Genomic DNA, 57671 nt, shown 5'->3' with positions numbered 1-57671 from the left:
GGTCGGTGTTCGCGTGCCGTCGAACGGGCTCAGCCGCGTCTGGCAGCCTCGATCGCAGCGACGTCGATCTTGCGCATGGTCATCATCGCATCGAAGGCGCGTTTTGCCTCATCGCCGCCAACTGCGAGTGCTTCCATCAGGATGCGCGGTGTGATCTGCCAGGAAACACCCCATCTATCCTTGCACCAGCCACACTCGCTTTCCTGGCCGCCATTGTTAACAATGGCGTTCCAGTAGCGATCCGTCTCTTCCTGATCTTCGGTGGCGATCTGAAAGGAGAAGGCTTCATTATGTTTGAATACGGGACCACCGTTCAGCCCAACGCAGGGAATGCCCGCTACCGTAAACTCAACGACCAGCACATCGCCTTGCTTGCCTTCCGGATAGTCGCCGGGAGCTCGGATGACGGCGCCCATCGCACTATCTGGAAAGGTTTCGACATAGAAGCGGGCAGCGGCTTCGGCGTCCTTGTCGTACCACAGGCAGATCGTGTTCTTTGCCATTGCAAGTTTCCTTCCCGGTTGTTGTGATTTTCGATGGGAAATAGGCGACAGGTTGTCTTTCTCCAGTCCTGGGAGAGCTATTTTGCGCTTGATGCCAGTCAAACAGCCTTTAAATTGTTCGGCATGATCACTTCGGACCGATTGCGGAAAGGCGAGGCGGTGCTGTCCGCGACAATAGCCTCGGCATACTCACCCTTAATCTATCTATTGGATCTGCGGTACCGCCAGCTTGCGCGACCGCGAGGTCGGCGCTTCAGCATATCATGAATATTTCGAAGAAATGACTAACGGAAGTATTTGCGCTTTTAAGTTCAATATAGTGAAAGAGCCATGCTTATCCATACGGTTAACAAGGTCTGAAAAGCAGGCGGAGGTGTAACTGGCGCAAAATTGCCTGGCAATTCGGAACCGCCGGAGGCTCAAGCGGCTCTCAATTGCGATGGACCGACAAAGCTGTTTATCTAACGAGAAATTGCAAATGGCTGAACCGCAAAAGGCTGCGTTTGAGATGGCCCCTTATCTGCTATTATTTTTCATTTTCGTCACATGCGGCCTGGTCAATATGACGCGCCCTCGAAACTCTGTTAGACCGGTAAGTGACCGAGACATCGAAACGCTTACAAAGCGGCTTTCAAAATTGAATCCAAGGAGACGGTAGAGCGACGAAAGCTCATAGGCCTCCTTCTGGTGATTGCACTGCTAACCGACACACTCCTCATTGCGTGGATAGTTCGTTTCGCCTGATAGGTGGCCGCTGACTGCCGTATCTCTCCCCGCAGGAACAAAGACACCATCGATTCCGTTTCAGCACCAGAGGTCGATTATGGTGATGTATGGAATATGGCAGAGACCTGTAAATATCCTGCTGCAGTGCGTCGGCGAGTTGCGGGCGATCAACAGCAGTTCGGAAGCACTCGACTGTCTGTTGGCGGATTGGCCCGTCGAGGAGGATCAGGCCTATCAGGACGCGTTGATCATCTGTCGCGCCTCTGTCGAGGGTAATTCCAATCCGGAGATCGCGCGGGATGCCTTTATCGTGGCGGCATACGAAGCTCACATCTATATGAAGCTCGGATATATCGACCGCGATTTTATCGCTATCAAACCATCGAAACCGGTATTTTGAGAATTGTGCGCATCCGCTGTGCTCCGATATTCTCAAATCGCGAAGCCACAACGCCGCCGTTCCGGGTCGGCAGATCGCCCTACTATTGCCCCATAGAAAACGTTTGGCGGCCACATTGTCGCCGGATCGGTCCTCAACCCTAACCAGCGGCTAAATCACTGCGATATGCCGCCTTTCGCTCTACGCCACTTAAAGAGGTGTTCCCCCGCACTATCGAAGAGGAATCAAGATGATCACTCGTTATATCTCTGCCGCATCGGCAACTGCCACGGTCTTGGGCTTGCTATTTGTCACCAATCCCGCATTTGCGCAGCAGGCGACACAAGAGAACCAGCCCACCCAAGCACAACCCAATAGCAGCGGGACAGCTGCCACCGTCAGCGATCAAAAGATCGAGGCTTTTGCAGTCGCGTATCTGCAGGTGGACAAGATCAGGCAGGAATACTCGGCCAAGATCGGAGCAACGTCGGACGCGACCGCGAAGCAGCAGCTGCAGACCGAGGCAAGCAAACAGATGGTACAGGCCGTCCAGACCTCTCCGGGCATGTCGGTAGACGAGTACAACGCGATTCTCACGGCAGCACAGAAGGATCCGGCGCTCGTTAAGAGAGTTCAGGACAAGATTCAGAAATCCGAGCCTGGGCAGCAGCCCGCACCCGCACAGCAGTAGGCGACGTCACAATCGACAGCCAAATTGATCCCCGCCACGACCGTGCCAAGTACCGCAATCTTGGCACGGCGTGGATCAGCGTTTTTTCCTCATGAAGGCGCACGCGTGCCCCGGCGGAACGACGGAATGGCGTCGATCCTCGATTCTGTCTCAAGAGGCGTCAACCGGTATAGTCGGTTGAGGGGATCACGCATACCAGCATCTTTTGACGCCCCGGGGCGTCAGGTGCGCCGTTCGAATGTATCGACATTCGTCTGCACCGAATGAGCCCACCCAAGCTTCTCAGCCTGACCCGACTTTCCGACCTTCGCGCTGGTTACGACGTGCCACACTGTTTGGAGCTTGTCCTCTCGCAACATTCCAGTGAATGAGCAGATTGACGTCGGACCGTCTCCCGCCACACCAAAGGCGAAATTAATGCAATCATCGAACCAAACACCCGTTGCCTGCAGTTCATGGCCAAAGAAAGCACTATCCTGCAGAGCAGTCTTGAACGTGCCTTTGATCAGCCCATCCCGATCCTCGATGATCGTCAGCGTAGAGTCATATTGATTGCGCCAAGTGCCAGTCCAGGTCATTTCGAAAATCTCCTCATCTTGTAGATAAGGAAACTGGTCTCACGCGCGGGTGTTCCGCTCCGAACTCGTAGCCAGGGAAATCTTTCGCATAATCTTCATAAAGGCGCCGTCGATGTTTGGCGCAAGACCGAATGTCCGTCTTCGTGGCCGGAGTTTGCTCGCCCTACACCGGTCTTGCGAGGGTTGCCCGGGTAGGCCGAGCCGATCCTCCTCACAGGAGGACGAGCTGTGGTAGATCATAAAGACGCTTTTGTCGGAATCGCGTCGCCAAGCTGAAGAATGCGATTGCGACTTCAGCGGACGCTTACGGTCCGCTGGTTTAGTTACTTCTTCTTCTCTTGATCGCGATGCCATTTGACGGCGAAGAACATGCCCGTGCCTAACACGAGAAGCTTGAGCGGAAAGAAGACTATAGGGAACCAATCCCACATTTCGGATATTTCCAGGCTATTACTTGACACTCTATCGTGAGGGAGCACTACCCCAAAACTGCTGCATACGACATCAGTCATCTTGACGCAGATGGGATACCCACGGCGTCCGAAACGGGCCAATGTTCCTCGGGGTCAATGTGCTGGAAAAAACAGCGCTCACTGTTTGGCTGCGACGCTGCGCTGGTGACATCAGCAGACGTAGGGCTGCGCGCCGCAGCCGCGCCGAGACGCTGCGCGGCTGCCTTTGGATCGGTAAGGGTGGAGATCAAATCGCATTCGCGCGTGAGGCGAGGGGGGCGGAACCCCGATCCCGCCGTTCAGCGCTTGCGGACGAATTCGGTGCGCAGCACCAGCCCCTTGATCGTGTCATGCCGGCAGTCGATCTCCTCGGGATTGTCGGTGAGCCGGATCGACCTGATGACGGTTCCCTGCTTGAGCGTTTGCCCGGCGCCCTTCACCTTGAGGTCCTTTACCAGGACAACGGAGTCTCCGTCCGCCAGAACATTGCCTGATGCGTCGCGGACCTCCGCGGCTTTTGCGGCCTCCGCCGCAATCTCCGAAGCAGGCCGCCATTCGCCGCTCACCTCGTCATATATGTAATCGTCGTTCTGGTCGCCCATGTCTGTCCTGCCGTGTCGTCTTGTTCAGCTATGCCGTTTGGCGCCGCGCTCTCAGCGTGGATGGCCAATCCGCTGGAGCCCTTTATCCCGCAAATGCCGCGAAATCAAATCGCGGCCACCAGCAGCCGACGGTGACATGAATCCATGCGATCGAGAACCACGAGGCTGAGCATTCACCGATGGCCGCGTTTCAAGCGGCCGGTACGAGCGTCTGATCGGCCTGGTGGCGCGCCCAGGCGATCCCGTCCTCGAGCGATGTCGCCCGGTATGCCAGATCGGTGCCGCCGGAAAATGCGGCCATGAACCTGCGTATCTTGCCGTAGCTGTTGTCCAGCACCGCATGCGGCCGGCCGAGCAGGATCGAGCAGATATGGACGTGAAGCCGGTCAGTGACGAGCGCCCGACCGCGGGAGATCTGCCTGATGCCGCGACCCAGCCTGTTGTGGGCCGCCGCATCGAGCTTGCGCAGCCGTATTTCGGCCGGCTTGAGAGCGAGCAAGGCCGTCGCCGCACCAAGCGCCTTGGAGATGCGCACCCGTCTGGCGGATTCGGTGGTCCAGTCCTCTTTCGGAATATCGGGATAGGCCGAGAGATTGGCATCTCCGACTTTTTCGAGGTCGGATCTCAGCATGGCAAGGACGGGAAATTCCGGCTCCTGCGGCTGGATTGCTCCGATGGAAAAGGCCATATCCGGGCAAAGACGCACTTCGCAATCGAAATGCTTGAGGGCGAACTCCTTCGACTCCTCGTCGCGCACCAGCAAGACGAAGTTTTTGTGCCGTCCGATGACGCGGGCGCTTTCGGCGAGGCGGGCCTCGGACTTGTAGTGGATGGATTGCGGGAACTGAATCACCTGGCGATCGGGAAACCGCTCCAGGACCCGTTCGCGGAAATCCTGATGCGCATCCCATATATCGCCGAAATTGCCGCCGCCATGAATGAAGATCGGACCGGTCGGCATGGTCCGCTCGAGTTGCTCGGGTGAAAAATCGTCGATCCGCGAGACATAGGTCGGCCGCTTGCCGTATCTCCGCTTGAGATAGGCCATTTCGCCGAGCCAGATGGCGGAGTCGCCACAATTGCGGATATCGGGAAAGTCGAGGATCGCCAAAGGCTCATCATGGCTGATGTAGTCTTTCAGGCAATCGTGGATCATGTCGTCCAATTTTGCGATCAGGACTCGATTTGATTGCAATGTCATTTCCCCATTCCCCTTTAGATGACAAGGCAGCTCGGCCGGCCTGGCCGAACGTTCTCAGGCAAGGCGCAATTTCGGCAGCACTTTGCCGAGTATGGTTTGGACCTCTGTTTCGGGACCGGTCGGACGCTTCATCAACCTCCAGAGGAGGAAAGTCGAACCGCAATAGAGCAAGCCGCCGAGCACGATCAGCATGGCGAGATGCGTCACGAGCAAGAGCTTGTCGTCCGTCGGCGCCAGATGGCTCGATGCCAGCGATACGCCGGCCGCCATCACGGCGACGCTTGCGAGCGCCCGAAGGTTCACCGACAATTGTTTCGCAACGGTGATGCCGGTGAAGCGCCGCACGAGCATCATGTTGACGGCGGTGCTGAAGAGGCCGGTGAAGACCCGGCCGGCAATGACGCCCGACAGGCCATAGAGCATCAGGCCGCCAATCATGATCGGCACCCGCAGGCAGAACATCTGGGTATCGCGGACGAAGAGCACCCGGGTCTCGCCCTTGGCCATGCCGAGCGGCTGCACCAGCGAGCCGAGCGTCTGCAGCGCAAAGACCGAGGCAAGCGACTGGATGATGAAGATGACAGGTGCCCATTTGTCGCCCAGCGCGAGCCTGACCAGCGGATCGGCGGTCACCGCCACCCCGATGCCGGCGGGAAGTGCTACGGCGGCAACCAGCGCCTGCACGCGCTGATACGCGGCGGCGAGCCTGCCGGGGTCGTTATGAATGCCGGCAAAAGCCGGATAGATCGTCTGCGTGAGGGGTGCGGTCGCTTCCCGCGTCGGCATCATGGCGAGGTTGCTGCCGACGGAATAGTAACCGAGCTGAATCCCGCCGAGCATCTTACCGACAAGCAGATAATCGAAGCGCCAATTGAGCGTGCTGACGATCTGTCCGGCTGTAAGCCAGGCGGAAAAGGAAAAGAACTCCCGCATATGCTTGAAGGTGATCCTGGGCCGGAACGGCAGCACGAGATAGGAGACGATGACATTCGTCGCCTGGCTTATGAGGGTTCCGATGACCAGCGCCCAATAGCTTTGATAGATCACCGCAATCGCAACGGAGGCGACGAAACCGGCGAATTTCTGCGAAACCGCAAGCACGAACTCCTGCCAGAAGATCAGATCGCGCTGGAGCATGATACGGCGTGGATTTGTGAGGCCGCCCATCAGCATGCTGATGCCAAGTGCCAGCATGACGCCCGTCAGTCTGGGCTCGTTGAAGAGGGCGGCGGCCGGATAGGCAAAGATCGCAAACAGGATGCAGATTGCCAGTCCGCGCGCGGCGTTGAGGGTCCAGGCAGCGCTGAAATGGGATTCGTCCGGCGCCGCATGCCGGATCAGCGCTTCGGAAAGGGAAAGTTCGGTAACGGTCGTGACGATCATCAGTATCGTCATGCCCAGGGCGACCACGCCGAAGTCGGCGGGCGCCAGATAGCGCGCCAAGACGAAAGTGCTGAGTGTCGCAAGCCCGTTCACGATCGTCCGAGACAGGCTCAACCACATGCTTCCCTTGACGAGGCGTCCAGTGATACTGGTCATACGATATCCAAGTTTCCGCTACGCAATCAGGTGACTGGAGGCGCGATCCGCACGAATAAACCATGCCGTACCGATCCTTGCGGATCGGAACAGCGCGGGAGAGCCATATGGTCGCTGTAAGCAAAGGACGCCCCGGCGTCTCAGCGGGAACTAGTTCGAAGATTTCACATGTCAACGCTTCCAATTCATTTTCGCATCATTTCTGGATCATTTTCGCATCAGTTTCAGATCATCGGCCCGCGACACTCGATTCATCGGAAATTGGATTTGTCTGACTCGCTGACGGTCTTGGCCAACGATGCCGCAACACGTTGTCAACTGTGACGTGGCAGCGGTCGCCCGATCGATCGCAGCCGTCGGGCCCGACACCCATCGGGACCTTCGATCATGTCATGCAGCGACTGAGAGCGGTCCTTTAGCAAGCTGCATTGGATCGCCTATTGCCAGGCTTGGAACCTGGTTTGATAAAGCCGGGGACCGCCGTTGCGGAAGCCAAGTCAGGGCGCTTCTCGCACTCGTCACTCACGAATTCTGTCAATGCGGTTCCAACTTGTGATGGCGGCAATCAGCCCTGAAAGCGGAACATTCCGGTGTCCAATCGTATTCCCCTTTCAGCTCTTCGGAGCCGATAAGCAAAGGAGAATGCTATGCGTACGAAACTTATCGTGACAGCGGCCGCCGCCTTTGGTCTTCTCGCTGGTTCAGCCTTCGCGCAGTCGTCGACGGTTACCGGGGCTGCGGGCGGCGCGGTTACCGGCGCTGTTGTCGGCGGCCCCGTGGGCGCCGCCGTCGGCGGTGTGACGGGTGCCATTGTCGGCACGGCAATCGATCCGCCGCCGCAGAAGGTCATCACCTACGTACAGGAACAGCCGATGCCTCCTTCCGAGGCCGTCGTGCAGGATCGAATTGTCGTAGGCCAGCCGCTTCCGGAGACCGTTGTCGTCACGCCGGTTCCTGAAAATCCGGCTTATGCCTATGCGGTCGTCAATCATGAGCGCGTTATCGTTCAGCCGAAGACGCGCAAGGTTGTCAAAATCCTCGATTGATCGCAGCGAGGGCCTCCCCCGCGGGGAGGCCCTTTGGGCGTGACATCGGCTTCGGTGAAGGCACCGAGGGCGTGTTAGGCGAGCTCTTGCGCTTGCTCACAAAGCCAAGCGCAAAGCTGTCTGGGCGCGAGGCGGGAGTCGTCAGTTCGCATCAGCGCAAAATGCCAGGCCGGGCCGCTGAGCACATATGGGAATGGTGCGATCAGAAGTCCCTGTTCCAGAAGCGGCCGATATAAGGAGGGCGATAGCAGAGCGACACCGACACCTGCGATCGCCGCGTTGGCGTCCAGATCGTGCGTGGGGTAATCGACCGTGACAAACTGCAGAGTTTGCGGCAGCTCAGATCGAGCGTTCCAAAACCACGCTTCCCAATCCGGATGCGGTAAAAGCTTGAAATCGGCCAATGCATTCGGCTCGTTCAGGCGCCTCGTTCGAAGGAGGGAAGGCGCCAGCATCGGCGTCGCTTCAACCGGCATAAGCCGGTATTCATCGAGCCCTTCCCAGCCACCGCGGCCTGTGCGAATGGCAACGTCAAACGCGCTGGGATCACGGATATCGGCGGAAACGTCGACTTCGATGGGCGGCGTACCCGCCGAGGGATAGCGTGACAGCCGCGGCGCGAGCCAGCGCGATGCGAATGTCGGAGGTGCCGTCAACCGCAACGGTGGCGTGGTCGCCTGAAATTCATCAAGGGCTCCCGCAATTCCATCCAATGCCTCGCGGATTCGGCTTGCCAGAACGGCAGCCGCGGCTGTTGGGACGACACGCCGGCCGAACCGCTCGAAGAGGGGCTGACCAAGTTCGGTCTCCAATGTGCGGATGCGAAGGCTAACGGCCGCAGGGGTGAGGCATAACCGATCCGCAGCGCGGGCGAAGCTGCCGGCCGCAACGCAGGCTTCCAATATCCGCAAGGATTCCAACGGCGGCCGCATGTTCTTTTCTCTTTGACTAGCTTTTCTTGTGACGATCTCAAGCAAAGCGCGTTTTGGGCGTGAAATGCCTTCGGCTAGGGTTCGGTTCAACAATAGGAGATCCGACATGACCCTGCAATCTCGGCACTTATTCACTCTTTTCATGACGCTTCATCCCGCGTTAGAACTTGGCAAAACGCCGGCGGGTAGCCGTCGGGTGTTTCCCGTCTCGGGCGGGCATTTCCGGGGGGAGCGCCTGAAGGGGGAGGTCTCACCGCTTATCGGCTCCGATCTCCTGCTGGCACGCGCGGATGGGACGTTTCAACAGGATATAAGGCTTCTGCTCGTCGCAGACGATGGCGGCCTAATCCTGATGACCTATCGCGGCGTCAGGCGCTCCAGCCCTGTCGTTGACGAGCGTCTCGCTCGTGGCGAGAAGGTCGACGCCTCCGAATATTATCTCCGCACAACGCCATATTTCGAGACTGCCGCGTCGCGGCACGCGTGGCTCAACCAAATCGTCGCGGTTGCCCAGGGAGGGCGCTGTCCCGGCGGCGTCGAGTATGACGTTTTCGAAATTCTCTGAACGCGCTTTCGGCCGAGTTGATTCACGCGCATCGCTTCGGACAGCAGGAAGTATCACGATTGGAAGGCACGGTCAGATAGCTTGATCGGAGACCCCGCGCCCGGCGATTATCCCTTTATTCCGGCGGAAAGCATGATGGCGCGCGTGATCTGCCGTTGGAAGAGGAGGTAGAGAATGGCGACCGGGAGGCCCGCCAATACCGCGGCGGCCATGTCTTTGGCGAAACGGACGCCGAAGACATCTTTCACCTGCGTGATACCAACGGGGATGGTGATTGTCGCATCCGACGTCGCGACCAGGAAGGGCCACAGGAAATTGTTCCATGCCGCTATGAATGTGGTGATGCCAAGCGCGGTAATGACACCCCAGTTCATCGGCACATAAATCTTCCAAAGCGTTCTCAAGTGACCGGCATTGTCGAGCATTGCCGCTTCGCGGAATTCCTTCGGGATCTGGTCGAAGAACTGCTTCAGGATGATGATGACCGACGGCACGACCAGTTGCGGCAGAACGATGCCGCCCCAGGTGTTGATCAATCCGAACGAGTTCATCAGCACGAAATGGTTGATGATGAGCGCTTCAGTCGGGACCATCACCGAGGCGATCAGCGCGCCGTAAATCAGGCGGCGGCCGGGAAACTGGATTTGGCTGAGCGCATAGGCGCAGCAAAGGCTCATCGCAAGCACCAGAACCGCGACAATCGCCGATGTCGCGACGGAGTTGACATACCATTGGATGATGCTGGAGCGTTCGATCACATAGAGATAGGGCTCCAACGTCGGCGCTTTCGGGAAAAGCCCGGGCGTTTTGCTCACCACCTCGGTGTCCGATTTCAGCGATGTCGCGATGGCCCAGTAAAGCGGAAAGAACCAGATCAGCGCTCCGAGCGCGGTCAACACGGTTAGCGCGCGGCCGCTCCAGCGTCCGGCAGCGACATGGTGGCTTGCCGGCGCAAGGCCTGCTCCCGGATCACTTATCCGGCCGCTCATCTTTCGCCTCGTGCACGCAGGAACTGGTATTGCAGGACTGAGGCAATCAGGATGATGACGAACAGAATAGTGGCGACGGCCGCACCTTCACCGCCCTTGTTCTGCTTGAAGGCGAGATCGTAGATGACGCTCATGACGACGGATTGAGCGTCAGCTGGCGTGCGGGCGAAATAGCCCAGCAGGTAGGGCTGCGCAAAAATCTTGAACTGCGCGATCAGCTGCAGCGTCAGCACCAGTGCCGTGACCGGCCAGATCAGCGGCCAGGTTATCCTCGAAAACACGCGCCAGCGATTGGCATTGTCGAGTGCGGCTGCCTCGTAGACGTCGGGCGAAATGCTGCGCAGGGCAGCCAGGAACAGAAGAATATTGAAGCCGATCGTCCACCAGATCGTGACGACGGCGACGGAAGGCATGAAATAGGTCGGCGAACGCAGCACCGGCAGCGGCCTGCCGCCGGTAAACAGGCCGATGACGTTCTGGATGACGCCGTATTGCATGTTTGCAATCCAGCTCCAGATCTGGGTCACGACGGAAACCGGCAGAATGGAGGGCAGGAAAAAGCACGCGAGGACCAGCATCTGTGTGCGCCCGCTCAAGCGGTTGATGCCCATGGCGATGAACAGTGCGAGAAACGTGCCGGGAACGACGGTCAGAACGATGAAGTACAGCGTATTCACAAGCGCCTTTTGCAACTGGGGTGAGGCAAGCTGGCGCATGTAATTGTCGAGGCCCACCCATTCGCCGGGGCCGATCAGCGGCGCATTGGTCAGGCTCATGGCCACCATGCGAAAGGTCGGATAGGCAAAGATGAGCAGAAAGGTGATGACGGCCGGCGCCACCAGCAGTGCCGCAATCACATTGTCCTGCTTCCTGTTGCTGACTGCCGCCATCTGTCACCTGTCTTGGTTGCCCAGCCCCAGGGGAGGGTATGGCCCCTGGGGATCGTTGACGGAGAACCTCATTGAGAATTCATGTGGTCACGAAACTTCTCAAGCGTCTCCTTCACGTCGCCTTCGCCGTTCAGCGGGCCGGACACCATGTTCTGCCAGTCGTCATCGAACTTGGACGCGGCACCGGTGAGCGGCGTCTTCGGCATGTAGAACGCATTCAACGCCATGGCGGCATAATCCGACTGCGGTTTGAGCGCCTTGTAGGCCGCGGAGGTGCTGACGGGCAGATAGGCCGGGATATGGCCGGCGGCGGCCCATTCCAGCGAGTTCACGTTCATCCACCGGATGACTTCGAGAACCGCGGCGCGCTTTTCCGGCGTCATGGTGACACCGACATTGTTGGGAATGACGAAGGAGTGCGAGTCAGCCCAATTGGCCGGCTTGCCCATCCAGGCCGGAATGTTGATCATGCCGTAATCGAAACCGTTGCCCTTGGCGACTTCGGTTTCCATGGTCGGCAGCTCCCAGTTGCCGTTCAGGAAAAAGGCGGATTGCCCGGCGAGGAAGGTCGGCGTGATGGTTTCCGAGTCGATATAGGGCTGAGCCCAACCTTGCTTCACCCAATCGGCAACCTCGCTATAGGCCTTTTCCATCTTGTCGAGATTGTCGCCTTGCAGGAACTTGCCATTGTCTGTCAGCGTACCTCCCAGTTGGCCGAACAGCGTATAAATGTCGCGCAAATCGCCGGTTGACGAGGCAATGACGACACCATCTTTTCCTGCCTCCTTGGCCTTGGCCAAGAGCGCGCGCCAACCCTCCAGCGTGTCGATGCCGGCGGGCTTGCCGTCGTTGCCGAGCGCTCCGAGGTCCTTCAGCACATTCTTGTTGTAATAGAGCACCTCGCCATGGACATCAAAAGGAACGGCATAACGGACATTGTCGACCGTCGAGGCGGCAATCGCGTTCGGCGGATAGTCGCTGTCCTTCAGCCCGACGGCCTCGAGCTCCTTCGGATCGATCGGTGAGACCGTCTTGGCCGAAACCGCGGCAGCCAGCCGCGACAGGTGATAGGTCGCGATATCAGGTCCTTGGCCGACGGCAGCGGATGTCTGCAGTTTGGTATAGTAAGGAATACCCCATTCGAGGGTCGTGCCCGTGATCTGAATCTTGTACTTGTGCTCATCGTTGAAGCGCTGGATCAATGCCTTCATTCGCACGCCGTCGCCTCCGGACAAGAAGTCCCACCAGACGACATTCTCGACTGCGAATGCCGGAAAGGCGGTAACCAGGGCTAGCGCAGCGATCGATGTTCTCAACAGATTACGCATTTCTCTCCTCCAGACTGTTCTATTTTCCTCCCAAGCCTCCCTTCAAGGGTGGCCTTATGCCCTGTAACGCCGCCAATGAGCTGCGTGATGATCGTTCAAATGGCACCCTTTCGTTTCGCCGGCGGCAAATGCAGCCAGCCGCCACCTGTCCATCTGATACGTCGATGCCGATGACCTCCTGCATCTCCTCTCGTTGACGTGCGGTGATCCGCTTCTGCCGCAGAGCTATCCGGCAGCCGCTGTTTCGATGATGCAATCAAGCAAGGTTGCTGCGACGGGATCGGCGCCGGCGGACTCGCGCATCAGACCGAAGGTGGTGGCGACAACGCGGCCAGCACCGACATGTCGTTCGGCAATGGTCGCACAGGGTTTGTGAATCCAGCCCACCATCGTGCCGGCATGGACCAATCCGTCGAAATGGATCGGACGGAAGCCAGTGATGACGCGGTTGGGATTGACGCCGACGAAGGAAAGGTCTGTCAGCGGGCCGCCTGGCAGCCGCTCGAAAGGCCCCGAGCGTTTCACCCAGCTGAAACCTGTAACCCAATTGCCTTTCCAGATGGTGCCGTTGCGTTCGGTGACACGCATCTGCGGCATGGACTGCCCGCGATCGCCGCCGGTCGGATAATTCCAGTTTGGCTGGTCATTGCGCAGATTGCCGAAAGGAAGGGGTGCCGCATCGGCCAGCGACACATAATGGGCGCCGTGCTCCATGGCATCGATATCGGTTTGGCTGAGGGAGGATGCGACCCGCACCTCCGCCCTGTCGGCATCGGCAAGCTCGTAGCCAAGCGCGCGCAGATATTGTGCGATCTCGGGTTCCGCGGAGAAGACGGAGATTGCAGGCTTTGACCGGCGACCATAGACGCTGACCTCGAGGCTGTTGCGCGCGATCTCCCGGTCGCCGGCCGTAAGCGCGAACTGGATAGTGATCTGTTTGCCGGCCATATCCGTCGTGAAGGGCAGGGAAAGGGCTGGCAAATGATGCACCGACGTCGCGTTCAGCGCCGGAATTGCGATTCTTCCGGTATTCGCGCCATTGACGCTCCAGCGCAGTTCGGTTGGTGGGAGCGCCTTGCCGCCGGTCGAGATTTCGAGTTCGATGCTCACCGCATCGCCCGCCCAAACCGCGTAATGCTGCATGCGCGCCACGATGACGATATCGGTATTAATCTCGTGGAAGCGGTTGTGATAGGCACGCCTGTTGCGCTGCATGTCCATCAGGCCATTGGCTTCCCAATGCAAGTCGGTCAGCTCGGTAATGACGTAACCCTGGATCGAGGCATGGCGGCGCATTTCCTCGATCTCGAATTTGAGCGCATTGAACTGATGCCACTGCGTGTCCTCGATGAAGGACCCGAAGGTCGGAAAGACCTTGTCGAACTGATAGGTACGGAAGCGTTGCTCGACGCCGTGCGGATAGGTCGCGCCGTCGCTATCCCATTCCAGACCGTTGATGAACCAGAACGGCTCCTTGCCGTCCTGCTTGAGCTTGTCGGGATGGGGCAGGCCCCAGACGCCGAACTCGGAAACGACGAGCGGCTCGTCGCCACGCCGTTTGGCATCGCCGTTCGGCGAATAGGACCAGCTCGGCCTTCCGGCGAAGGCTGAAACCCAATCGGCCCATTCACGTGCCATTTCCGGGACGGAGGCATAGTAATGGTAGTCGTCGATGTCGGAAACGACATGAAAGTTGGGAATGCAGGCGGAATTGTCGACGACGAGCCGCGTCGGGTCCTTCTCTTTCAGCCAGTGATAGGCCTTTTCCAACCAGGATCGCTGATCGGCGCTTTCGACGAGACGTGTTCCCCAGTCCTCGTTGATGATGGTCCAGATCACGATGGAGGGATGATTGCCATCACGGCGCAGAATTCCTTCCATCGTATCGAGCAGGCGCTTCGCCGACTTCTCGGTGAAGGTCTGAATGTTCGGGATTTCCGTCCAGACCAGCAGGCCGAACCGATCCGCCACATCGTAGTATCGTGGATCGGGCACCTTGATGTGGCAGCGCAGCAGGTTAAGCCCGAGTTCCTTCGCCTTGCGCGCCTGATCTTCCAGGAACTCGATCGATGGCGGCGTGTAGATGCCCTCGGGATAATAGTCCTGATCCAATGCGCCACGCATGTAGAAGGGCTGTCCGTTCAGGAAGAACTTGCCATCCTTCGCTTCGAAGGTGCGAAAGCCGAAATTCTCCTCGGCTGCGTCGATTACGACGCTCCCCTCTGACAGCTCCGCAACGGTGCGATAGAGCGCGGGATCGTCGAGCGACCATGCCTCCACGTTGGCGACTTTGAGGGTAGCGGAGGCTTTTGCCTCACCGTTAAGTGCGCGCTCGGTGGCTGATGCGACCGCACCATTGCGGTCGAGAAGCGTGATCGTCAAGGCGCCGGTAAAGCCTGCCGCCAGCTCGACATCAATGGTGACGTCGCCCGTGGCGAGATCGGCGCGAATGGCCTGGTGGGTGATGTGAGCCTTACAGCGGCATTCGAGCCAGACGGACTGCCAAATTCCACCCAGCATGCCGTACCAGCTCTGCTTGCCGTGCGGGATCTCGTCAAACGGAAAGTCGGGAAAAGCCTGGGCGTCGGCACTCGGCAACGTAACCTTCACCTCCAGGCGCATTTCGTCGTCAAGGAGATCGCCGGGAATGACGAATTCGAACGGCAGATAGCCGCCTTCGTGAGAACCGAGCGTGTGGCCGTTGACCGAGACTTCGGCGAAATAGTTCACGGCGCCGAAATGCACGATGACCTGACGATCGCGCCATTCCTTCGGCACGGTGAACGCACGTGAATAGAGTGCCACGCCAGCCGCGGCTCGCAGATCCGGAAAATGTGCCTGCCAGGGCGCGGGCACGGCAATCGTCGTCGGCGTTGTCCCTTCCAGATGAAAGTCCCAGCTTCCGTCGAGAGACAGGCGCGCACGCGGCCCGGAACGTGTGTCGGCGAAACGGCGGGAGGCGATGGTCATAGCCGCGAGCTTTCCGGTTGGATTAAGTCACAAAATAAGTTACATAAAAGTTTCGTAACTTATATGCTTAACTTCCGCAAGAGCCGCAGCTTCACATCGCCCGTCAGATTTTCTAACGTGCATGGAGCCGCCCTGAATCCGAGAAAGAAACTGAGTGAACGACCAAACGACGAAACGACCGACCATGTCCGATATCGCCTCGCGGGTCGGCGTTTCCCATGCGACGGTTTCGCTGGTGCTGAACGAGGTGCCCGGCAGGCGGGTGTCGGAGAAGGTACGCGAGCGTGTGCTGGCGGTTGCCGGGGAACTTGGCTACCAGAAGACCGTGCCGGCCAATGACCCGATCGGCGGAATCATCGTTCTACTGATCGACGATCTCATGGCCTCGCAGCATGCCGCGCCGCTGATAGAAGGCGTGCGGGTCGCAGCGGAGGAGCAGGGTCTGGCGGCACTCACCGTCGTCACCGGCGGACAGGTCGAATTCGCGGAATCCATTCTTGACTATCTCGGGCGGCGCCAGATCGTCGGCGTGATCTATGCCACGTTGATTACTCAGCTCGCCCCCGTGCTGCCGTCCAAGCTCGGCAACTATCCGACCGTGCTTTTAAACTGTCACCAGCAGCGAGCTGAATTCTCGTCCATCATTCCGGGCGATCATGCCGGCGGTTTCGCGGCCACGGAGGCGTTGATCAAGGTCGGGCATCGCCGCATAGCCATGATCGATGCAGGCAGGCAGCGGTTGGAAGCGGCGCGGGATCGCCTCAGCGGCTATCGCCAGGCACTGACGACTTACGACATCGCCGTCGATCCGGAGTTGATCCTCTCGGAGGCCTGGTCACTCGATCTCGGTCGGGAGAAGATGCTGCAATTGCTCGACCTGCCGTCGCCGCCGACCGCGGTGTTCTGCTTTTCAGACAGGGTGGCAATGGGTGCCTATGACGCGATCAGGATGCGCGGCTTGAAAATCCCCGACGATATTTCCGTCGTCGGATTCGACGATGAAAGCCTTGCCCGAAAAATCCTGCCCCCGCTCACGACGTTGAAGCTACCGCACATGGACATGGGGCGATGGGCGGTGACTGAGCTCCTGGAAAAGGTGGCGCAGCCGAAGAAGTCGCCGGTGCGCCTGAAGATGGAATGCCAATTGGTTATACGCGATTCCATCGGTCCACCGCCTTGAGACCGAATTGCAGCCTTAGTTGACAGCCGATCAGGCCTGAAGAATGTGCCTGCGCGTCAGTTCCATCAGATGACCGACATCACCTTTCTCTATCGCATCAACCATCTGCTGATGTTCGTGGCCGGACTGTTCGATGCGCGCGCGCGTTCGCCATTGCGACACAGGGGCCGACGACGTTCGCTGCCGAATTTCCGTGATCAGCTCCACGAGCTCCTGATTGCCGGCGATTGCAAGCAAATCGCGATGAAAGGCGAGATTGGCTTCGTAAAGTTCAAGCATGGTACCGTTCAGCACCAGATCGTCGAAGCGTGAAGCAAGAACCCGCAAATTCGCGATATCTGCCGCGCTCGCCTTCGCAACGATACGGTCGCTGACGGCGACTTCGAGAATGACACGAATGTCGCTGACCTCCTGAGCGCGGCGTCCATCCTGCTCATGAACGTGATAGCCACGATTGGGAATATGCTCCACCAGTCGCTTCTGCACCAGCCGGTCTAGCGCCCGGCGGACCTCGGGTCGCGTACAGCTGTATCGCCGTTCGAGGTCGATCTGCTTCAGCCAGGTTCCGGGCGGGAGGCGGCCGGCAAGAATATCCTGGAGAATGAGTTCAGTCACATCGGGCGTTTGCGGCTCTTGTGCTTGCGCTGCCGCTCCGGCTTCCAGCGAATTCATGCAGTTCTCCCCAGCCTTCCGTTTTCGGCGACGAGTATCATAGCTCTCCCTTGGCTCACAACGAGCCCGATTATCGGTGCTGAAAAAATATTCATGCTTATCTCTTGCGCAGTCATTTCAATTGGCGCATAAATTGGCGCCAATTTTGATACCATTATATGAGGCGGCTTGTAAATCGATGCAAAACTCCGATGCGATCTGGGACATTGTCGAAAAAAAACGAGCGGCCTTCCTCGAGCTGAGCGACCGGATCTGGGACATTCCGGAGACGAACTACCTGGAGTACCAATCCGCCGAAGAGCAGGCACGCCTGCTGGAAACTGAAGGTTTTCGCGTCGAGCGCGGCATTGCCGGCTTGCCGACGGCGGTCATGGGAGAAGCGGGCGAAGGCGGTCCGGTGATCGCGATCCTTGGCGAGTTCGATGCCCTGCCGGGGCTTAGCCAGGAGGCGGGGATTGCCGAGGAGCGGCCGCTGGTCGACGGCGGCAATGGTCATGGCTGCGGTCACAATATGCTCGGTGCCGGATCGATGCTCGCTGCCGCTGCCGTCAAGGATTTTCTTGCGGAGAACGGCCTGAAGGGACGGGTGCGCTATTATGGATGTCCCGCCGAGGAGGGCGGTTCTTCGAAAGGCTTCATGGTTCGGGCCGGCGTTTTCGACGATGTCGATATCGCGATCTCCTGGCATCCGGCAGCTTTTGCCGGCGTCAACAATCCCATCTCGCTCGCCTGCAACGAAATCAACTTCCATTTTTCAGGCCGCGCCTCGCATGCCTCCGCCACGCCTCATCTCGGCCGCAGCGCCCTCGATGCGGTGGAGTTGATGAATGTCGGCGTCAACTACATGCGCGAGCACATGCCTTCGACCGCGCGCATCCATTATGCCATCACCGATGCGGGTGGTGCGGCGCCCAACGTCGTGCAGGCGCGCGCCACGGTGCGCTATCTCGTCCGCGCGAGAACCTTGCCGGAACTCCTGTCCCTGGTCGCCCGCGTCAAGAAGGTCGCCGAAGGTGCAGCCCTGATGACCGAGACGACCGTGCGCAGCGAGATCATCAGCGGCGATGCCAATCTCGTCGGCAACACGCCGCTCGAAGAATGCATGTTCTCCCATCTGCAGCGGCTTGGGCCCCCACGGTTCGATGATGCGGACCGGGAAATGGCCCGCAAGTTCCAGCAGACCTTCAATGCAGAGGATATCGCAGCCTCCTATGGCCGTTTCGCGCTGAGACCGAGGAGGGATCAGCCGCTTTGCGAGGAGATTTTCCCGCTGAACGCCGGCGATGGCACGCTGGTTGGCTCCACCGATGTCGGAACCGTCAGCTGGGTGGTGCCAACAGTGCAGATGCGCGGCGCGACCTATGCCATCGGCACGCCCGGCCATTCCTGGCAACTGGTCGCCCAAGGCAAGCTGCCGGCTGCTCATAAGGGAACCGAGCATGCCGCCAAGGTAATGGCCAGCACGGCCGCAGATCTCATCCGTAATCCTCAGTTGATCGAAGCCGCCAAGGCGGATCACAAGGCACGCCTTGCAGGAACGCCTTTCGTCAACCCGATCCCCGATGATGTCGAGCCGCCGCTGCCGGAGAAGGCCCATGCCTGACGTGGCCCTGCAGCCGGATCGTGAACAGCTGATGGCGCATATCCGCGAATTTGCCCGCCGGGTGAAGTTGTCGGGAACGCCGGAGGAACTGGAGAGCTTCCATTACCTTCAGGCGCAGATGGACAGCTACGGGTATCGCACACGGCTGCTGTCGCACGATGCTTTCATCAGTCTGCCCGGCACGGCAAAGGTCGAGATCGACGGCGAAAGTCTTCGTTGCATCACTCATTCGATGTCGGTTTCGAGCGGGGCAGGAGGTATAAGCGGTGAGCTCGCCTATGTCGGCGAAGGGACGGAAGCCGATTTCATCGGCAAGGACGTCGCCGGCAAGATCGTTCTGGTCGATGGAATTGCCACCGAAGAAGTCGCCGCGCTCGCAAGTGCGGCCGGCGCGCTCGGCCAGCTTCATCTAAGTCCAAACGAACACCTTTACGAAATGTGCGTGTCGCCGGTCTGGGGCAGCCCGTCGCAACATACGCAGGCCCAACTCCCGAAGACTGTCATCTGCACTGTTGCCAGGGACGATGGCATGCGCCTGCGCGAACGGCTTGCGCGCGGCGAGCAGGTGCAGGCAACGCTCATGGCAGAGGTCGACACCGGATGGCGCACGACGCCGCTCCTTGTTGCCGAGCTTCAGCCGGCGGGTGAGGACGAGCCATTCGTGCTGTTTTCAGGCCATCACGACACCTGGCATTTCGGTGTCATGGACAATGGCGGCGCCAACGCGACCATGCTGGAGGCGGCCCGCCTGCTTGCCCTTCAGGCAAGTGATTGCCAACGCGGCCTGCGCATCTGCTTTTGGTCCGGTCATTCGCACGGACGCTACTCCGGTTCTGCCTGGTATGCCGACGAATATTTCGATGAGCTCGATCGCCGGTGCGCGGCGCACGTCAATGTCGATTCCACCGGCGGCGAGGGGGCGACCGTTCTCACCAATTCCGGTGTCATCGATGAGTTGAAGCCACTGGCCGCGGAGGTGATCGAGCGGCTGACCGGGCAAAAGCATGCCGGCAGACGTCACGGCAGAGCCGCGGATCAATCCTTTTGGGGTATCGGCATCCCCTCGATGTTCGGAAGCCTCAGCCATCAGCCGCCCGGTCCCGTCAAAATGCTGACGGCGCTCGGCTGGTGGTGGCACACCCCGCATGACACGGCGGAACATATCGATCCCGACAATCTCCGGCGGGATACACAGATCGTGCTTCAGATACTTTGGCGCCTGCTGACCTCGCCGATCCTGCCGTTGGACTATACCGTTTATGCGGATGCCCTTGGCAAGCAGGTCGCCCAGTTGCAGACGGAGCTCGCCGGCCGCATCGATATTTCGGTTCTTGCAAACGCAATCGACGAGTTACGCACCAACGCGAAAGCCATATTGGAGGCGAAGGACCTGTCCGCCGCCAACGCAGCTCGCATCAATGCCGCGCTCATGCGCGCAAGCCGCCATCTCGTGCCGCTCAACTATACGAGCGGCGAGCGCTTCCATCATGATTCCGCCCTACCGCACCCCGCCTGGCCGTCGCTGGAGGGGCTGCGAGCGCTGGCAGCCCTACCCGCGGCATCGCCGGAGACAGCTTTCTACGCCGTCCATGCCCGTCAGGTGAGGAATCGCGTCGCCCATGCGTTGAGGCAAGCCAATGCAGCATTGCGTGCGGGCCTGGAGGGCTGACGCAGTCATATCTCAAACTAAACAAACGGCACCTCGAGGCCGAAAAGAGGGAACTGAAAATGAAGAATAGAAACCTGTTTGCTGCCGTGTTCGGCGCCATTGCCTTCCTGGCTCCGCCTGCCGCCGGCGCCAAGGACTGGACACATGTCAAGGTCGGCATCGAAGGCGCTTTTCCGCCCTGGAACCTCATGGATTCCAGCGGCAAGCTGGCCGGCTTCGACGTCGATCTCATCAATGACCTCTGCAAGCGCGCCAAGGTCGATTGCGAACTGATTGCCGGCGAATGGAATGCGATGATCCCGAGCCTCAATGCCGGCAAGTTCGATCTGGTGATGACGCTCGGCATCAACGAGAAGCGCAAGCAGGTGGTCGATTTCACCGTGCCCTATGCAAGCGGCGTTGCGAGCTTCCTGCTTGTGAAGGATGGGCCGGTCGCTTCCCTGCCGATGACCGGCGAACGGCTGAATCTGAACGATAAGGCCAAGGCCGACCCGGTGATGGGTGAAATCGGCAAGGCTCTCAAGGGAAAGACCGTCGGTGTGGTCCAGTCGACCAGCCAGGAGCAATTGATCAACGCTTATTTCGGATCCGATGTCAGCGTGCGCGCCTACAAGAATTCCGGAGAACGTGACCTCGATCTGAAGGCCGGGCGAATCGATGCCGGTTTCGACAGCGGTGTTTACGAAACCTCCGTACTCGGCAAGCCTGGCAATGACGACCTGATGATGTCCGGCCCATTGGTGAAGGGCGCGATGCTGGCAACCGAAGTCGCGCTCGGCATGCGCAAGGGCGAGATCGATCTGAAGGCTAAATTCGATGATGCCATCAAGCAGGCGGCCAAGGATGGCACGATCAAACAGCTCTCCGAGAAATGGAGCAAGATCGACCTGACGCCGACCTTCGACACCAATTGAGCGCTCTTTGTCCGCGTCACCCTTAGTCGAGGCTAGACAATGTTACTTGCCGCAAAAGTCCGCTCTCCCGGGGCTGTATCATGAACCAGCCAAGTTTATTTGAGCTTGCTGGCTTCGGTCAGGAAGGCTGGGGGCATGCTCTTCTGGCCGGAGCGTGGATGACCATTCTGGTTGCCATAGCCGGTTATGCCGTTGGGGCCTGCATCGGCACGATCGGGGCATGGGCCAAGATCGCCGGCAACGGTTTCGCTCGCGCCACGGCCGATGCCTATACGACGGTGCTGCGTGGCATTCCCGATCTGCTGGTCATCTATCTCTTCTATTTCGGTGGCAGTGCCGCGGTCACGGCGATCGGCAAGCTTTTCGGCGCGGAAGGCTTCCTCGGCTTTCCGGGCTTTCTTGCCGGTTCGCTGGCCGTGGGCGTCACATCCGGTGCCCAGTTTACGGAAGTGCTGCGAGGCGGGTTCAAGGCGGTACACCCAGGCGAGATCGAGGCTGCCATTGCTTGCGGCATGCCGCGCTGGCTTCGCCTGCGGCGGATCATTGCGCCGTTGACCCTGCGTCATGCGCTTCCCGGTCTCGGCAATGTCTGGCAGGTCGTCTTGAAGGAGTCGGCGCTGGTGTCGATCACCGGCGTCGCCGAACTCCTGCGTCAGGCCCAGGTCGGAGCTGGATCCACCGGGCTTCCATTCGATTTCTACCTGATCGCCGGCGCGATCTATCTGATGATCTCGACCCTTTCGAGCCTCATCATCCGGCAGGCCGAGCGGCGCCTGTCGCGCGGCGTGAGGAGGCGTTGATGGATTGGCAGTTTCTCGCAGAAACATTCCTGAGCCTGATCGCTGCAATCCCGCTGACGATCGAACTTGCCGTGACGTCGATCTGCCTCGGCGCCATTCTGGCGCTGCTGCTGGCGCTTGCCCGTCTCTCTGGCGTCGCCGTGCTGGATTGGTTCGCGCGGCTTTATGTCTTTATCTTCCGCGGCACGCCGTTGTTGGTGCAGATATTTCTCATCTATTACGGCCTCGGCCAGTTTCCGGCCATACGGCACAGCATTTTCTGGCCGTTCCTGCGTGATCCCTACTGGTGCGCGGTTCTGGCGCTGACCTTGAATACCGCGGCCTATGCCAGCGAAATCATTCGCGGCGGCCTGCTCTCCGTACCGTATGGTCAGATCGAGGCTGCCCGCGCTTGCGGCATGCATCGCTTCCTGATGTTTCGCCGCATCGTGCTGCCCTTGGCGATCCGCCAGGCCTTGCCCGGCTATGGCAACGAAATGATATCGATGGTCAAGGCGACGTCGCTTGCCTCGATCATCACGCTGATGGAGGTGACGGGCGTTGCCGCCAAGATCATCTCGGAGACCTATAGGGCAATCGAGGTCTTCGTGGTGTCCGGGGCGATCTATCTTGCCATCAATTTCGTGCTGACGCGTCTCATTCAATTTGCCGAATACAGGCTGAGCCCGCATTCGCGCGCTCCTCTTGCCGTCACCCAAGAGAGTGCCGCAACGGCGACCCCTGCAGGAGAACCACAATGACGGCCACGCCCATCGCACTCAGCGTGCGCGACATGCACAAGAGCTTCGGGCCTGTCGAGGTTCTCAAGGGCATTTCCCTGGATGCAATGGAAGGCGATGTCGTTTCCATTCTCGGCTCGTCCGGTTCAGGAAAGTCGACCTTCCTGCGCTGCATCAATCTGCTGGAGACGCCGGATTCCGGTGAGGTGACAGTTGCCGGCGAAACGATCCGTATGCAGCGCAATGCCCGCGGCGCGCACCGTGCGGCGGATGGAAAGCAGGTCGACCGAATCCGCTCGCAGCTCGGAATGGTGTTCCAGAGCTTCAATCTCTGGTCTCACAAGACGATCCTCGAAAACCTGATCGAGGCGCCGATCCATGTTCAGCGCCGCTCGCGCGCCGAATGCATCGAGGAGGCCGAGGCGCTGCTCGCCAAGGTCGGCATTGCCGACAAGCGCAATTTCTATCCCGCCCACCTTTCCGGAGGCCAGCAGCAGCGTGCCGCCATTGCGCGCGCTCTCGCCATGCATCCGAAGGTGATGTTGTTCGACGAGCCGACGTCCGCGCTCGACCCCGAGCTTGTCGGCGAAGTGCTGCGCGTCATGCGCTCGCTTGCCGAGGAGGGGCGCACGATGCTGGTCGTCACACATGAGATGGGTTTTGCGCGCGATGTCTCCAGCCGCGTCATCTTCCTGCACAAGGGCGTCGTCGAAGAAGACGGCAAGCCCCAGGACGTCTTTTCGAACTCGCGATCGGAGCGCTTCCGCCAGTTCATCAGCCAATAACGCACCACGCTCAATCAAGAAGGGGAACTCGAGCATGAAATACCTGACTGCAATTCTGACGGCGTTCATGATGATCGCCACCTTGGCCGTTTCGACCGCCGTACGCGCCGACGAGAAGAAATGGACACATGTGACGATCGCGACCGAAGGCGCGTTTCGTCCATGGAACTTTACCAAGGCCGATGGCAGCCTCGACGGCTACGAAATCGAGCTGATCAAATATTTCTGCGCCCATATGAAGGTCGAATGCACGACCGTGATCCAGCCATTTGACGGCATGATCCCGGCGCTGAATGCCGGCAAGTTCGATGCGATCATTTCCGGCATGTCGGCGACTGCCAAGCGCGAGGAAGTCATTGCCTTCAGCGATTCCTACGGCACGACGGGGCAGACTTTTGCGGCATTGAAAGACTCTCCGCTTGCCAACCTGCCTTTGAAGGGCGAAGTCTTTTCGCTGGCAACGGATGAGGCCGGCGCCGCCAAGGCGGTGAAAGAGCTTGAACCCTTGCTCAAGGGCAAGACGATCGGCGTGCAGACCGCATCGATCGCTGCGACCTTCCTCGATAAATACCTGAAGGGCGTCGCCGATATCCGTGAATACAAGACGACCGAACAGCACGATCTCGATCTGAAGGCCGGCCGCGTCGACCTCGTCATGGCATCCATGGCTTATCTTTCGACCGCGGCGGCAAAGCCGGGCAACGAGGACATGATCGTCGCCGGCCCGCGTTTCCAGGGGGGCATGCTCGGAAGAGGCAGTTCCGTCGGTCTGCGCAAGGACGATACGGAGTTGAAAACCATGTTCAACGATGCGATCGCCGCAGCCAAGGCGGACGGCACGATCGCCAAACTGTCCCAGAAGTGGTTCGGCTTTGATGTGACGCCGAAGTGAAACGCGATTGTAATCGCTGACCCCGCGCGGATTTGCGGGTTTATTGAAGTTGAACGCAGCCAGGTTGGGTGCAGCAGCTTCCGCCGCAATCGAACGATTCCAAGCCCGGCCTAGCCGCCGGGCTTTATCGTCGGTAAGGGGCACGCCGAAAAATCATTGCGGCAGGGATCTCTCGACGGCTGCCAGCCGTTTCTGCCGTGAAGGGCATAGGCCTGTTCCTCCTTCCCTTTATGGTTGGTATCAAGTTGGTTGTGACAATGAAATTGTCTTGACGGATTTCCGCAACGATCTTTAATTAACTGATCTGCTGGACCAACCAGTAGACCGGGGGGCGCGATGGACGGAAGTCCGATCTTGACCGAGGTACCGAATATCGCGCGGAGCCTCGCCCGCCGGACGGCGCGTGACGTCATCGCCGAGAAGCTGATGGTCCTGATCGCCACCAACATGCTGCGGCCGGGCGACGAGCTACCGGGCGAGCGCGAATTGGCCAATGTTCTTCATGTCAGTCGCGAAACGGTGCGTGGTGCTATTCAGGCGCTTGCCGCACAGGGCATTATCGAGGTTTCCCATGGCAGCCGAAGTCGGGTCTGTGAAGTCGATCTCAGCCACATTACCGTGACGATCGCCTCTTCCAATGCAATTGACGGCTACGATCTGGAATCCGTCCACGCTGCCCGTCTTCATATCGAGCTCAAGGTTGTCGGCGACGCCGCCGAGCGCATCGATGACGTCACGCTGGCAAAGCTGCAGGTCCTGCTGGAGGCGCAGCGTCTCGGGGGCAATGACGCGATGCGTTTCCTGATCTGCGACCGCGAATTCCACGTCGCCATCTATCGGGCCTGCGGAAACCCGCTGCTCGCGGCCTTCGTCACCGATTTGTACACCTACATGATGAATTACCGCCGCTACGCCATGGCCAAGCCGGGCGCCATCGAGGCGAGCTACAGCGATCATCTGGCGATCTTTGAAGCGCTCGCTCGCCATGATCGCGATGCCGTCATTGCGGCCTTCGAGCATCATCTGACACGTATTTACGATACGACCAAGGTTCAACTGGCGAGTGGCAATCCGGTCTGATCTGACCAGTATGAGGAGATCTGTCTGAGATGCACGTGAGGGAGACAGGGATACCGGTCGTCGGCCGGGGATAGAATGTCGAAGTCGAATCGATCCATTCTGGCGGTTAGTGCCTCGGAGGAGGGACGACCGTAAGTCAAGCAAGTGAAAGGTTCTGGGAGGGACTTTTATGGCAGGTGTCGAGTTTGTCGATGTCAGGAAATCATTCGGGGCGTTCCCTGTTATCAAAGGTGTGAACATCGAGATCGCCGACGGGGAATTCGTGATCCTGGTCGGGCCGTCCGGATGCGGAAAATCCACGCTTCTGCGAATGCTTGCCGGGCTGGAGAACATTTCCGCCGGCGAGATCCGTATCGGCAATCAGGTCGTCAATGGAGTGGCCCCCGGCGACCGCGACATAGCCATGGTCTTTCAGAATTATGCGCTTTATCCGCATATGTCGGTGGCCCAGAACATGGCTTTCTCGCTGATGCTCAAACGCGCGCCGAAAGCGGACATGGATCAGCGTGTCAAGAAAGCGGCGGAAATCCTGGGTCTGACCAAACTTCTCGATCGCTATCCCCGCCAGCTTTCCGGCGGTCAGCGCCAGCGTGTCGCCATGGGCCGGGCGATCGTGCGCGATCCCCAGGTCTTCCTCTTCGACGAACCGCTTTCCAATCTTGATGCCAAGCTCCGGGTCGCCATGCGCGCGGAAATCAAGGAGCTTCACCAACGTCTTGGCACCACGACCGTTTACGTCACGCATGACCAGATCGAGGCCATGACGATGGCCGACAAGATCGTCGTCATGCATGACGGCGTCGTGGAGCAGGTGGGAAAGCCGCTGGATCTCTACGACACGCCTGCCAATCTTTTCGTCGCGGGTTTCATCGGTTCGCCGGCGATGAACATGATCAAAGGCCACCTCGATACGCAGAGCGATAGCCGGTTCATCGCGTCGGACGGAACTGTCTTGCCCGTTGCAAATCCGCCCGCCGGCGCAAAGGGTCGGAATCTCGTCTATGGGTTGCGTCCGGAATACATCATGCTCGATGCCAATGGGCTGCCCGCGGAAATCATCGTGATCGAGCCGACAGGCTATGAGACGCAGATGACGGTTCGGTTCGGCGGCAGCGATGTCAACTGCATCTTCCGGGAGAGGATCAATGCCAAACCCGGCGATACGCTGCGCATTTCCATCGATGTGCCGCATGTCCATCTCTTCGACGCCGAAAGCGGTCAGAGATTGACGATCTGATGTCGCTTCGGTGGGGAGCCGGAAGAAGAGGAGTCTCCCTGCTCACCCATCGATGCGGAAGCATCCGACCGGTTCGGATGCGATAGTCGTCGTTCACCAAACGGGAAGGTGGGCGCAGGGGGAATTTGCTCCCGTTTTTCAAAGGAGGAGTATCATGGCATTCAAGAGACGTGACTTTCTCGCCGCATCGGCGGCAGCGGCCGGCATTGCCGGCCTCGCGCCACTCGGTATACGCCCATCATTCGCCCAGGCCGAACCCGGCTACACGCCTGAAAAGGGCGCAAGTCTCAGGCTTCTTCGCTGGACACCCTTCGTCAAGGGAGATGAGGATGCCTGGCTTGCCAATACCAAGAAATTCACCGAGGCCACGGGCGTCGAAGTTCGTATCGACAAGGAAAGCTGGGAAGACATCCGACCGAAGGCCGCCGTCGCTGCCAATGTCGGTTCCGGCCCCGACATGGTGATGTGCTGGTTCGACGATGCACATCAGTATCCGGACAAACTCGTCGACCTGACCGAACTTGGCAACTACCTCGGCAACAAATACGGCGGCTGGTATGACGGCGTGCGCGGTTATGCAACCCGCGGCGACAAGTTCATCGCCATGCCGCTGACCGCGATCGGGAACGCCGTCGTTTATCGCGACAGTCACGTAAAGGCTGCCGGTTTCAGTGAATTCCCCAAGGACACCGCGGGATTCCTTGAGCTTTGCAAGGCCATGAAGGCCAAAGGCACGCCCGCCGGTTTTCCACATGGCAAGGCTGTTGGCGATGGCAATAATTACGCTCATTGGCTGCTTTGGAGTCATGGCGGCAAGATGGTGGACGAAAGCGGCAAGGTGACCATCAACAGCCCTGAAACGCTGGCGGCAATCCACTATGCGCAAGCCCTTTATGCGACCTTCATCCCCGGCACGGAAAGCTGGCAGGACATCAACAACAACCGGGCCTTCCTTGCCGGACAGGTATCGCTGATCGCAAACGGCGTTTCCGTCTATTACGCAGCTAAAAAAGATCCGAAGCTTGCCGAAATCGCGGCCGATATCAGAACCACCAACTTCCCGATCGGTCCGGTCGGCAAGAGTGTCGAACTGCACCAGACGAGCTCGCTGGTTCTCTTCAGCCATACCAAATATCCGGAAGCAGCCAAGGCCTATATCAAGTTCATGATGGAAGGCGACCAGATGAACGCCTGGATCCAAGGATCGAGCGCCTATTGCTGCCAACCCTTGAAGGCCTTTGCCAACAATCCTGTCTGGACCGCCGATCCCGTCCATGCACCCTATGCACGCGCATCGGAAACGCTGCGCCCGAACGGCTATGCCGGTCCGCTGGGCTATGCTTCGGCAGGTGTGATGGCCGATTACGTGCTCGTCGACATGTTCGCCGCCGCCGTGACCGGCCAGATGACGCCGGAGGATGCGATGAAAGAGGCTGAGCGCCGCGCAAACCGCTACTACAAGGTTTGATCCCCCGCGAAGATCTGCAGCATGCCGGCACCGGCATGCTGCGACTGTCCATCAGGAGATAATGCCATGTCGACCGTGACATCCGGCGATACGACGCGCAGTCCGATCCGATCGCTCATGCAGAACAATAATATGCTCGGCTTCCTCTTCATGTTGCCGGCGGCCATCTTTCTGGTTTGCTTTCTCACCTATCCGCTGGGACTTGGGGTCTGGCTCGGTTTCACGGACACGCGGATCGGGCGTGCCGGCAGCTTTATCGGTTTGGAGAATTATCAATTCCTGGCCAATGATTCCGTGTTCTGGCTATCGGTCTTCAATACGCTGCTCTACACCTTCATCGCCTCCGTCCTGAAATTCGTGCTCGGCCTTTGGTTGGCACTGCTTCTCAATCAGCATTTGCCGTTCAAGTCGTTCTTTCGGGCGATCGTGCTTCTGCCCTGGGTCGTTCCGACGGTGCTTTCGGGATTGGCATTCTGGTGGATTTATGATTCCCAATTTTCCATCATCTCGTGGTCCCTGATGAAGATCGGCCTGATCCATGGTCCGATCAATTTCCTCGGCGATCCGACCAATGCGCGGATTTCGGTCATCATCGCCAATGTCTGGCGCGGCATTCCCTTCGTGGCGATTTCGCTGCTCGCCGGCCTGCAGACCATTCCTGCTTCGCTGCAGGAGGCGGCATCGCTTGATGGCGCCACAAGCTGGCAGCGTTTCCGTTATGTAACGCTGCCGATGTTGACCCCGATCATCGCCGTCGTGATGACGTTCTCCGTGCTGTTCACATTCACGGATTTCCAGTTGATCTATGTGCTGACCAAGGGCGGACCGGTCAATGCGACGCATCTGATGGCGACGCTTTCCTTTCAGCGCGGTATCCCCGGAGGGCAGCTTGGCGAAGGTGCGGCAATCGCGGTGGCGATGATCCCGTTCCTGCTCGGTGCCATCATGTTCAGCTTCTTCGGTCTGCAGCGCCGCAAATGGCAGCAGGGCGGACAGGACTGAGATCGGGAGAACGCCATGACCATTAAAACCGAGACAGCCAATCCCGTTCTGACCGACGACATCCAAGGCATGGGTTATCTGAACCGCCTGCCTCGCCGTATCGTCATGCTCTATCTGCCGATGGCGGTCTTTGTCTTCGTGCTTCTGTTTCCCTTCTACTGGATGGCCATAACGGCCATCAAGCCGAACGCACAGTTGACCGACTACAATAATTACAGCCCCTTCTGGGTCGTGGGACCGACGCTCGATCACATCAAGTACCTGTTCTTTGAGACCTCCTATCCAGGCTGGCTCTGGAACACGATATTGGTGGCGGTGGGGTCGACCGCGCTGTCGCTGCTGGCGTCGATTTTTGGTGCCTATGCAATCGAGCGCGTGCGCTTTACCGGCTCTCGTTCGATCGGGCTGCTGATTTTTCTGGCCTATCTCGTTCCGCCTTCGATCCTGTTCATTCCCTTGGCTTTCATCGTCTTCAAGCTTGGAATTTACGATTCCAGACTTGCGCTCATCTTCACCTATCCCACCTTCCTCATCCCATTCTGCACATGGCTGCTGATGGGTTATTTCAGATCGATACCCTTCGAGCTGGAAGAAAGCGCGCTGGTCGATGGCGCCAGCCGCTGGCAGATCCTTGTCAAAATTATCCTGCCGCTGGCGGTGCCCGGGTTGATATCGGCCGGTATCTTCGCCTTTACGCTGTCCTGGAACGAGTTCATCTATGCGCTCACCTTCATTCAATCGTCGGAAAACAAAACGATCCCTGTCGGTGTTCTGACGGAATTGGTTCGTGGCGACGTCTTCGAGTGGGGTTCGCTCATGGCTGGCGCATTATTCGGTTCATTGCCGGTCGTCATCCTCTACTCTTTCTTCGTCGATTATTATGTTTCGTCGATGACTGGTGCAGTGAAGGAATGATGATTGCTGCGGCAGCAGATCGTTCGTGCAGCAGTGACCGCCGGGAGATGCTGGCGCAAGCAGCCGGCGGCCGCCATTGGGCCTGCCGCCGGCTGATTGGAACGATCAGTTCTTGATGGCGATGCGCTTGACCTGCGATTGCGCCTTCTCGCTCTTCGGCAAGGTCACGCTCAGCACGCCATTTCGGAAGCGGGCATCCACCTGGTCTTCCTTGACCTCGACACCGAGCGGTATGCGGCGCTCGAACCGGCCGTAATAGCGCTCGGAGAACTGGCGATCCTTGTCTTCGGTCTCGGAACGCTTTTCACCCTTCAGCGTCAGGACGCCGTCATTGAGCAGGACCTCGATATCCTTCTCCTCAAGGCCGGGCACCTCTGCCGTCACCTTGATCTCCTTGTCGGTATCGGAAATCTCCACGCTTGGCCAACCGGTGCTAAACGCGGAGCCCTTGCCGAAAGACGGCAGGCCCGAGCCGAAGCCGCGGAAGACATCGTCGAAGAGGCGGTTCACCTCGCGATGCAGCGACAGGAAAGGATCACGGTCGTCATCGCGCAGGAGACTTGACACCTGGTTGCCGTTGTTGCGGCTCCAGGGAATGAGATCACGAACACTCATCGTATTTCTCCTTTCTGCTGGTCTGTTGGCAAAACTTGCTCGCTGGCGCCGAGCCTCGCCCGGCGCCTTTGCGCGTGTCGAACTGGTGGAAGGCCTAAGCCGCGTGCTTCTCAGTCTCGATCTGCTTCGTCTCGGCTTTCGGTAGAGCCATATCCGTCGAAATCTCGATCCGGCGCGGCTTCATCTCTTCGGGGATTTCGCGCTTGAGATCGACGGTCAGCAGACCGTTCACGAGACCGGCGCCCACGACCTTGACATGATCGGCGAGCTCGAACCGGCGCTGGAACGCGCGGTTTGCGATGCCGCGATGCAGATAGTGGACGTCTTCGCCGTTTGCCTTCTGGCCCGAAACGACGAGAAGGTTTTGTTCCTGTGTGATCGTCAGTTCGTCCTCGGAGAAACCCGCCACTGCCATGGCAATGCGGTAATCGTCCTCACCGGTTTTGACGATGTCGTAGGGCGGCCAGTTGTCGATCGTATCGACGCGGCTCGCAGCTTCGAGCGCATTCAACATTCGGTCGAAACCGATGCTCGACCGGAACAGGGGAGAAAAATCGAGGTTTGTCCTCATAGCCATATCCTCCTTATAAGCAACATGGATACAAGGAGGCGCCAAGAGCACATGGCGCCTCCTGGACTTCGTCGATTCCCGTTGGGCAATCGAACAATATTCATATAATTCCGTGGCTTGCCGGTTTCAAGAACAGGTGAATCATCCGCTTGAAAATTTGATCTCTCATTGTTCTCACCAAGTTCCTATTGAGGAAAATGAAAGAGCAATTGGCCATGACCATGACTTTTGACGGCGTGGTCGTCGTCCTTGGACCTGTCGGTGAAGGCACTGGGCAGAGATTATCGCGGCCGGCGCGACGTGATCTGCGCTCGCCCAGGCAATTTGCGCGAGCCGACAATGATGAAGCGTTGATAGGCGAAGGTGGACATCTGCCGGCAGACAGGGGGTGGTGATTTGCTGACGGTGAGGACGATCAGCCCGACGAAGCCGGCGGGCCGAGGGATCGCCATTCATCAAGTCGTCGTGATCACCCGAACATCGCCTTGACGATCGACGACGTCGACCACGAATTGGCGGCGGGATCGGCGGATGGCGATGTCAGCCGAACCGTCGCCGATCCGCAGGCGTCGCAGGAGCACCTCATCGAGGAAAGAAGGCAGCTGTGGCTCGTTGAAGCTGACGTGCCGCGCGTTCGGATCAAAGTCAAGGCCCAGGCACGACTGCAGCAGGAAGAGCGGCGCGGCGGCCGCCCATGCCTGTGGGGAGCAGGCGACCGGATAGAAGGTCGGCCCTTGCGCCTGCTGGCGCGGTAGCCCGCAGAAGAGCTCTGGAAGCCGGCGCAGGTCGATATAGGTCGATGCCGCAAACAGGCCTTCGAAAATCCGCGCAGCTTCGGCGCGATGGCCGTAGCGGGCAAGGCCGGCGGCAATCAGGGCATTGTCGTGCGGCCAGATCGAGCCGTTGTGATAGCTCATGGGATTGTAACGCGCCTCGGTCGAGGCAATGGTGCGGATACCCCAGCCGCAGAAGGACGAAGCACCCATCAGCGTTCGGGCAATGACGCGTGCCCTTTCGGGATAGGCGATGCCGGTGAAGAGGGCATGTCCGGCATTGGAGGATCGAACCCGGCAGGGACGTTTATCTCCGTCCAACGCAAGTACATAGGTGCCGAGTTCCTCATCGAAAAAGCTCGTGTCGAAAGCGCGGCGCAAGCCCTCCGACCTCGCGAGGAATTTCGCGGCCCGTTCCGCTTTGCCGAGCCGGCGAAAGATCTCGGCGGCCGCCTGCCAGGCGCCGTAGAGATAGGCCTGAACCTCGGCGATGGCGATCGGTCCCCTCGCAAGCGTGCCGTCAATGTGGAAGATGGAATCGTGGCTGTCTTTCCAGGCCTGATTGATCAGGCCTTCTTCTGTCCGTCGTCCATATTCGACGAAACCGTCGCCGTCTCGATCGCCATGTTCGTCGATCCAGGCAAGGGCCGCCTCGATAGCAGGGAGCAGCGACTGGATCGTGGCAAAATCAGCCGTACGTTTGAGATATTCGCCAGCCAGCAGCACGAAGAGGAGCGTGGAGTCGATACTGCCATAATAGCGGCGGAAAGGCACCTCGCCGAGTTCGGCCATCTCTCCATAGCGGACCTCGTGCAAAATCTTGCCCGGCTCCGCATCCGCGATGGGATCGATCTCCGTCGCCTGGTTGGCTGCCAGATGGCCGAGCACCCCACGGGCGATTTGCGGATCGAGCCAGAGCGTTTCCAGCGCGGTGATCAGGGCGTCGCGGCCGAAGACGGTGCTGAACCAGGGAATGCCGGCATAGGGATAAGGTCCTTCCGGCTTGTCGGTCATCAGCATGTAGAGATCGGAGACGCTGCGGCGGACCACCTCATTGAAGATCTCGTTGGACGTAACGATCGATGCCGCGCGCGAGGAAGACGAACGCAGTGCTCGGCGTGCATCCCTGAGCGCAAGGAAAAAGGAACGGTGGCTCGGCCTGTGGTCAGCGACTTGATCGCAGCCTATCTCGACGAAGAGCGATCGTGTCTCATGCGACTCAAGTTGGAGGTCATAAACAACATGATCGCTGCGAATGTGCTTCGGCCTTGGATCAAACCAAACGCGGGTCGACCGCTTTCGCTCATCAAGCCCGATATAGGAAAGCAGGATCGAAGCCTGCTCCACAACGGGGGTAAGATGGCGACCTTTGCGTGCTCTCACAGTCCCGCGGACCTCGAACAGGTCGGCGAAATCGGCCGCCAATACGATTTCGATACGAACATGCTGCGGCCGATCGTCATAATTCCGGATGGCCAGCCGCTCATAGCAACCGCCATTCCACAAGAATCGGGATCTGCGAAGATGAATGAGATCGTGACCGAGGGTGAGCTTACCTTTTTCGTCGAAAAGATCGGGATTGGTGAGATCGCAGGTGAGCATCGCGTTGTCGTCACGCAGCGTCGACGACAACAGCATCGGCCGCTTGCCGTTGATCGTCAGATGGAAATGCGAGAGATAGCGCGTATCACGATGGAATAGGCCTTCGGGGCTACCCGGCCCGGAAAGCGCATCGCCATTGTGGTCGAAGACGGCGAAGGTATCGCCGTGCTTCAGGGTGCGCGGCCGCCGCTCCTGCAGGGATGCGGTTGCCGGAATGAAGAACTGGGCCACTGGGGCGGCCGGCTCTGCCGGCGCGACGGATGGCTTGCTGTCCACAGAAGCTGTCGACATGCTGCTATGTCTCCTACGCCACGACCTGGAGATCCAGATCCTGACCGTTGGCGCGGCGCAGCGACGCCGCCTTTGTGCGAACGCCGGGCAGGTTACGATAGATAGCGAGATAGTCTCGCGCCATCCGTTCTGCGCTGAAACGCCGTTCGAAGGTCGCGCGTACCTTGTTGCGATCCATTCGCAGTGCCCATTCGACATTTTCGGCCGCTTCGGTAACGCTATCGACGACGATACCCGAAACACCGTTGTCAATCACTTCCGGAACCGAACCGCATCCGAACGCGACCACCGGGGTGCCGCATGCCATTGCCTCGATCATCACCAGCCCGAATGGTTCGGGCCAGTCGATCGGGAAAAGCAACGCGCCCGCGTTACCAAGGAAATCGGCCTTCTGGTGCTCGTTGATTTCGCCGATGAACTCGACGTTCGGATGGCTCTTGACCATTGGCGCGATCACCGTGTCCCAATAGGCCTTGTCCGCATTGTCGATCTTGGCGGCGATCTTCAGCGGCATACCAACCTTGGCTGCGATGCGGATCGCGCGATCCGGACGTTTCTCGGGGGAGATTCGTCCCAGGAAGGCAAGATAGTTGCCTTTGGGCTTTGCCGTGAAGGAAAGAAGATTGGTCGGAAGACCGTGATACACCGTCCCGGACCAGTTGACCGGCGGCATGGGGCGACGCTGGTCATTGGAGATCGATACCAGCGGGATATCTGGAAAAGCCTTGTAGAAAGGCTTGAGATCCGGCAGGTCGAGGCGTCCGTGAAGCGTCGTGACTGTACGATCCGCAAAATCCCGGATCAGCGGGAAATGCAGGAGATCGATATGGAAATGCAGGACATCGAACTCATGCGCCCGCCGGCGGATTTCCTCCAGCAGGACGACCTGATGCGGAAGATGGTCCTTGACGGACGGATTAAGCCTGAGCGCGACATCCGAGCACGCCACCAAGGTAGCGTCGGTCATGGAATCCCCGCTGGCAAACAGCGTGACATCGTGGCCCTGACGGACAAGTTCTTCAGTGAGATAGGAAACGATGCGCTCGGTTCCTCCATAAAGCTTCGGTGGAACGCTTTCGGCAAGCGGCGCAATCTGGGCGATCTTCATCGGCAAAACCTCCTCATAAGAGCAAAGAATGGACGGCAAAAATCGGGGTAGCGTCCTAAACAGGCACGCGTTTGCGGGGTGGAAGTCTAGACTTCTGATAGCTGGCGGCGGCGCCCTCCCTTTCGCAGGCCATTGGAAACAAAACGGTTGGCAAAATGGCGCAGCCGTGAGCCATGACGATGGAGTTTACCGGCTGCCGTAGAGTGCAGCGAGATCATGTCTTGGCTATCATCCAAGGATTTCAAGGCCGCGATGATGTCGTCATAGGAGACGATATGGTCTGCGCCTGGAACGCGCCGAAAGCCCGGCATCGATTCAATTGCAAATATGTCCGAGGCCCAGGACGCAAGAATGGCGCGCTTGTGATCCCTGGCGATGTGCTCTGCCGCCAGAATGTCGCGCGGATGAGCAAAATGCCGGGCAGGATGCAACAAATGCGCTGAGGTGATTGCAGCGGTGGATTGGTCGGCTACTGCGATATTGTCGGTTTCCTTTCTCATATCTGGCTCCATCGATGTCTGGTCGCTGAGCTCTTGCCACGTCAGGGAGCTTCAGCTCGGTGTCCTGCCTCCATGAGCGTCCCTCCAGCAAGAGAATTGCTTTCGATTTCGGAGAGGGCTGCCGCACGCAAGGCTGACGGCTCGTGCATGCCTCTGCGATAATATCGTGCGACCGTCGCCATGATCCGAGCAACGGCTGTGGGGTCTCGTGAGACTCCCCTATCGCGAGCGATCGCTTTGACGACGTCGACGCACATCCGCAAATCTTCCCGTGAAAGAGGACGATGGCTGTTCATCCTTCCGCCACCTCCGGAAAAGTGCCGCGTGCACCCTGAACCAATATTTTCAGCTGCTCCGGGTTCCTGACACCCTGACGATACAACTCCATCAGGATTGCGGCGATGCGCTCGCCTTCTTCCGATTTGCGCGGGATATCCGCTGCTGCCCGGATCTCATCGAACACGCGCTGGCAAAGTTCCAGATCACGTGCATCCAGCGGCGCATTTGATCTTTTGATGATCGTCTGAACCATGGTGATCTCCGTCGTGAAGCCCGCTCCACCGTCCGGCGGAGCGGGCACTTCAAGCTGTTAGAAGTCCATTCCTGCTCCGGCCGGCAGCGCCGGTGCCGCTTCCTTCTTCGGCTTTTCCGCGATCATGGCTTCCGTCGTCACCAGGAGGCCGGCAACGGAAGCTGCGTCCTGAAGAGCCGTGCGCACGACCTTGGCCGGGTCGATCACGCCTTGCGCATAGAGATCGCCATATTCGCCGGTCTGCGCATTCCAGCCGAAGGAGAAGTCGCTCTTCTCTCTGAGCTTGCCAACGATGATCGAGCCTTCGGCACCGGCATTTTCCGCGATCTGACGCACCGGTGCTTCGATGGCACGGCGCACGATATCGACGCCGACACGCTGGTCATCGTTTTGTGTGGAGAGCCCGTCGAGTGCTTTGATCGCCCGAAGCAAGGCAACCCCGCCGCCTGGCAGTATGCCTTCCTCGACAGCCGCACGGGTCGCGTGGAGCGCGTCGTCGACACGGTCCTTCTTTTCCTTCACTTCGACTTCGGTCGAGCCGCCGACGCGGATGACGGCAACGCCGCCAGCGAGCTTGGCAAGACGTTCCTGCAGCTTCTCGCGGTCGTAGTCGGAGGTGGTTTCCTCGATCTGAGCCCTGATCTGGGCAACGCGGCCTTCGATGTCGGACTTGGCACCGGCGCCGTCGACGATCGTCGTGTTTTCCTTTTCGATCGAAACCTTCTTGGAACGGCCGAGCATGTCGAGGGTGACATTCTCCAACTTGATGCCAAGATCTTCGGAGATGACGGTGCCGCCCGTCAGGATGGCGATGTCTTCCAGCATGGCCTTGCGGCGGTCGCCGAAGCCCGGAGCCTTGACGGCAGCGATCTTGAGGCCACCGCGCAGCTTGTTGACAACGAGGGTCGCAAGCGCTTCGCCTTCGACGTCTTCAGCGATGATGACGAGCGGCTTGCCGGTCTGAACGACGGCTTCGAGAACCGGGAGCATGGCCTGCAGGTTGGAGAGCTTCTTCTCGTGAATGAGGATATAGGGATCCTCGAACTCGACCCGCATCTTGTCCGCGTTGGTCACGAAATAGGGGCTGAGATAGCCGCGGTCGAACTGCATCCCCTCGACGACTTCGAGTTCGGTCTCGGCGGTCTTGGCTTCTTCAACCGTGATGACGCCTTCATTGCCGACCTTCTCCATCGCCTCGGCGAGATATTGGCCGATCTCCTTGTCGCCATTGGCCGAAATGGTACCGACCTGCGCGATTTCGGAATTGCTGGTGATCTTGCGCGCATTGGTCTTCAGCTCTTTGACCACCGCATCGACGGCAATGTCGATACCGCGCTTCAGGTCCATCGGGTTCATGCCGGACGCAACGGCTTTCGCACCTTCCTTGACGATCGCCTGGGCAAGCACGGTCGCGGTCGTGGTGCCGTCGCCGGCGAGATCGTTGGTCTTCGATGCCACTTCGCGTAGCATCTGGGCGCCCATGTTCTCGAACTTGTCTTCCAGTTCGATTTCCTTGGCGACGGAAACGCCGTCCTTGGTGATGCGCGGTGCGCCGAAGGACTTGTCGATGACCACATTACGTCCCTTCGGACCAAGGGTCACCTTGACGGCATTGGCGAGCACGTCGACCCCACGCAGCATGCGTTCACGGGCGTCGCTGTGGAATTTGACTTCTTTCGCAGCCATTTCTTTAACTCCTCAATAGGCAGCTATTATTGACTGATTGTTTCCTGATCAGGTGCTCAGGCGGCCTGTTTCTGCTCAGCCTGGGCTTCAATGATGCCCATGACATCGCTTTCCTTCATGATCAGCAGATCTTCGCCGTTGATCTTGATTTCCGTGCCAGACCATTTGCCGAACAGGACGCGATCTCCCGCCTTCACGTCGAGTGCCTGGATTTGGCCTGACTCGTTGCGCGCGCCCGGGCCGACGGCGATGACCTCGCCTTCCTGCGGCTTTTCCTTGGCAGTGTCGGGAATGATGATACCGCCCTTGGTCTTTTCTTCCGAATCGACGCGGCGGACGAGAATGCGATCATGAAGCGGTCGGAACGACATATTTTCCTCCGTAAGACAAAAAAGATGACGTTGATCCCCTCACCGGACCGGATGACCAGTCCGGGCGGGTGCAAAACCTCGTTGGAGCTTTTTGCGCGAAATGATCTGGTTTTGGGATTTTTCGATTTCAAGAGGGATAGAAGAAAAAATTAGCACTCATTTTGAGTGGCTGCTAACACACTGGAAAGGAACAGGAAACTGGCATTATGCGTTGGAAATCCCGTTGAGGGCCGTAAAAATTTGCGCCACCATCCGACTGTCATGAAACGGAGATGAAGCATGCGATTTTCATCGGATCTGGAGCATCAGCTCAATGGCTATGGACTTACCACCGCGCATATCCTCTACCGCATTCCCGAATTCGAATCCGTCCTGCAGACCTATGTCTGGCAGAACTATGATCTTGCGCCTGATTTTCCTGAAATGCACAAGTTTCTGGACTTCTGGCAAGCGAGCCTCGACGGGCCGCTGCATTCCGTCCGCTATACCCACCAGCGTCTGATCGGACCAAACGAATGGCGCCGGGTCGAGGGTGAGTTCAAGCTGCAATGAGGGTGAAGCCGACATTCTCCCTTCTAAGGTCTTCGAAAGCCGAGACCCAATGAGCTCATTGAAGGCCATAGCCACTTTGCGGCGATGTCGACTAACATGGCCGAAGCGGGACATCGCTGCCGGCATTGCCGCCGATCCGTCAGAACCACAGGCCTTTGCGTAGGGCACATAGGTCGGCATCGGCGGACGTCAGCATCATTCCCAACAGCATCATTAGACATACCGCGGTGCGCCAAAACTCAACGGTCCGCTCCCGGGGAGAACTTCCGGAGAGCCCTTCGGTGAACCCATAGGTGTTATAGTAGTATTTATCAGGTCTATCTTGATGTATATTTTCTCATCGACGTGAAATATCAACTCTTGGCGGTGTGTATAAAACTAAATAATATCATCTTAGTTGTATTTCGATCATTGAGCATAAAAATTATTAGTGATCGACATATTTTGACGGATAATTAACAACGATCCCACATCCTTCTCTTGAGGAAATCTTGGGATATGTTTCATGGCATCGATCCAGCAGAAAATCATCCTTGCAAGTGTGGCAATATTTGTGATTGCGGGCGGCGCAACCGGTGTGGGCATATGGTCCGCCTCGACCCTGACGCAGAATGCCGAGAAAATCGCAGGATCGGCTCAGATCCTGCGTAATCACATGCAGGCAGATATGATGCATGACGCTTTGAGGGCGGATGTGCTGGCTGCATTGCTTGCTTCCGATCCCGCATCCGGCATCGGCTTTGAAGCAGTCAACTCGGATCTGTCGGAACATGTCACGTCATTTCGCGAGATGATCAAGGCCAACAAGGCGCTCGCGACGGATCCGGACACCCAAAAGGTGCTCGCCAGCGTCGAACCTCCGTTGCTGGCCTATATCGACAACGCAACCAAAATGGTCGCGACGGCGGAGAAGGATTCGGCCGGCGCCTTGAAGGCATTGCCCGATTTCATGAAGCAGTTTTCCGCTTTGGAAACTGCCATGGAGGACGCGGGCGATCAGATAGAAAAGGTATCGGAATCGATCTCGGCAGAGAGTACCCGCACAGCAAATTTCATTCGCGGCTTCATGCAGGGGCTTCTAGGGCTGACAGCGCTGTTCGCCATCATGCTCTTCGTATTGTTCCGCAGGACGGTGTGCAAACCCATCCTGGCGCTTTGCGTGGACATGGCCAAGCTCGCGGGCGGCGATACCAATATCGCTTGCACGGGCATCGGCCGACACGACGAAATAGGGACGATGGCGCAGGCCGTTGACGTATTCCGCAAGGCAGCGATCGCCAACGGCCAGCTCGAAGCGGACGCCGCAAGGGACCGTCAGCAGGCGGAAGCCGACCGGATCGCTGCCCAGCAGCAGGCGGAAGCCGATGCGGCGGAGCGTCTGCGGGCCGCAACATCCGGTCTTGCCATGGGGCTCAAGAGATTGGCCTCCGGGGATCTTTCCTTCCAGCTCGACGAGCCATTCGCCCCCGATTTCGAAGCTCTTCGCCACGATTTCAACACGTCGCTGCAGCAATTGAGCAGCACATTGCAGGCGATTGCCGAGAGCATCGTGTCGATTGACAGCGGCACGCAGGAGATCTCTTCCGGAGCCAACGATCTTTCCTGCCGAACGGAGCAGCAGGCAGCATCGCTTGAAGAGACCGCCGCCGCCCTCGATCAGATTACGGTCAATGTAAGCAATTCGAGCAAGCGGACGGAAGAAGCACGGGCGGCAGCAACGGCTGCCGATCATAGCGCCACACGGTCGGCCGACGTCGTCAGCAAGGCCGAGGAAGCCATGCAGCGAATAGAGAGTTCCTCCCAGCAGATTTCCAACATCATCGGCGTGATCGACGATATTGCCTTCCAGACCAACCTGCTTGCGCTCAATGCCGGTGTCGAAGCGGCGCGCGCCGGCGAAGCTGGCAAGGGATTTGCGGTCGTAGCGCAGGAAGTGCGGGAATTGGCGCAGCGCTCCGCGGCGGCGGCAAAAGAGATCAAGGCGCTGATCAATGCTTCTTCGGCCGAAGTCGATGGTGGCGTGAAGCTCGTGCGTGAAACGGGTGTCGCGCTGAAGGAAATCGGTGAGCGTATCTCGGGCATAAACCAGCACATGAACGCCATCGCCGCATCCGCCAAGGAGCAGTCGACAGGCCTTGCCGAGGTCAATGCCGCGGTCAATACGATGGATCAGACGACACAGCAGAATGCGGCGATGGTCGAGCAGTCGACGGCAGCCTCCGCCGCACTTGCCGCTGAGGCCAGCAAGCTGAGCGAACTCGTATCTCAATTCCGCCTCGAAGCCGCAGCCTCCGCCAGCTCGGCGATCCTGCGACAAACGGCGCGCGCCATGGCAGAGCCATCGCGGCGCGCTTCATCCGCCGAGCCGGTTGCGCAAATGGCGCGCAGAGCGGTCGCCGCCGGCGGCCGAGTCGCTTCCGAGTGGACGGAGTTCTAGGCGCACCATGGAGCTCAGGGCAGAGGAGCGCTTGTTCGCACGCTCTGCCAAATGACAGCAATCCGAACATTGGCTAAGGCCGTCGCGCAAAGTGTGTGGCGGTTTTGCGACGGCGGGTATGCGCTGGAGAGACGGTTTTGAAATCTCGAACCACTTGCTCTGGCCGACCAGCACTCAATAGCTGAAATCCCATCTATGACATGCAGCTCCACAGAGAGGAGCGCGCCGTGATGGGAGCCTGTTCCCTCGATGATGTAGGCGATTGCGACTGGAACGATGAGCCCGCCGATATCTCCTTCGGCATGGAAGAGGCCGCCGGTCAGGCCGATCGCTTCCTTGGGCGCGGTATCGGCAACGAAGGCGGGCAAGGATCGAGTTTCGCTAATAAGCCGGCTTACAAAAAAGAAAGCCGCATTTGGCACCCGTGTTCAGACTAAGGTCCATGTTCAATGCATTTCTCTTGAGCTATGGCCATTTTGCCCCCGGTCGCCTTCACCACCATTAGTGTGGGCGGTCAGCCCTGTCACCGGAGTAAGCTCCGGTGACAGGGCACTAATCTCGTTGACTGATCGCCGGCCGCACGTCTCATGGGCCGACAACATGTCGCCTTGCCTGTTCGCCTAGACAAGCCGAGCCGTATCTTTGAACCCTTTTCTCAGAAGCGCTCGCGCGTTTCCTCCTGCGGCAGATCCGAACCGATATCGGCCCAATCAAGACGGCTTTCGACACCATAATGTGTTTCGGGCACCACCCGTTCGGGATGATCGAGAGAGCCGATGGTTACCCGGATGAGTTCATCATCGTCATATTGGAGAAAGAGCGGTGTGCCGCAATCGGGGCAAAATCCACGGATGGCAATTGGCGATGATCTGAAAATTCTCGCCTTTCCTTTCGTCCATTCGAAAGCTGCCAACGGCGCCTGCACCAGAATAGCGAAAGCGCCGCCGGTCGCCCGCTTGCACATATTGCAGTGACAATAGCCGGCGTGAAGAGGATCGCCGCTAAATTCGTATCGGCAGGAGCCACAAAGGCAGCCGCCCGACCATCTCGCCTCACTCATTCTCTGTCCTCTTCGCATTGCTCTGCGCCCTCGAGCGGCGCAAGCCATGGTTCCCGACGCTTCGTCCACAGCTCATAGGTCGGAGTGAGGCGAACAGGTGCTTCGGTCAGGACGCCGAGCTTTATCTCCGCTTCCTTCTCCCGAATTGCAAACACGCGCGAACCGCAACGAGCGCAAAATTCCCGTCCGGCAAATTCGCTCGTTTCGCCCTGATATTCGAATTCATCTGAAGGCCAAACGCCGAAATAGGTAAAGGCCGAGCCGCTCTCCTGCCGGCAATCGGTGCAGTGACAAATGCCGACACGCAGGGGATTTCCTCGAACCGCCAAACGCACTTGCCCGCACCGGCATGAACCCGTCAATTTCGTCATGGCATACCCTCTTCGTCGATGACATCCGTGGTTGGACCCTCACCGCGGCTGACGTGCTCCGTAAGCCAGCGCCCGTCGTAAAGCTGGTAGGTTATCTGGGCGTCTTCGCCATCTTGCTGCTGCCGGGCTGCGGCTGATTTTGCCGCGGCAAGGGCACTCTCATGATCCGGAAACGTCTCCGACCAAACATCCCCGAGTCGGTAAGCGAAACCTTCATCATGTTTGCCGACCTTATATATTAAGGGCATCATCTCCTCCGGCCTGTTGACAGGGCTCCTGGAGTGAGGCGCAGTCCGCAGACTATGCCGTCACGCGAAACGAGAGGCTTCATTCATGCAAAGCCGTTCGCGTAATCAAAGTTCTGAAAGGCAGAAAAGTTTCCAGCTCTCGCACGATCTGTCGATCGCAAAACGGGCGACCTCTAGGCTGGCGGTTCACGATTGAGCTGCGACACGCAGGTGGTCTTGTCCTTTTCCCTCTGTCAGGCCGGCCTTAACATATGGGTCGGACACGGTCGCGGGAAGGCCGCACCTTCCCGCGTTCTTCTTGATTTCGAAGCCCGGCAATCCCTTCCAGGGACGGCCGAGGCGCGCAGGATCAGAACTCTTCCCAGGTTGCAGCTGCCGCTGCCGCGGCACCGGAGCCGCCGAATGCGCCGGCAATCTTGGCCCTGAGCGAGCGTGCCGGCGATGCGGCGGGGCTCGCCCGTTCCGTCGCGACGGCCGGCCGTGCGCGGCTGCGGCCATTTTGCAGGTTGAACTGTCCGAGAACGTCGTTCAGCGCCGTCACCTCCTTGGCAAGGCTGTGGCTGGCAGCCGTCGATTCCTCGACCATTGCCGCGTTCTGCTGCGTCCCTTGGTCGATGCTGTTGACGGCCGTGTTGATCTCCTGCAGGCCGGTTGCCTGTTCGCGGGCAGCCTCGACGATCGCGCGCACGTTGCGATCGATTTCTTCCACTTCCTTGACGATCTGCTGCAGCGATCGCCCGGTTCTCGTAACAAGATCCACACCGCTGTCGACCTGCTGTCCCGATGTGGAAATGAGTGCCTTGATCTCCTTTGCCGCCGTGGCGGATCGCTGTGCAAGCTCGCGCACTTCCTGCGCGACGACGGCAAAGCCCTTGCCGGCTTCACCGGCACGCGCCGCCTCGACGCCGGCATTGAGGGCAAGCAGGTTCGTCTGGAAGGCGATGTCATCGATGACACCGATGATGTTATTGATTTCGCCGGACGATTTCGAGATTGCTTCCATCGCGGCGATCGCCTGCTGCATGACCTCGCCGGATTTTTCCGCGCCGATGCGGGCGCGGCCGACCAGCGAGCTTGCCTCCTCCGCCCGCCGGGTGGAATCCTTGACGGTGGTCGTGATTTCCTCAAGTGCGGCGGCCGTCTCCTCGACGGAGGCCGCCTGCTGTTCGGTACGCTTGGAAAGATCCTCTGCGGCAGAGCGGATCTGGTTGGCACCGGCCGCGATCGCCTGACCGCCCTGGCCGACAGCGACAAGCGTCTCTTCGACCTTTGCCATCGAGGCGTTGAAATCTGCTCTCAGGCGATCAAGATGGGCGACGAAGGGCTGATCCAGGCGATAAGCCAGGTTGCCGTTCGAAAGCTCTCCGAGGCCGTTTGCCAGGCTGTCGACAGCGAATTGGGCGTCAGCGGCATCCTTGGCCTTCTGCGCCTCGCGTTCCAGACGTTCCTTTTCGGAGAGGCTGCGGCCGGCAGCGGCTTCTTCCTCCAATCGTATGCGTTCGATGGCACTGTTGCGAAAGACGGAGACAGCCGTAGCCATCTGACCGACTTCGTCCTTGCGCTCGATCCCTGAAACAGGCTCCTCGGTATTGCCGGCCGCCAGCGCGACCATGCGTGCCCGCAGGCGTTCGATGGGAGCGGCAATGCCGCGCGTCGACACGAGGAAGGCGATTGCGATGGCGGCGGCAAAGAGAACACCGAGCGCGATCACAGCGTCGCCAATGGTGCCGCTTGCTTGTGCCGCCAACATGTTGCTCTTGTCGTTGAGGGACTTGTTGAACACATCGAGCCACTGACGAATCGAAACGAGCTCGTCATTGATCATCGGATCGACCTGCTTCAAGAGCTTGGCGGCGGTATCGTTATCATCGACCAGGCCGGCGTTCACGGCTTGGTCGGTCAGAGCGATGATATCATTTGCCGTCGCGGCCAGCTTATCGATGGTATCCGCTTCCGCTGGAATCAGCTGCCTGGCGTTCGCCAAACGCTTCAGAAGAACTTGCTTGTTGTCCCGGTAATCGTTTGAGAACCCCGCCATCCGTGAATCCGCCGCTGGATATTGCAGGATCTGGTAGGCGTTGTAACTCATCGCGGTCATGCGCTGGCTGGCTCTGGACATCTCCACCGCCGCCGTCTCATCCTTGGCGATGAAATTCGAGTAGGTGGCAACTGTGTCCCTATATTCGCTTGCTACAACGAGGACACCGGCGATCCCGATCAGACAGATGGGAATTATGATCGTAAGAACTTTTGTTCTGATTTTTGCGTTCTGAAAAATGCTCATGGGCTCATCCACTTTTTGGGAGTCGGTGACCGCCCGCGCGGCGAAGGCCGCGACGATCGCCTGCTCTGAAAATCGGGAACATTGCAGGCATGAGCATCCTGCTCGTCGCATCTTGGCGCTGCAGCGTGAAAGATGACAGATACATCTGATGAAACAATTAATGACGGAAAATCAGATGAATCGACCAACGTTACTTCGATCAGGCGTTAGCAGATGCAGCAACCTCCAAAAGTTGCATTCTTAAAAAGAGCTGCAGTCCAGCAATAGTCGTTCGAGGATATTTTGGAATTTTGATAAGGACGTACCATTCCACGATAAAATGCCGCCGATTACATCAATCTATACTGGGTTTTTGCTTGGGTGTATCTATTGTAAGTTATGGCTAACGTTTAGGTTGGCGTAGGCGCGTCGAATGACGAAGTACCGCGATTATGAGCTGGAAAAGCCATCCGCGGCACCCCATCGCGATTGTCATATCAGCATTTGGGGAGCACTCTTCGCGAAGAGTCCGGCGGACTCTGAAAGATTGGGGAGAGAGGAAATGACCATACAAAATCCATCGCCTGCCTTGTACAACGAGGATCTGGCGCCTGCCGAAGAGAGGAAGTGGGGGGCGTTCAGTATCTTCAATGTGTGGACATCGGACGTTCACAGCCTTTGGGGATATTATCTTGCCGCGAGTCTCTTCCTGTTGTGCGGTAGCTTCATCAACTTCGTGATTGCGATCGGCATCGGCTCGCTGGTCATCTTCTTCCTGATGAGCCTCGTCGGCAACGCCGGCGTCAAGACAGGCGTTCCCTTTCCGGTCCTTGCCCGCGCCTCGTTTGGAACCTTCGGCGCGAATGTCCCGGCGCTGGTGCGGGCTATCGTCGCCTGCTTCTGGTATGGCGCCCAGACCGCGGCCGCCTCGGGCGCGATCGTCGCGCTTCTGATCCGCAACGAGAGCATTCTCGCATTCCATCAAAGCAGCCACATGCTCGGCCATTCAACGCTCGAGGTCATCTGCTACGTCGTCATATGGGCGCTGCAGCTTTTGATCATTCAGCGCGGCATGGAGACGGTGCGCAAATTTCAGGATCTGGCCGGCCCCGCCGTCTGGATCATGATGCTAGTGCTGGCGATCTATCTGGTCATCAAGGCAGGCACGTTTTCCTTCGGCAGTGAAATTCCGCGCGAGGTCCTTTTGGAAAAGACGAAGGACGCGGGTGTGCCCGGTGAGCCTGGATCCTTCCCGGCGCTTGCGGCTGTGGCCGCCACCTGGATCACCTACTTTGCGGCGCTTTATTTGAATTTCTGCGATTTCTCGCGTTACGCCAAGGACACCAAGACCTTGCGCAAGGGCAATCTTTGGGGCCTCCCGATCAACCTGCTCGCCTTCTGCCTCGTCGCCGGGGTAACCACGACGGCTGCCTTCACCGTTTACGGCGAAGTGCTTCTGCATCCCGAAGCGATTTCGGCGAAGTTCGAGAGCTGGTTCCTGGCGCTGCTTGCCGCATTGACCTTTGCGGTCGCAACGCTTGGCATCAACGTGGTCGCAAACTTCGTTTCACCGGCATTCGACTTCTCGAATGTTTTCCCAAGGCAGATCAGCTTCAAGCGAGGCGGCTATATCGCCGCCCTCATCGCGCTGGTGCTCTATCCGTTCGCGCCCTGGGAGACGAGTGCCGCGCATTTCGTCAATTTCATCGGTTCGAGCATGGGGCCGATTTTCGGGATCATGATGGTGGATTACTATCTGATCCGGAAAGGCGAGCTCAATGTCACGGCGCTCTACCAGGAAAACGGAGAGTTTCGCTTCCAGAACGGCTGGCATAGAAATGCCTTCATCGCCTTTGTGGTCGGCGCGCTGTTCTCGTCGATCCTGCCGACCTTCACATCGATCCTGCCGGAATGGTGGGGAACCTACGGCTGGTTCTTCGGCGTCGGCATTGGCGGGACGGTCTACTATCTGCTTCGCATGAGCGCTCGTGGTTCCGCCATCGGGGCTGCGACTTGATCGGAGCTGTTCTGCCCGGCAACTCCTTGCCGGGCAGAACTCAGGCTCCCGCGCGCTTTCATTCGAAGACGTGCGCTCGGGGCAGGTCGTGCGAAACTGACGGGTGCTCCCTCCCGCTCGCGAACCGAGGCCGGTGCCACCCCCTATCATTGAAATACGGGCTGCCGGAATCAGTGTGGCAAAGCGGCTACAGCTGTCGCTGGCCAAGCAGAAAACCGTAATTTTCTAAACATAGTCCATAGTTTTCTAAAATACCGCTGTCACGAATGCAGCCATCCTCGCCATGGTAACCATTCGGTGCGCTATGGACACTCAATTCTCAGGTTTTGAAATCTCTGCTCCGAAAATCGATGTGGCTTGGACTGCCTTGCAACGGCAATATGCCAACCACCTGACCGGTGCGGAAATCGATCATCTATTTGTCGGCCGTGCCCCGGTGGGGACCGAGCTCCCTTCCAATCGCCCCCATATTGCATTCATTCCGTTCCCGAGCCGATACAGCCATCGGTCGTCTGGATAGCCGAGCGGGGCGAGAGCCCGGGCCATCGGGATACGGCTCATATTTCAGTGCACAATGCCGCAGAACCGGGTCGCAGAATCGGGCCAAACAGGATCGGATCTTACAGGACCTGCATCACGTGATGGAGTTCGTCTCTGACGTGCGACCGAAGCGTCGATCAGCCGCGACTTGCGCATAATGCATACAGCTAACCCTTACGAATTCGGCAATGCCGATGCTTCAATCGATCGGGAGAGTCGCATGAATACCGAAAAAATCATCATCTTTGACACAACCTTGCGTGACGGTGAGCAAAGCCCCGGCATCAATCTCGATACGGCTGAAAAGGTCGAGATCGCGCTTATGCTCGAAGGGCTGAAAGTTGACGTGATCGAGGCCGGCTTTGCCGTTTCCAGTCCCGGCGAATTCGAAGCGATCAAAGCCGTGGCGCGCGTCGTCAAGGACAGTACGATTTGCAGCCTGAGCCGCGCGGTGGAGCGCGACATCGACCTCACGGCGGAGGCCGTTTCCGGTGCAGCGTCGTCTCGTATCCATATCGTGCTGGCCACCTCGCCAATTCACATGAAATACAAGTTGCAAATGACACCGGAAAACGTGCTCGAACATGCCGTTCGCGCGGTGGTCCATGCACGACGCTATTCCGAGGATATCGAGTTTTCCTGCGAGGACGCGAGCCGATCGGAGCCCGAGTTTCTGGCCCGTTTCGTGGAACAGGTGATCAAGGCCGGTGCAACCACGGTCAGCCTGCCTGATACGGTCGGCTACTCCACGCCGCACGAATACGGCAAGCTATTCACCTATCTGCGCAATGTCGTACCGAACGCCGACCAGGCCGTATTCTCCGCACATTGTCACAATGATCTTGGCATGGCTGTTTCCAACTCGCTCGAGGCGACGAGGCAAGGCGCGCGCCAGATCGAATGTACGATCAATGGCATTGGTGAGCGAGCGGGCAATGCGTCGCTTGAAGAGATCGTCATGGCACTGCATACGCGCGCGGATTTCTTTCGGTGCAGGACGTCGATCGAAACCCGCCGATTGACGGCTGCCTCCCGGCTCGTTTCGGAGATCACGGGTTTCGTTGTGCAGCCTAACAAGGCGATCGTCGGCAGGAACGCGTTCTCGCATCAGTCCGGCATTCACCAGGATGGCATGCTGAAGAACCCGTTGACCTATCAGATCATGACGGCGGCGGAGGTCGGCGCCGATGAATATCGGCTGGTGCTCGGAAAGAATTCCGGTCGCAACGGTTTTCGCATGTACATGCGTTCGCTGGGCATCGAGTTCGGTTCCGATGCCGATCTCGATCGCGCTTTTTCCCGTTTCAAGGATATCGCCGATCAGAAGGCATCGCTTTGCGATGAGGATCTTCTGGCAACCGTCGTGGGTATGGAAGCGCTCTCACGGGAAAAACACATCGCATAGATCGGCTGTCGGAACATGTAAGCGCAATCGGCTCGATGCCGGAACCGCGTTTCCTCCGGGCCTGACCGGTCCGGGGAACGAATGTCAATACTTTGCTGAATTCAGGAAAAGGTCATAGCGGAGAGGCGAGCCAATGACGGTGAATCTTGCAGTCGGAACGGCGGGTGATGCTCAGGTCGTCAAGCCGAAAACAGGATATGAATTCCTGATCGAAACGCTGGCGACCTGGCATGTGCATCACTATGCCGGCGTCACCGGGGGAGGGGTCATCCATTTGCTCAAGCATCTCGAGCCGATGATCGTCCCCGATGAGGGGGCCGATCGCCCGGTTTTTTTCAATATCGGAGAGTACGTCGCCGGCTTTATTCCCCTGGGATACTATCTGGCGAGCGGGAAGATCAGTGCGGCCATTGCGACGACGGGAGCCGCAACGCGGCTGCTGACCTGCGGCCTGAGCGATGCGAAATTGCACAATATTCCCGCAATCTACCTCATTCCTCTCAGCCCTGCAGAGACGCGATATCGTGCACCGTTGCAGGACACGAGCCCGGAAGGGGCCGACGTCGTGACTCAGCTGATGGCCGAGCTGCCATCAGGCACATTCGTCCTGAACGATCCGGAACGCCTCGGAGAACAACTTGACGAGGCCCGCAGACACCTCGATCAGGGCTCGCCCATCGCACTTCTGATGCCGCCGGAGGCACTCGGAAAGATGGTGCCCGAGCCGGCCCATACGCCTTGGCGCGGTGACTACGCCCATAGACCGAACAGGATCGACCATGGGTCGCTCGCCCATTTCCTGGCCGAATTCCCGCGGCAATCGGCTGGGCGCCGGGTCATCGTGCTCGCTGGAGAAGAGGCGGCCATGTATCCGTATATGCCCGTCCTCACCACACGTTTGTGCAAAGCGTTACAGGCACCGATCGTCTGGAGCATAAACGGGGCGAATGCGGTGGCGCGCAACAATGTCTTCGGTTTCGGCTATCTGGGATTTGGCGGCAATGATCGCGCAATGCAACTCTGGAGAAGCCTCGGTCCCGACGATATCGTCATCACCCTCGGGTTTTGCCCTGACGAATATACCCTTAATTTTTCTGAAATACCTGCCCATACGACATGGAATTTCACCAATCTGGCCGCGCCATACGGCAGCGTTGGGGGTGAGTTTCGGCATCGCGTGCGCGGCGAATATTTCGATATTCGAGGCCCAATCGATCAGGTTCTGAGCGAGGCGATCGGCCGGCTCGAGGGTCTTCAGCTGCCGCGCCCTCCGGCACCGGCTTTTGTCGCTGATCTCAATGATCGCGAGATCATGCCGCCACGCGCCGGGACGATCGATATTGCCCGATTTTATCAGGAGCTTGATCGTCAATGGCAGCCGGGAAGCATTGCGTTCGATGATGTGTGCCTGGCCTACAAAGATCGTCAATATGTCACGCAGCGCCCGCATCCGAACGTTCGCTTCCATTCGCTTTATCGCGGTTCGGCAATGGGTGGAGCATTCGGCGCGGCAATCGGTGCCAAGCTTGCAAAACCGGATGCGACGGTCTTCGCTTTTACGGGTGATGGCTGCTTCCGGTTGATTGCCGGTTGCCTGGCCGAAGCACGATCATTGGGGCTAGTCCTGTTCGTGCTGGACAACGGCGCACTCGGCATCATGGTGCAGGGCCTGCCCGTGGTCATTCCAGACCATTCATCCGATCGCTACCACAGCGATCTGCACCGCATCGACTTTGGATCGATGGCGCGCGCCTGCGGCTGGCAAAGCCGGAAGCTGATGCTGGATCTGAGCAATCTGGCCGCGATCATGCGTGAAAGCTACAGCCCTGGTCGCCCATCCATCCTGGTTGAGGTGCCGGTAGATGCGGAGCAAGTGGTGGGACAAAATCCGCGAGCCAACAATCTCTAGCGCCCGCCGCCTTCCTTCATGCATATTGTTGGTCCTCGGGGCGAGATTGTCGGCGTCGATCCAGACCCGTTTGATGACCATCGGCAATCATCCGGCAACGTTCGCGAAGGTCTGGTAGCTGCCTGATGGAGGTCTTCCGGTTTCAGCGTCTTCATGAAGCTCTCTGTCGCGTGCGTGGGTGATGTCACGTTGTTTGCGGCTTAACGCTTGATGGTTAAGCCGTCTCGATGAACCCATCGATCGTCAGCTACAAGAACCAGCGTTTTCCACCACCGGTCATTGCCCATGCGGTGTGGCTGTATTTCCGTTTCCCGCTGAGCCTGCGCTTGATGGAGGAAATGCTTCTGGAACGCGGCATTGTCATTTCTTACGAAACCATCCGCCGATGGGGTCGCAAATTCCGTGCGGCATATGCCAAGCAACTGCGCAGAAAGAATCCGTCCCGAAAGGACATCTGGCATCTGGACAAGGGGGTGATTTCCATTGGCGGTCGGAAATACTGGCTCTGGCGAGCCGTCGACCAGGACGGCTATGTTCTCGATGAAATCGTCCAGTCTTGTCGCGACACGACACCGGAGCGGATAGTTTGGCCTCGGGGTAGGAGTGATCGGACGCTGTTCGAGTTTTTCCAGTATCTGATAGCGTCCGCTCCCCTCCAGCATCCGCACCATCTCTGCTTCGTCGGGCGCGGCTGCGACCTGCCGAGGGACTTTACGCTCGGCCCCTGAACATCATCAGATGACAGAGATAATTGCGGCTCATGCAATAAAGTAGAAACTATTGATGCAATTGTGGCAAACGCGTTCTGGCGGCATTGTTAACCGGTCAGACGAACTCAGCGTCGCCTGAAGCTATCGAAAACGAAGTTTTTAGGACGTGAAATGACCGAAGGCCTTTCTTCCATGACCCGCAGGACCATGCTGCTCTCCGGAGGCGTTGCCGCAGCGGTCATGACGATATCCCCCTCTCTCAGCTTCGCAGCCAATGCGGCTGCCGCCATCAATACCAGCGAAGGAACCAAGACAATGGCATACGTGACCACTAAGGACGGAGTCGACATCTTCTACAAGGACTGGGGTCCGAAGGACGCTCAGCCGATCGTCTTCCACCATGGCTGGCCGCTGTCATCGGACGACTGGGACGCGCAGATGCTGTTCTTCCTGTCGAAGGGTTATCGTGTCGTTGCTCATGATCGCCGTGGTCACGGACGGTCCGCCCAGGTTTCCGACGGTCATGATATGGATCACTACGCCGCGGATGCCTTCGCCGTCGTCGAAGCGCTCGATCTTAAGAATGCCGTCCATATCGGCCACTCGACAGGCGGCGGTGAAGTCGCCCGCTATGTTGCCAAGCACGGCCAGCCTTCGGGCCGCGTCGCCAAGGCGGTTCTCGTCTCCGCTGTTCCGCCGCTGATGCTGAAGACCGAAGCCAACCCGGAAGGCCTGCCGATCGAAGTGTTCGACGGTTTCCGTTCGGCGCTTGCCGCCAATCGCGCCCAGTTCTTCCGTGATGTTCCGGCCGGCCCGTTCTACGGCTTCAACCGTGATGGTGCCACAGTCCAGGAAGGCGTGATCCAGAATTGGTGGCGCCAGGGCATGATGGGCGGCGCGAAGGCCCATTACGACGGCATCAAGGCCTTCTCGGAAACCGACCAGACGGAAGACCTGAAGGCCATCACCGTCCCGACGCTGGTCCTACACGGTGAAGACGACCAGATCGTGCCGATCGCAGACTCCGCACTGAAATCTTCCAAGCTCCTGAAGAATGGCACGCTCAAGACCTATCCCGGCTTCTCGCACGGCATGCTGACCGTCAACGCCGATGTCCTGAATGCCGATCTCCTTGCCTTCGTGAAGGCCTAATCGGTCCGGCGGCGGGTGCGGCCTCCCACGCATCCGTCGCCTCCATGAACCACGAGTGCCTACTCGGCGCGCCATCATTCAAGGAAACGAATCGATCATGACGAACAGCAACCCGTCCAAGAAAGTAGAGAACCATGGCGCCGCCTGGAGTGTGCCTTCCGATACGTTCAGGCCGTACAGGTCAAGGACACGATCTATGTCTCGGGCCAGTTGAGCCACGATGACAAAGGCAATCTCGTCGCTCCGGCGGAACTCGATGAGAATAAGCGGCCTGCAGACTTCTCCCAGATGGAGAGCAAGGTCCGCCAGACCTACATCAACACAAAGACTCTGCTCGCCAGATATGGTGCGACCCTCGATGATGTCGTTCAAGAGACACTGTACGTGCTTGATGTTCCTTGTGTGTTTGCGGCCGGATCCAAGGTCCGCAAGGAAATGTACGGCACGGATGTGCCTCAATACGCCAGCAACCTGATCGGAGTCTCGGCACTGGCCTTCCCCGAGCAGATCGTCGAAATCACGTTCCGGGCAATCATCAACCGATCCGTTGATTGATCGGACGGCAACTACTCCATGAGCCGCCGGAGACGATGGGCCTGCGGCGGCAAACCCGTTGAAACGGTTTATACGATGCCAAAGAGACCGGCCGCCAAGGCGCCCGCACCTGCTACCATGGAACTTACTCCCGACCTCGTCGCACGACCATTAGAATTGTCGAGGACGAGGGACCTGAACCCAATTGGAATCCGATCTCGCCCGAGCAGCTCGACGATCTCGTCAGCGGGGTTGAGGAAGAGGCTGGTGACGAGGAGATATGGGTGTTCGCGTACGGATCCTTGATGTGGAACCCGGGTTTTGAGGTGGCCGCCAGCGAAGAGGCGGTCGCCTACGGCTGGCACCGTGCGTTCTCGTTGAGGATTGAGCGGCTCAGGGCCACCTCCGAAGCGCCCGGTCTCATGCTCGCGCTTCGGCCAGGAGGAAGCTGTTCGGGTCTTGTCCTCAAGCTTCCGTGCACTACCAAGCGGGAGAATCTGCGCACTCTTCTGGCGCGAGAGATTCGGTATGCCGAAGTGTGCGACATGGTGCGTTGGGTTGCGGTCAAGACACCGACGGGTATGCGGAGGGCGCTCACGTTCTGGGCGAGCGGCAGGCAATCCTCACTCACGGAGAAGATCCCCCTCGAAGAGGCGGCAGGGTTGATCGCCCAGGCATGTGGACCTGCCGGATCTTGCGCGGAATACCTGCATCGGACGGTTTCAGATCTGGCGGACCGTAAGATCTATGATCGAAACCTGTGGCAGCTCCAGCAAATAGTCGCAGCCAGGCTTCGAGCACTCCAACAGCATAATCGAATCTGAAACGGGTGTGACAGGTCATGGTGACAGCATTTGCGTGCGTCAGTCCAACATGACCATCTTTGCCGCGATCTGCTCCTCGAAGAACTTGGAGAATGACGCAATCCTTGGCGGGAGGGCTTGGTAGGGCGGGTAGAACAGCGTCAGCCACAGGTCCGGCGGCGCCCATCCCTTGAAGACGTGGACAAGGCGACCGCCATTGATGTGATCGGCGATGTTGAATCCTGGAAGCAGCGCGACACCCGCGCCATCGGCGGCCATGTCCGCCAGAACCTCTCCGCTGTTCGCACTGAAGGCTCGACCTGCCGAAATCGTAATGCTTGACCCACCGTCCGACAGCACCCAGTTCTCACGCCGGCTTTCGCCGCTGTATGCGAGGCAATCGTCGGGCTTCAGTTCGTTCGGGTGCTGCATGTCGACGAATCTGCTTCCGGGAGCGGCGACCAGGATGCGCGGCACCACTCGGATCTTCCTCCAGATCGTGAACTTGTCCGAAGGCTGCGACGAGATGCGGATCGCCAGATCGTAGTCGTCATCGACGATATTCACCAATCCATCCGACAGCGAGATCTCGAAGCTCATCTTCGGATAGCGTTCCTTAAACCCAGACAGGATCGGCGGCAGCACCGTCTTGCCGAACCATGTCGGTGCACTGATACGCAGCCGACCTTCGTCCGCCTTGTGTGCGTTCATTACTTCGCGCCGCGCGTCCTCCAGAGCCTTGACCGCTGGCTGGATCTGCGCGGCAAAGATTGCCCCGTCGGTTGTCAACGATACCTGTCTCGTCGTGCGGACGAAGAGCTGCACGCCAAGTTCCGCCTCGAGGGCGGCGATTGCCCGTGTGACGGCCGCTGGCGTCATGTCCAGTTCGCGCGCGACCTGGGCAAAGTTCCGCTTCTCAGCGGCGAGCAGAAAGGTTCGGAGAGCCTTGTAGTCGTTCATCTCATTGTTTCATAAATTGCAATTCAATCAAAAGGAATATTGCAATTCCGAGAGGCGATCAACCGATGTACATACTTATCAACACCGGAACACAGCCGAGAGGATTTCAAGATGATCAAGGACATCAAGGGACTGCACCACGTGACTTCGATGGCATCGGACGCGCGGCAGAACAACCGCTTCTTCACCGACACGCTGGGTCTTCGCCGCGTCAAGCAGACCGTTAACTTCGACGATCCGAGCGTCTATCACCTCTACTATGGTGACGAGACGGGCTCGGCCGGAACGGTGATGACCTACTTCCCGTTCCCGAACATGATGCTCGGCCGCCCCGGTGTCGGTGAAGTCGGCGAGACCCAGTTCTCCGTTCCCGCTGGATCTCTGAAGTTCTGGCAGGATCGCTTCACAACCCAAGGCGTGGACGGTCTGGAACGCGACACTGTGTTCGGCGCTGCCCGACTGCGCTTCATGGGACCGGACGGCGACAGCTTTGCGCTGATCGAGTCGGCAGACGACAGGCGTGCTCCATGGCTGGCAGATGGAATTCCAGATGATGCGGCCATCCGCGGTTTCGCTGGCGCACGCTTCAGCCTGCACGACACCGCTGCAACGGAGGAGCTGCTCGGCTTCATGGGCTATGAGCGCGTTGAGAAGGAGGGTGACGTTGTACGCTTCATCATACCCAACGGGAATGGAGCGGACACGATCGATCTATTGGCATTGCCAAAGACTCCGTTCGCGCGACAGGGTGCGGGTTCGGTGCATCATATCGCATTCGCCGTCGACAGCCGCGAGAAGCAGCTCGAGGTGCGCAAGGCGCTGATGGACACCGGTTACCAGGTCACCCCCGTCATCGATCGCGATTACTTCTGGGCCATCTACTTCCGCACACCGGGCGGTATCCTCTTCGAGGTCGCGACAAACGAGCCCGGATTCAATCGCGACGAGGATACTGCCCATCTCGGCGAAGCCCTTAAGCTTCCGGTCAGATACGAGGAGTACCGCGAACAGATCCAGGCTAATCTCGTGCCGCTGGCGGCATAAGCAGCAGTCACCGAAAGTTGGGAATGACAGCGCCGTGATCCGGAAGGATTGCGGCGTTCTTTCGTTTCTAACGTGCTCTCCGACAAACGATTATTTCAAATGGCGCAATTCAATCGAAAGTCTTATTGCAATTCCTCGAATGGTGACGGCGCGGTAAGTTTATTTTCAGCAGCCAAGACGACGAGTGGAGGGCCTGGAATGGAGCCAGCAACACTCAAAGAATTGCAGAACGAGCGCCGCTAGACGACGTCCGATCGACCGCTGCTGACCATTTTCTGGCACCGCATGCGGGCCGCAACCGAAGAGGAAAGAACCATGTCCAAGCTTGAAGTCCTGACCCCGGCGAACAGCCAGCTCATCTTCATCGACCAACAGCCGCAGATGGCCTTTGGTGTCCAGTCGATCGACCGCCAGACGCTGAAGAACAACGTCGTCGGCCTCGCCAAGGCCGCCAAGATCTTCAATATCCCGACCACGATCACCACGGTCGAGACGCAATCCTTCTCTGGCAACACCTTTCCCGAGCTGCTTGCCGTTTTCCCCGAGAACGACCTTCTCGAGCGCACCTCGATGAACTCATGGGATGATCAGAACGTCCGTGACGCTCTGGCGAAGAATGCCTCCAGCGGCCGGAAGAAGATCGTCGTCTCCGGTCTCTGGACCGAGGTCTGCAACACCACGTTTGCTCTTTCCGCTCTCCATGATGTTCCGGAATACGAGATCTACATGGTCGCCGATGCTTCCGGCGGCACTTCCGCCGACGCCCACAAGTACGCGATGGACCGCATGGTGCAGGCAGGTGTGATCCCGGTCACCTGGCAGCAAGTCCTACTCGAGTGGCAGCGCGATTGGGCTCGCAGGGAGACCTACGATGCAGTCACCAAGCTGGTGAAGGAGCATTCCGGCGCGTACGGCATGGGCGTCGACTACGCCTACACGATGGTTCACGGCGCAGAGGAACGCGTCAAGCACGGCAAGCGCATCGGCCCGAACCCCGCAAAATAAGGCCTGATCAGGCCGCTCCGATAACCCCGTCGGTGCGGCTTTTTCCACAACCGGAGAACATCCCATGAAAGTCTATCTCCTATCGCTTGGCGCAGGCCTGCTTGTCGGCATCGTCTACAGCCTGCTGAACGTCCGTTCGCCGGCGCCACCCGTCATCGCCCTTGTCGGCCTTCTCGGTATTCTGGTCGGTGAGCAGATCATCCCCTTCGCCAAAACGCTGATCAATAAGGAACCGGCTGCCGTCTCCTGGATGCAGCAGATCAAGCCGCACATGTTCGGCCACCT

52 protein-coding genes and 3 pseudogenes are annotated in these 57671 nt (G+C 58.7%); 29 read left to right on the top strand and 26 right to left on the bottom strand.

The annotated features are described in order from the left end of the window. Window positions 1-29 precede the first annotated feature (29 nt). Window positions 30-503: a VOC family protein gene (locus FHT84_RS29255; protein ID WP_112340212.1), complete on the bottom strand. Its 474-nt coding sequence runs from the start codon at window positions 501-503 to the stop codon at window positions 30-32. 823 nt (window positions 504-1326) lie between these two features. On the opposite strand from FHT84_RS29255, the gene FHT84_RS29250 reads away from it, so the two are divergent. Together FHT84_RS29250 and FHT84_RS29245 are read left to right on the top strand one after the other, a co-directional pair. Continuing rightward, complete coding sequence (locus FHT84_RS29250) at window positions 1327-1629, top strand: DUF982 domain-containing protein (RefSeq protein ID WP_112340213.1); 303 nt, start codon at window positions 1327-1329, stop codon at window positions 1627-1629. Between the two features lie 229 nt (window positions 1630-1858). Further along, window positions 1859-2299, top strand: a complete 441-nt coding sequence (locus tag FHT84_RS29245) for a DUF4168 domain-containing protein (RefSeq protein ID WP_112340214.1) — start codon at window positions 1859-1861, stop codon at window positions 2297-2299. Between the two features lie 221 nt (window positions 2300-2520). On the opposite strand, the gene FHT84_RS29240 is transcribed toward FHT84_RS29245, so the two are convergent. The 4 genes from FHT84_RS29240 to FHT84_RS29225 form a co-directional block, all read right to left on the bottom strand. Then, the gene (locus FHT84_RS29240) at window positions 2521-2877 is read right to left on the bottom strand and encodes an avidin/streptavidin family protein (RefSeq protein ID WP_112340215.1); all 357 of its coding nucleotides are present in this window, start codon (window positions 2875-2877) and stop codon (window positions 2521-2523) included. A gap of 751 nt (window positions 2878-3628) precedes the next feature. Continuing rightward, on the bottom strand, window positions 3629-3931 hold the full coding sequence (locus tag FHT84_RS29235) for an alkylphosphonate utilization protein (protein WP_112340217.1): 303 nt from the start codon (window positions 3929-3931) through the stop codon (window positions 3629-3631). A 190-nt stretch (window positions 3932-4121) separates the two neighbouring features. Further along, entirely contained in the window at window positions 4122-5132 is a 1011-nt protein-coding gene (locus FHT84_RS29230) for a polysaccharide pyruvyl transferase family protein (protein WP_112340218.1), read from the bottom strand. A 54-nt stretch (window positions 5133-5186) separates the two neighbouring features. Beyond that, a complete protein-coding gene (locus FHT84_RS29225; RefSeq protein WP_112340219.1) occupies window positions 5187-6671 on the bottom strand; it encodes a lipopolysaccharide biosynthesis protein in 1485 nt (494 codons plus the stop codon). A gap of 647 nt (window positions 6672-7318) precedes the next feature. On the opposite strand from FHT84_RS29225, the gene FHT84_RS29220 reads away from it, so the two are divergent. Beyond that, complete coding sequence (locus tag FHT84_RS29220) at window positions 7319-7717, top strand: DUF1236 domain-containing protein (protein ID WP_112340220.1); 399 nt, start codon at window positions 7319-7321, stop codon at window positions 7715-7717. A gap of 74 nt (window positions 7718-7791) precedes the next feature. On the opposite strand, the gene FHT84_RS29215 is transcribed toward FHT84_RS29220, so the two are convergent. Continuing rightward, window positions 7792-8649, bottom strand: coding sequence for a LysR family transcriptional regulator (locus FHT84_RS29215; RefSeq protein WP_112340221.1), 858 nt, complete (start codon window positions 8647-8649; stop codon window positions 7792-7794). A 106-nt stretch (window positions 8650-8755) separates the two neighbouring features. Here FHT84_RS29215 and FHT84_RS29210 point away from each other — a divergent pair, with 106 nt between their 5' ends. Further along, window positions 8756-9214: a DUF3237 domain-containing protein gene (locus FHT84_RS29210; RefSeq protein ID WP_183765551.1), complete on the top strand. Its 459-nt coding sequence runs from the start codon at window positions 8756-8758 to the stop codon at window positions 9212-9214. Between the two features lie 107 nt (window positions 9215-9321). Here the strand turns inward: FHT84_RS29210 and FHT84_RS29205 are convergent, their stop codons facing one another. The 4 genes from FHT84_RS29205 to FHT84_RS29190 all read right to left on the bottom strand — a co-directional run bounded on the left by FHT84_RS29205 (window position 9322) and on the right by FHT84_RS29190 (window position 15391). Beyond that, on the bottom strand, window positions 9322-10203 hold the full coding sequence (locus tag FHT84_RS29205) for a carbohydrate ABC transporter permease (protein WP_245430237.1): 882 nt from the start codon (window positions 10201-10203) through the stop codon (window positions 9322-9324). Then, window positions 10200-11093, bottom strand: a complete 894-nt coding sequence (locus FHT84_RS29200; RefSeq protein ID WP_112340223.1) for a sugar ABC transporter permease — start codon at window positions 11091-11093, stop codon at window positions 10200-10202. Before FHT84_RS29200 ends, FHT84_RS29205 begins: the two co-directional genes overlap by 4 nt. A 68-nt stretch (window positions 11094-11161) precedes the next feature. Then, window positions 11162-12421, bottom strand: coding sequence for a hypothetical protein (locus FHT84_RS29195; RefSeq protein WP_112340224.1), 1260 nt, complete (start codon window positions 12419-12421; stop codon window positions 11162-11164). 225 nt (window positions 12422-12646) lie between these two features. Further along, window positions 12647-15391 (bottom strand): sugar-binding domain-containing protein, encoded by a 2745-nt coding sequence (locus FHT84_RS29190; RefSeq protein ID WP_112340225.1) that lies wholly within the window; start codon window positions 15389-15391, stop codon window positions 12647-12649. Between the two features lie 154 nt (window positions 15392-15545). Between FHT84_RS29190 and FHT84_RS29185 the strand changes: the two genes are divergently transcribed. Continuing rightward, window positions 15546-16571, top strand: coding sequence for a LacI family DNA-binding transcriptional regulator (locus FHT84_RS29185; RefSeq protein ID WP_245430238.1), 1026 nt, complete (start codon window positions 15546-15548; stop codon window positions 16569-16571). 30 nt (window positions 16572-16601) lie between these two features. Here FHT84_RS29185 and FHT84_RS29180 read toward each other — a convergent pair whose 3' ends face one another. Then, the gene (locus FHT84_RS29180; RefSeq protein ID WP_112340227.1) at window positions 16602-17243 is read right to left on the bottom strand and encodes a GntR family transcriptional regulator; all 642 of its coding nucleotides are present in this window, start codon (window positions 17241-17243) and stop codon (window positions 16602-16604) included. Between the two features lie 178 nt (window positions 17244-17421). Between FHT84_RS29180 and FHT84_RS29175 the strand changes: the two genes are divergently transcribed. The 12 genes from FHT84_RS29175 to FHT84_RS29120 all read left to right on the top strand — a co-directional run bounded on the left by FHT84_RS29175 (window position 17422) and on the right by FHT84_RS29120 (window position 30327). Beyond that, complete coding sequence (locus FHT84_RS29175; RefSeq protein WP_112340228.1) at window positions 17422-18846, top strand: M20 family metallopeptidase; 1425 nt, start codon at window positions 17422-17424, stop codon at window positions 18844-18846. Next, window positions 18839-20515: a M28 family peptidase gene (locus tag FHT84_RS29170; RefSeq protein ID WP_112340229.1), complete on the top strand. Its 1677-nt coding sequence runs from the start codon at window positions 18839-18841 to the stop codon at window positions 20513-20515. Before FHT84_RS29175 ends, FHT84_RS29170 begins: the two co-directional genes overlap by 8 nt. 59 nt (window positions 20516-20574) lie before the next feature. Further along, window positions 20575-21429, top strand: a complete 855-nt coding sequence (locus tag FHT84_RS29165) for a transporter substrate-binding domain-containing protein (protein ID WP_112340230.1) — start codon at window positions 20575-20577, stop codon at window positions 21427-21429. Window positions 21430-21509: 80 nt separating this feature from the next. After that, entirely contained in the window at window positions 21510-22229 is a 720-nt protein-coding gene (locus FHT84_RS29160; protein ID WP_112340231.1) for an ABC transporter permease subunit, read from the top strand. Continuing rightward, window positions 22229-22969, top strand: a complete 741-nt coding sequence (locus FHT84_RS29155; protein ID WP_112340232.1) for an ABC transporter permease — start codon at window positions 22229-22231, stop codon at window positions 22967-22969. The genes FHT84_RS29160 and FHT84_RS29155 overlap by 1 nt, the downstream gene beginning before the upstream one ends. Further along, window positions 22966-23733, top strand: coding sequence for an ATP-binding cassette domain-containing protein (locus FHT84_RS29150; protein ID WP_112340233.1), 768 nt, complete (start codon window positions 22966-22968; stop codon window positions 23731-23733). Before FHT84_RS29155 ends, FHT84_RS29150 begins: the two co-directional genes overlap by 4 nt. Before the next feature lie 34 nt (window positions 23734-23767). Continuing rightward, window positions 23768-24625 carry a transporter substrate-binding domain-containing protein gene (locus tag FHT84_RS29145; RefSeq protein ID WP_112340234.1) on the top strand — a complete coding sequence of 286 codons (858 nt, stop codon included), beginning with the start codon at window positions 23768-23770 and terminating at the stop codon, window positions 24623-24625. A gap of 336 nt (window positions 24626-24961) precedes the next feature. Further along, window positions 24962-25705: a FadR/GntR family transcriptional regulator gene (locus tag FHT84_RS29140; protein ID WP_113251010.1), complete on the top strand. Its 744-nt coding sequence runs from the start codon at window positions 24962-24964 to the stop codon at window positions 25703-25705. Between the two features lie 169 nt (window positions 25706-25874). Then, a complete protein-coding gene (gene ugpC / locus FHT84_RS29135) occupies window positions 25875-26942 on the top strand; it encodes a sn-glycerol-3-phosphate ABC transporter ATP-binding protein UgpC (protein ID WP_112340236.1) in 1068 nt (355 codons plus the stop codon). A 154-nt stretch (window positions 26943-27096) separates the two neighbouring features. After that, window positions 27097-28410 (top strand): ABC transporter substrate-binding protein, encoded by a 1314-nt coding sequence (locus FHT84_RS29130; RefSeq protein ID WP_112340237.1) that lies wholly within the window; start codon window positions 27097-27099, stop codon window positions 28408-28410. Window positions 28411-28476: 66 nt separating this feature from the next. After that, window positions 28477-29412 (top strand): sugar ABC transporter permease, encoded by a 936-nt coding sequence (locus FHT84_RS29125; protein ID WP_112340238.1) that lies wholly within the window; start codon window positions 28477-28479, stop codon window positions 29410-29412. Between the two features lie 15 nt (window positions 29413-29427). Further along, on the top strand, window positions 29428-30327 hold the full coding sequence (locus FHT84_RS29120) for a carbohydrate ABC transporter permease (RefSeq protein WP_069614176.1): 900 nt from the start codon (window positions 29428-29430) through the stop codon (window positions 30325-30327). A 105-nt stretch (window positions 30328-30432) separates the two neighbouring features. On the opposite strand, the gene FHT84_RS29115 is transcribed toward FHT84_RS29120, so the two are convergent. From FHT84_RS29115 to groES, 9 genes are all read right to left on the bottom strand, one after another. Next, window positions 30433-30942 (bottom strand): Hsp20/alpha crystallin family protein, encoded by a 510-nt coding sequence (locus FHT84_RS29115; protein ID WP_113251009.1) that lies wholly within the window; start codon window positions 30940-30942, stop codon window positions 30433-30435. A gap of 94 nt (window positions 30943-31036) precedes the next feature. After that, window positions 31037-31513, bottom strand: coding sequence for an Hsp20 family protein (locus FHT84_RS29110; RefSeq protein ID WP_112340240.1), 477 nt, complete (start codon window positions 31511-31513; stop codon window positions 31037-31039). A 281-nt stretch (window positions 31514-31794) separates the two neighbouring features. Then, window positions 31795-31965, bottom strand: a complete 171-nt coding sequence (locus tag FHT84_RS29105; RefSeq protein WP_162737042.1) for a hypothetical protein — start codon at window positions 31963-31965, stop codon at window positions 31795-31797. 3 nt (window positions 31966-31968) lie between these two features. Continuing rightward, complete coding sequence (locus FHT84_RS29100) at window positions 31969-34179, bottom strand: amylo-alpha-1,6-glucosidase (RefSeq protein WP_183765547.1); 2211 nt, start codon at window positions 34177-34179, stop codon at window positions 31969-31971. A 13-nt stretch (window positions 34180-34192) separates the two neighbouring features. Then, window positions 34193-35287 carry a glycosyltransferase family 4 protein gene (locus tag FHT84_RS29095; protein WP_113251007.1) on the bottom strand — a complete coding sequence of 365 codons (1095 nt, stop codon included), beginning with the start codon at window positions 35285-35287 and terminating at the stop codon, window positions 34193-34195. Window positions 35288-35373: 86 nt separating this feature from the next. Continuing rightward, on the bottom strand, window positions 35374-35787 hold the full coding sequence (locus FHT84_RS29090) for a hypothetical protein (protein WP_113251006.1): 414 nt from the start codon (window positions 35785-35787) through the stop codon (window positions 35374-35376). A 292-nt stretch (window positions 35788-36079) separates the two neighbouring features. Beyond that, a complete protein-coding gene (locus FHT84_RS29085; RefSeq protein ID WP_112340245.1) occupies window positions 36080-36319 on the bottom strand; it encodes a hypothetical protein in 240 nt (79 codons plus the stop codon). 57 nt (window positions 36320-36376) lie between these two features. Beyond that, complete coding sequence (groL, locus tag FHT84_RS29080) at window positions 36377-38005, bottom strand: chaperonin GroEL (protein WP_183765544.1); 1629 nt, start codon at window positions 38003-38005, stop codon at window positions 36377-36379. A 56-nt stretch (window positions 38006-38061) separates the two neighbouring features. Further along, a complete protein-coding gene (gene groES / locus FHT84_RS29075; protein ID WP_112345505.1) occupies window positions 38062-38376 on the bottom strand; it encodes a co-chaperone GroES in 315 nt (104 codons plus the stop codon). Between the two features lie 279 nt (window positions 38377-38655). On the opposite strand from groES, the gene FHT84_RS29070 reads away from it, so the two are divergent. Next, window positions 38656-38928 carry an aspartate-semialdehyde dehydrogenase gene (locus tag FHT84_RS29070; protein ID WP_112345504.1) on the top strand — a complete coding sequence of 91 codons (273 nt, stop codon included), beginning with the start codon at window positions 38656-38658 and terminating at the stop codon, window positions 38926-38928. Window positions 38929-39433: 505 nt separating this feature from the next. Further along, window positions 39434-41365: a methyl-accepting chemotaxis protein gene (locus tag FHT84_RS29065; RefSeq protein ID WP_183765541.1), complete on the top strand. Its 1932-nt coding sequence runs from the start codon at window positions 39434-39436 to the stop codon at window positions 41363-41365. Window positions 41366-41379: 14 nt separating this feature from the next. Here FHT84_RS29065 and FHT84_RS29060 read toward each other — a convergent pair whose 3' ends face one another. The 5 genes from FHT84_RS29060 to FHT84_RS29040 all read right to left on the bottom strand — a co-directional run bounded on the left by FHT84_RS29060 (window position 41380) and on the right by FHT84_RS29040 (window position 45328). Continuing rightward, a complete protein-coding gene (locus FHT84_RS29060) occupies window positions 41380-41733 on the bottom strand; it encodes a hypothetical protein (RefSeq protein WP_183765538.1) in 354 nt (117 codons plus the stop codon). A gap of 287 nt (window positions 41734-42020) precedes the next feature. Continuing rightward, window positions 42021-42425, bottom strand: a complete 405-nt coding sequence (locus FHT84_RS29055; protein ID WP_246698662.1) for a GFA family protein — start codon at window positions 42423-42425, stop codon at window positions 42021-42023. After that, window positions 42422-42796 carry a GFA family protein gene (locus FHT84_RS29050; protein WP_112345501.1) on the bottom strand — a complete coding sequence of 125 codons (375 nt, stop codon included), beginning with the start codon at window positions 42794-42796 and terminating at the stop codon, window positions 42422-42424. The genes FHT84_RS29055 and FHT84_RS29050 overlap by 4 nt, the downstream gene beginning before the upstream one ends. Next, window positions 42793-43047 carry a hypothetical protein gene (locus FHT84_RS29045; protein WP_181592454.1) on the bottom strand — a complete coding sequence of 85 codons (255 nt, stop codon included), beginning with the start codon at window positions 43045-43047 and terminating at the stop codon, window positions 42793-42795. Before FHT84_RS29045 ends, FHT84_RS29050 begins: the two co-directional genes overlap by 4 nt. 346 nt (window positions 43048-43393) lie before the next feature. After that, window positions 43394-45328, bottom strand: coding sequence for a HAMP domain-containing methyl-accepting chemotaxis protein (locus FHT84_RS29040; RefSeq protein WP_112345499.1), 1935 nt, complete (start codon window positions 45326-45328; stop codon window positions 43394-43396). A gap of 541 nt (window positions 45329-45869) precedes the next feature. On the opposite strand from FHT84_RS29040, the gene FHT84_RS29035 reads away from it, so the two are divergent. The 7 genes and pseudogenes from FHT84_RS29035 to FHT84_RS29005 all read left to right on the top strand — a co-directional run bounded on the left by FHT84_RS29035 (window position 45870) and on the right by FHT84_RS29005 (window position 54398). Further along, the gene (locus FHT84_RS29035) at window positions 45870-47324 is read left to right on the top strand and encodes an NCS1 family nucleobase:cation symporter-1 (RefSeq protein WP_112345498.1); all 1455 of its coding nucleotides are present in this window, start codon (window positions 45870-45872) and stop codon (window positions 47322-47324) included. A 760-nt stretch (window positions 47325-48084) separates the two neighbouring features. Then, window positions 48085-49269, top strand: a complete 1185-nt coding sequence (locus FHT84_RS29030; protein WP_113251800.1) for a 2-isopropylmalate synthase — start codon at window positions 48085-48087, stop codon at window positions 49267-49269. 133 nt (window positions 49270-49402) lie between these two features. Beyond that, on the top strand, window positions 49403-51178 hold the full coding sequence (locus FHT84_RS29025; RefSeq protein WP_113251801.1) for a thiamine pyrophosphate-dependent enzyme: 1776 nt from the start codon (window positions 49403-49405) through the stop codon (window positions 51176-51178). A 235-nt stretch (window positions 51179-51413) separates the two neighbouring features. Next, window positions 51414-51747 (top strand): annotated as a pseudogene (locus FHT84_RS29020) (DDE-type integrase/transposase/recombinase); the annotation flags it as partial. A gap of 456 nt (window positions 51748-52203) precedes the next feature. Further along, a complete protein-coding gene (locus tag FHT84_RS29015) occupies window positions 52204-53040 on the top strand; it encodes an alpha/beta hydrolase (RefSeq protein ID WP_348628035.1) in 837 nt (278 codons plus the stop codon). Between the two features lie 97 nt (window positions 53041-53137). Next, window positions 53138-53595: pseudogene (locus FHT84_RS29010) on the top strand (Rid family hydrolase). A gap of 75 nt (window positions 53596-53670) precedes the next feature. Continuing rightward, window positions 53671-54398, top strand: a pseudogene (locus tag FHT84_RS29005) (gamma-glutamylcyclotransferase). Window positions 54399-54437: 39 nt separating this feature from the next. Here FHT84_RS29005 and FHT84_RS29000 read toward each other — a convergent pair. Continuing rightward, the gene (locus FHT84_RS29000; protein ID WP_112345493.1) at window positions 54438-55337 is read right to left on the bottom strand and encodes a LysR family transcriptional regulator; all 900 of its coding nucleotides are present in this window, start codon (window positions 55335-55337) and stop codon (window positions 54438-54440) included. Between the two features lie 111 nt (window positions 55338-55448). Between FHT84_RS29000 and FHT84_RS28995 the strand changes: the two genes are divergently transcribed. The 3 genes from FHT84_RS28995 to FHT84_RS28985 all read left to right on the top strand — a co-directional run. Next, window positions 55449-56381: a VOC family protein gene (locus tag FHT84_RS28995; protein ID WP_112345492.1), complete on the top strand. Its 933-nt coding sequence runs from the start codon at window positions 55449-55451 to the stop codon at window positions 56379-56381. 315 nt (window positions 56382-56696) lie between these two features. Continuing rightward, window positions 56697-57386, top strand: a complete 690-nt coding sequence (locus FHT84_RS28990; protein WP_112345491.1) for a hydrolase — start codon at window positions 56697-56699, stop codon at window positions 57384-57386. Window positions 57387-57450: 64 nt separating this feature from the next. Next, a partial coding sequence (locus FHT84_RS28985; protein WP_183765535.1) for a XapX domain-containing protein occupies window positions 57451-57671 on the top strand: 221 nt, incomplete at its 3' end.

Origin of the sequence: Rhizobium sp. BK289 (assembly GCF_014193575.1) — a bacterium.
Classification (GTDB): Bacteria; Pseudomonadota; Alphaproteobacteria; order Rhizobiales; family Rhizobiaceae; genus Rhizobium; species Rhizobium tropici_C.
Note: the sequence above shows the minus strand (reverse complement) of the source record. Positions and strands in the feature narration are given on the sequence as shown.

Bases quoted from the DNA above. Each gene is read 5' to 3' on its own strand.
- FHT84_RS29115 (WP_113251009.1), bottom strand. From the start codon at position 30,942: ATGAGTGTTCGTGATCTCATTCCCTGGAGCCGCAACAACGGCAACCAG.
- FHT84_RS29130 (WP_112340237.1), top strand. From the start codon at position 27,097: ATGGCATTCAAGAGACGTGACTTTCTCGCCGCATCGGCGGCAGCGGCC.
- FHT84_RS29100 (WP_183765547.1), bottom strand. From the start codon at position 34,179: ATGTCGACAGCTTCTGTGGACAGCAAGCCATCCGTCGCGCCGGCAGAG.
- FHT84_RS29250 (WP_112340213.1), top strand. From the start codon at position 1,327: ATGGTGATGTATGGAATATGGCAGAGACCTGTAAATATCCTGCTGCAG.
- FHT84_RS29230 (WP_112340218.1), bottom strand. From the start codon at position 5,132: ATGACATTGCAATCAAATCGAGTCCTGATCGCAAAATTGGACGACATG.
- FHT84_RS29205 (WP_245430237.1), bottom strand. From the start codon at position 10,203: ATGAGCGGCCGGATAAGTGATCCGGGAGCAGGCCTTGCGCCGGCAAGC.
- FHT84_RS29090 (WP_113251006.1), bottom strand. From the start codon at position 35,787: ATGAGAAAGGAAACCGACAATATCGCAGTAGCCGACCAATCCACCGCT.
- FHT84_RS29155 (WP_112340232.1), top strand. From the start codon at position 22,229: ATGGATTGGCAGTTTCTCGCAGAAACATTCCTGAGCCTGATCGCTGCA.
- FHT84_RS29070 (WP_112345504.1), top strand. From the start codon at position 38,656: ATGCGATTTTCATCGGATCTGGAGCATCAGCTCAATGGCTATGGACTT.
- FHT84_RS29160 (WP_112340231.1), top strand. From the start codon at position 21,510: ATGAACCAGCCAAGTTTATTTGAGCTTGCTGGCTTCGGTCAGGAAGGC.
- FHT84_RS29215 (WP_112340221.1), bottom strand. From the start codon at position 8,649: ATGCGGCCGCCGTTGGAATCCTTGCGGATATTGGAAGCCTGCGTTGCG.
- FHT84_RS29200 (WP_112340223.1), bottom strand. From the start codon at position 11,093: ATGGCGGCAGTCAGCAACAGGAAGCAGGACAATGTGATTGCGGCACTG.
- ugpC (WP_112340236.1), top strand. From the start codon at position 25,875: ATGGCAGGTGTCGAGTTTGTCGATGTCAGGAAATCATTCGGGGCGTTC.
- FHT84_RS29165 (WP_112340230.1), top strand. From the start codon at position 20,575: ATGAAGAATAGAAACCTGTTTGCTGCCGTGTTCGGCGCCATTGCCTTC.
- FHT84_RS29105 (WP_162737042.1), bottom strand. From the start codon at position 31,965: ATGGCGATCCCTCGGCCCGCCGGCTTCGTCGGGCTGATCGTCCTCACC.
- FHT84_RS29225 (WP_112340219.1), bottom strand. From the start codon at position 6,671: ATGACCAGTATCACTGGACGCCTCGTCAAGGGAAGCATGTGGTTGAGC.
- FHT84_RS29175 (WP_112340228.1), top strand. From the start codon at position 17,422: ATGCAAAACTCCGATGCGATCTGGGACATTGTCGAAAAAAAACGAGCG.
- FHT84_RS29220 (WP_112340220.1), top strand. From the start codon at position 7,319: ATGCGTACGAAACTTATCGTGACAGCGGCCGCCGCCTTTGGTCTTCTC.
- FHT84_RS29045 (WP_181592454.1), bottom strand. From the start codon at position 43,047: ATGATGCCCTTAATATATAAGGTCGGCAAACATGATGAAGGTTTCGCT.
- FHT84_RS29065 (WP_183765541.1), top strand. From the start codon at position 39,434: ATGGCATCGATCCAGCAGAAAATCATCCTTGCAAGTGTGGCAATATTT.
- FHT84_RS29190 (WP_112340225.1), bottom strand. From the start codon at position 15,391: ATGACCATCGCCTCCCGCCGTTTCGCCGACACACGTTCCGGGCCGCGT.
- FHT84_RS29170 (WP_112340229.1), top strand. From the start codon at position 18,839: ATGCCTGACGTGGCCCTGCAGCCGGATCGTGAACAGCTGATGGCGCAT.
- FHT84_RS29255 (WP_112340212.1), bottom strand. From the start codon at position 503: ATGGCAAAGAACACGATCTGCCTGTGGTACGACAAGGACGCCGAAGCC.
- groES (WP_112345505.1), bottom strand. From the start codon at position 38,376: ATGTCGTTCCGACCGCTTCATGATCGCATTCTCGTCCGCCGCGTCGAT.
- FHT84_RS29125 (WP_112340238.1), top strand. From the start codon at position 28,477: ATGTCGACCGTGACATCCGGCGATACGACGCGCAGTCCGATCCGATCG.
- FHT84_RS29095 (WP_113251007.1), bottom strand. From the start codon at position 35,287: ATGAAGATCGCCCAGATTGCGCCGCTTGCCGAAAGCGTTCCACCGAAG.
- FHT84_RS29140 (WP_113251010.1), top strand. From the start codon at position 24,962: ATGGACGGAAGTCCGATCTTGACCGAGGTACCGAATATCGCGCGGAGC.
- groL (WP_183765544.1), bottom strand. From the start codon at position 38,005: ATGGCTGCGAAAGAAGTCAAATTCCACAGCGACGCCCGTGAACGCATG.
- FHT84_RS28995 (WP_112345492.1), top strand. From the start codon at position 55,449: ATGATCAAGGACATCAAGGGACTGCACCACGTGACTTCGATGGCATCG.
- FHT84_RS29085 (WP_112340245.1), bottom strand. From the start codon at position 36,319: ATGGTTCAGACGATCATCAAAAGATCAAATGCGCCGCTGGATGCACGT.
- FHT84_RS29245 (WP_112340214.1), top strand. From the start codon at position 1,859: ATGATCACTCGTTATATCTCTGCCGCATCGGCAACTGCCACGGTCTTG.
- FHT84_RS29195 (WP_112340224.1), bottom strand. From the start codon at position 12,421: ATGCGTAATCTGTTGAGAACATCGATCGCTGCGCTAGCCCTGGTTACC.
- FHT84_RS29025 (WP_113251801.1), top strand. From the start codon at position 49,403: ATGACGGTGAATCTTGCAGTCGGAACGGCGGGTGATGCTCAGGTCGTC.
- FHT84_RS29035 (WP_112345498.1), top strand. From the start codon at position 45,870: ATGACCATACAAAATCCATCGCCTGCCTTGTACAACGAGGATCTGGCG.
- FHT84_RS29120 (WP_069614176.1), top strand. From the start codon at position 29,428: ATGACCATTAAAACCGAGACAGCCAATCCCGTTCTGACCGACGACATC.
- FHT84_RS29000 (WP_112345493.1), bottom strand. From the start codon at position 55,337: ATGAACGACTACAAGGCTCTCCGAACCTTTCTGCTCGCCGCTGAGAAG.
- FHT84_RS29055 (WP_246698662.1), bottom strand. From the start codon at position 42,425: ATGAGTGAGGCGAGATGGTCGGGCGGCTGCCTTTGTGGCTCCTGCCGA.
- FHT84_RS29235 (WP_112340217.1), bottom strand. From the start codon at position 3,931: ATGGGCGACCAGAACGACGATTACATATATGACGAGGTGAGCGGCGAA.
- FHT84_RS29015 (WP_348628035.1), top strand. From the start codon at position 52,204: ATGGCATACGTGACCACTAAGGACGGAGTCGACATCTTCTACAAGGAC.
- FHT84_RS29040 (WP_112345499.1), bottom strand. From the start codon at position 45,328: ATGAGCATTTTTCAGAACGCAAAAATCAGAACAAAAGTTCTTACGATC.
- FHT84_RS29050 (WP_112345501.1), bottom strand. From the start codon at position 42,796: ATGACGAAATTGACGGGTTCATGCCGGTGCGGGCAAGTGCGTTTGGCG.
- FHT84_RS29240 (WP_112340215.1), bottom strand. From the start codon at position 2,877: ATGACCTGGACTGGCACTTGGCGCAATCAATATGACTCTACGCTGACG.
- FHT84_RS28990 (WP_112345491.1), top strand. From the start codon at position 56,697: ATGTCCAAGCTTGAAGTCCTGACCCCGGCGAACAGCCAGCTCATCTTC.
- FHT84_RS29210 (WP_183765551.1), top strand. From the start codon at position 8,756: ATGACCCTGCAATCTCGGCACTTATTCACTCTTTTCATGACGCTTCAT.
- FHT84_RS29110 (WP_112340240.1), bottom strand. From the start codon at position 31,513: ATGAGGACAAACCTCGATTTTTCTCCCCTGTTCCGGTCGAGCATCGGT.
- FHT84_RS29150 (WP_112340233.1), top strand. From the start codon at position 22,966: ATGACGGCCACGCCCATCGCACTCAGCGTGCGCGACATGCACAAGAGC.
- FHT84_RS29180 (WP_112340227.1), bottom strand. From the start codon at position 17,243: ATGAATTCGCTGGAAGCCGGAGCGGCAGCGCAAGCACAAGAGCCGCAA.
- FHT84_RS29030 (WP_113251800.1), top strand. From the start codon at position 48,085: ATGAATACCGAAAAAATCATCATCTTTGACACAACCTTGCGTGACGGT.
- FHT84_RS29145 (WP_112340234.1), top strand. From the start codon at position 23,768: ATGAAATACCTGACTGCAATTCTGACGGCGTTCATGATGATCGCCACC.